Here is a 45758-nt window from a genome sequence, read left to right as displayed (position 1 = left end):
ATCGTGGATGCCGCCGCCGAGGCGCTGCACAACCCCGCCAACTTCCGCTACACGCCCGCCGCGGGTCTGCCGGCCCTGCGCGAGGCGATCGCCGCGAAGACGCTGCGCGACTCCGGCCTCGAGGTGGACCCCTCGCAGATCATCGTCACCAACGGCGGCAAGCAGGCGGTGTACCAGGCCTTCCAGACCGTGGTGAACCCCGGCGACGAGGTGCTGCTGCCGGCCCCGTACTGGACGACCTATCCCGAGGCGATCGCCCTGGCCGACGGCATCCCCGTCGAGGTGTTCGCCGGCGCCGACCAGCACTACAAGGTGACCGTCGAGCAGCTCGAGGACGCGCGCACCGAGCGCACGGTGGCGCTCGTGTTCGTCTCGCCGTCGAACCCCACCGGATCGGTGTACACACTCGAAGAGACGCGGGCGATCGGCGAATGGGCCGTCGAGCACGGCATCTGGATCATCACCGACGAGATCTACCAGAACCTCGTGTACGCGCCCGACGGCTCGGACGCCCCGGTGAAGGCCGTCTCGATCGTGGAGGCTGTTCCGGATGCCGCGGGGCAGACGATCCTCGTCAACGGCGTCGCGAAGACCTACGCGATGACCGGCTGGCGCCTCGGCTGGATGGTCGGCCCGAAGGAGGCGATCAAGATCGCCGGCAACCTGCAGTCGCACCTCTGCTCGAACGTGAACAACATCGCGCAGCGCGCGGCCCTCGCGGCCCTCACCGGCCCGCAGGACGAGGTCGAGCTGATGCGCCAGGCCTTCGACCGCCGCCGCCGCACGATCGTCGCCGAGCTGTCGAAGATCGACGGCGTCGAGGTGCCCACGCCGCTGGGAGCTTTCTACGCGTACCCCGACGTGCGAGGCCTCCTCGGCCGTGAGTGGGCCGGTTCGACGCCGACCACCTCGCTCGAGCTCGCCGACCTCATCCTCGAGCAGGCCGAGGTCGCCGTCGTTCCGGGCGAGGCCTTCGGCCCCTCGGGCTACCTGCGCCTGTCGTACGCGCTCGGCGACGACGCCCTCCTCGAGGGCGTGCAGCGCCTGCAGCGCCTCTTCGCCTCGTAACCCGCGGGCTCTCGACGGAACGCGGATGCCTCGGTTCGAGGCATCCGCGTTCTTCGTTCGTGCGTGCCTGCTGCGAAAAGTCGGGTCGGTGACGCGACACGCCGGGCGTCGGCATCCCCCACCGGCGTGCCTCCGTGACCGGCCCGACTTTTCGCACCGGGCGGGTGGCTGAGCGTGCACGGATGCCGCGGCGGCGGCGGCGGACGCGCGCGAGGAAGTCGAGCCGAATCGTCGACCCGTCGTCCCTTCGTTCGTCGTCCTTGTTGAGACACGAACGGAAGGACACCCCATGGGACGGCGAATCGACCTGGTGATGGAACTGGCGGCGGCATTGGCGAACCTCACGCCCGCGCACCGCACGCTGCTGCTCGCGGACGACGACGAGGGTCACCGCGCGGACGAAGGGTGCTGCGGCTAGAGCTCCACGTCGACCAGCACCGGCTCGGGCTGCAGGATCAGGCCGAACTCGGACTGCACGCGGCCCTGGATGAAGCGGGCGAGCTCGGCGAGCTCGGCGGCGGTGGCGCTGCCGCGGTTCGTCAGGGCGAGGGCGTGCTTCGTCGACAGGCCGGCACGCGAGCGAGGAAGCTTGAACCCCTTCCGCACGCCGGCGTGCTCGATGAGCCATCCGGCGCTCACCTTGACGTCGGACTCGACGGTGGGGGTCGGCGGCACGTAGCCGTCGAAGCTCGCGAGCGGGATGACGAGCACCGGGTCGAGGTCGGGGTGCACGGGCCAGCGCGGGCATTCGTCGGGGAGCGTGCGGGCGAAGGATGCCGAGACCACCGCGTTCTGGAAGAACGAGCCCGCGCTGTACGTGTCGGGGTCGTCGGGATCGAGCACCATCCCCTTGCTGCGACGCGTCTCGAGGAGGCGCTCGCGCACCCACGCGAGAGTCACTTCGTCGTCCGGACGGAGTCGCAGCGCCGTGCGCAGCTGGTCGCCGGCGATGCGGCGGGCCCCGTGGCCGATCTCGGGGAGGTCGAGGGTGACCGACAGGATCACGGCCCGCCGGGCGGGCGCAGAGCCGTAATGGTGCTTCAGCACCGACGTGCGGAAGCCGAGTCCGAGTTCGGCGGCCGGCACCGTCGATACCTCGCCGGTGGACTCGTCGAGGAGCTCGACATCACTGAGCGTCTGAACGATCTCCTGGCCGTAGGCGCCGATGTTCTGCACCGGCGCGGCGCCGACGGTGCCGGGGATCCCCGACATCGCCTCGACGCCGCCGAGGCCTTCGGCCACCGCGTAGGCGACGAAGGCGTCCCAGTCGTGGCCCGCCTGCACGCGCAGGCGGACGCGTCCGGCCACGGGTGACGGCATCCGCTCGATGCCGTTCGTGAGCACCCGCACGACGGCGCCGTCGAACGGCTCGTCACCGACGAACAGGTTCGAGCCGCCGCCGAGCACGAGCCACTCGTCGCCGGACGCCCAGACGTCGCGGAGGGCGTCGACGAGCTCGTCGGTGGTGGGCGCGTCGATCATGCGGGTCGGCGTGCCGCCGGTGCGCAGGGTCGTGAGCCGCGACAGCGGGATCGGGGTGACGTCGGGCATGCGTCAGATCGTCCGCACGCGCACCTGCGCCTTGACCAGCACCGTCGCGCCGTTGAACGACACGGTGAGGTCGATGCGCGCCGACTCGTCGTCGACGGCGCCGACCTTCGCGACGACGGTCACGTCGGCGCCGGTCTCGGCGTCGACCACGACGGGCTTGGTGAACCGGACGCCGTAGTCGAGGATGCGGCCGCTGTCCCCGAGCCACGACGCGATCGTGCCGACGGCGAGACCCATCGTGAGCATCCCGTGGGCGAGAACGCCCGGGAGTCCCACGGCGACGGCGACGTCGTCACGGTAATGGATGGGATTGAAATCCCCGGATGCCCCGGCATAGCGCACGAGGGAGTCCCGGGTGAGATGCACCGTGCGCTCCGCGACGACATCGCCGACGGTGAGGTTCGTCAACGCGCTCACTGCTCGCCCTCCCCCACCAGCAGGATGGACGTCGCAGTGACGACGTGGTCGCCCGCGGCATCCGTGATCTCGGACTCGCTCGTCACCATGGCGGCGGCTCCCATCGCACGGATGCCGGTGACCGCGAGCTTCGCGGTGAGCTCGTCGCCCGCGACGATCGGCCGGGAGTAGCGGAACTTCTGCTCGGCGTGCAGCACGTTCTGCAGGACGATGCCCGAGTCGGGCTCGCCCAGCAGCTGCTGGAGCGTGGCGTCGGTCACCACGATCGCGAAAGTCGGCGGCGCGACGACGTCGGCGTAGCCGAGCGCCTGCGCGGCGGCGGGGTCGAGGTGCTGCGGGTCGTCGGCGAAGACGGCGCGCGCGAACTCGCGCACCTTCTCGCGGCCCACGAGGTAGGGGGTCGTCGGCGGAAAGTCGCGGCCGACGAGCTCGGGGTTCACTGGCACCACGCCATCCTACCGAGCGGCTTCCGCCGGTCCGGCCGGGAGCGGGCCGGCGTCAGCCGTCGAGCCAAGGGATTCGCGGCGAGACCGGGGGCGTCGCCCCCGGTTTCGGCGCGAATGCTCTGTCTCGCCGGCCATCCCCCCGTTTCGATGCCCGGGGCGGCCGGGTCACGCCCGACGGGGACGCCCGCGCCACGCCCGCAGCGCCATCTGCACGGCGATCACCACGAGGTAGACGGCGAACAGCACGTTGGCCACGAACGGGTCGAGGAGCACCGCCGCCCACGCACCGAGCGCGGTCGTCGTGCACGCCGCCACGCCCACGATCGCCGCCGCGACGAGGTCGACGTTGCGCCGGCGGACGTTGCCGATCGTGCCCGACACGGCCGTCGGGATCATCATGAGCAGCGAGGTTCCCTTGGCCACCAGGTCGCTGGTGCCGAACAGCAGCATGAGCGCGGGAACAACGATGATCCCCCCGCCGACGCCGATGAGTCCTGACAGGATGCCGGTGACCACGCCCAGCGCGACGAGTGCGGCGCCGCTCAGCACAGTGAGGGTCAGCTCGGCGTCACGCGACGGGATCACGACGAAGAGGCTCACGATCACGGCGACGAGGAACCCGACGAAGGCCCACCGCAGCACAGTCAGCGACAGTCGCGGGAGCAGCCAGGTGCCGATCTGCGCGCCGAACACGGCGCCGGCCGCGAGCAGCAGCGCCGCGATCCAGGCCACCGAGCCGTGCACGGCGTAGGAGATCACGCCGACGGCCGCCGTCGGGACGATCGCCGCGAGCGACGTCCCGGCGGCGAGGCGCTGGTCGAAGCGGAGCAGCAGCACGAGGAAGGGCACGATCACCGTGCCGCCGCCGACGCCGAACAGACCGGACAGCAGGCCTGCGAGCAGTCCGATCCCGACGCAGACGAGGTAGAACCGGAGGTCGTGCGGGGGGCGCTCGGTTCCGGGCGCGGTCATTCGTACGAGAGGTCGTCGATCACCCACGCGCCGTCGGCCTGGACGAGCGTGTAGTAGTACACGGTCGAACCCGGCGAGGGCTCGGCCGGGTCGCCGTTGGCGTCGACGAGCGCCGTGAACGTCTCATTCGTGGTCACCGCGATCTCGTCGCCCAGCGTCTCGACGTCGGTGATCGTGACCTCGTAGTCTTCGAAGTTCTCGTCGAAGCGGTCCGAGTCCTCTTCGAAGGTGACGCAGTCGGTGAAGCCGCTCTGGGTGCGGAAGTCTTCGGTGGTCGAGGCGGTGAACGTCTCGCAGTCGCCGTCCTGCCAGGCCTCGTCGTAGAGCTCGACCGTGGCGACCGCTGCGCGCTCGTCGTCGGACTCGGCGCCGCCGGTCTGGGTGGATGACGAAGTGGCCGAGAGGAAGAGCAGCGGGATGACCACGGCGGCCGCGATCACGATGCCGAGCAGCACCACGCCGAGCACGACCCAGACGATCCAGAGCTTCGACTTTCGCGGCTCGGTGGCCGCGGTGAATCCTCCGCCGGCAGGGGCACCGGGGTACGCGCCCTGCGGGTATCCCGGTGCGGCGGGCGGGTACTGCTGCGCGGCAGGGTAGGCGGACTGGGCGGGTGCCTCAGGCTGGCCGGCCGGTCCGGGAACCGCACCCGCCTCGACCTGCGTGGCGCCGGATCCGGTGACCGCCACAGGCTGCTGCTGCTCCTCGAATCCGAGCTGGGCGGCGACGATCTCAGCCTCCGTCGGGGCCGGCGATGATTCGGCGTCCGGCTGGGCGACGTGCTCCGTCCACAGCGCCCCGTCCCACCAGCGCAGCGCGCCGTGACCGTCGTCGTACCAGCCGGGAGGAGTCGTCGTCATTGTCAAACCCTATCGCCGCGGCGCATCCCCCGCGGAGGAGTGCCGAGCCGGATGCCTCGCCACCGGGCGCCGCCGTGGCGGCCACGCGCGCGCGTCCCCGCAGGTCGACGACGCTGCAGGGCGCGGGCACGGCGACGATCACCGTTCCAGAACGGCCTGCGTGCTGCGCTCGGGGGTCAGGTCGAGCCGTCGCAGCAGCTGCGCGTTCACGGCCACCACGACGGTCGACAGCGACATCAGGATCGCGCCCACCGACATCGGCAGGACGAAGCCGATCGGCGCAAGCACTCCCGCCGCGAGGGGCACCGAGATGAGGTTGTACCCCGCGGCCCACCAGAGGTTCTGCGACATCTTGCGGTAGCTCGCGCGCGACAGCTCGATCACCGACAGCACCGACCGCGGATCGCTCGACGCGAGGATCACGCCCGCCGACCCGATCGCGACGTCCGTGCCGGCACCGATCGCGATGCCGACGTCGGCGCGGGCCAGCGCGGGTGCGTCATTCACGCCGTCTCCGACCATCGCGACCTTCAGGCCCTCGCCCTGCAGCTCGGCGACCTTCCGCTCCTTGTCTTCGGGACGCACGCCGGCGAACACGCGACGGATGCCGAGAGCCTCGGCGACCGCGCGGGCGACGGGCTCGGCATCCCCCGTGATCATGACAACCTCGACGCCGAGCTTCTGGAGCGCGGCGACGGCGTCACGGGATTCGGGTCGGACCTCGTCGGCGAGCGCGAGCCCGCCGACGACCTCGCCGTCGCGCACGACGTGGAGGATGATCGCCCCCTTCTCGCGCCACCGCGCTGCGGCGTCGACGTCCGCGCCGCCCACTTCCTCGAGCAGGCGCGGGCCGCCCACGCGGACGACGTGCCCGTCGACGTGCGCGGTGACGCCGACCGCGGGCGACGACGCGAATCCGGTGGCCCCGGCGAGCACCAGTCCGCGCGCCTGCGCGGCACGGACGATCGCCTTCGCGAGCGGGTGCTCGCTGTCGGCCTCGGCGGATGCCGCCAGTGCCAGCACCGCGTCGGCATCGAGCGCAGGGGCGGTGGGGGCGGTGGCGACATCCATCACCGTCGGCTCGCCCTTGGTCAGGGTGCCGGTCTTGTCGAACAGCACCGCGCCGATGGAGCGCATGCTCTCCAGCGCCAGCCGGTCCTTGATGAGGACACCCCCGCGGGCTGCGCGCTCGGTCGCGATCGACACCACCAGCGGGATGGCGAGGCCCAGCGCGTGGGGGCAGGCGATCACGAGCACGGTGATGGTGCGGACGACCGCCTCGTCCGGCATCCCGAATGCGCTCCACACCACGGCGGTGAGCGCCGCCGCGCCGAGCGCGAACCAGAACAGCCAGCCCGCCGCGCGGTCGGCGAGGCGCTGTGCACGCGACGTCGAGTTCTGCGCTTCGGAGACGAGCCGCTGGATGCCGGCGAGCGTGGTGTCGTCGCCGGTCGCGGTGACCTCCACCCGCAGCCCGGAGTCGGTGGCGACGGTGCCCGCGGTGACCTGGTCGCCGGTGGTGCGGGCGACGGGCCGGGATTCACCCGTCACCATCGACTCGTCCATGTCGGCGCGTCCGTCGACGATGCGGCCGTCGGCGGGAACGCTGCCGCCGGGGCGCACGACGACGACATCACCCACGCGCAGGTCGGCAGGCGGCACCGTCACGACGCGGTCGCCTTCGACGCGCTCGGCCTCGTCCGGGAGGAGCGCGGCGAGCGAGTCGAGGGCCGAGGTCGTCTGCGCCAGCGAACGCATCTCGATCCAGTGGCCGAGCAGCATGATCACGATGAGGAGCGCCAGCTCCCACCAGAACTCCAGCTCGTGGTGGAGCAGCCCGAGGCTCGCGCCCCACGATGCGAAGAACGCGACGGTGATGGCGAGGCCGATGAGGAGCATCATCCCGGGCTTGCGGGCGCGAAGCTCCGACACGGCGCCGGTGAGGAACGGCCACCCGCCCCAGAAGTACATGACGGTGCCGAGCACCGGCGAGATCCAGCGCACGAGGGGCACGTCGGGGAGCGTGTAGCCCAGCACCATCGCGAACATGCCCGAGAACAGGACCACGGGGACGGCCAGCGCCAGGTTGATCCAGAACAGCCGCCGGAAGCGCGCGACGTGGTCGGCGCCGTGGCCCGCGTGGCCGCCGTGGGCGCCATGTACGCCGTGGGCGCCGGGCGCGTCGTGGTCGCCGTGGCCGCCGTGGGCGCCGTGGGCGCCATGTCCGCCGTGGGCGCCGGGCGCGTCGTGGTCGGCGTGAGCCATCGCGGCGTGGTCGTGCGCGGCGTGGTCGTGGGGGTCGCCCGCCGCCGCATGGTCGTGGTCGGAGTGTCGGTGGCCGGCGTGTTCCATCGCCGCGTGGTCGTGGTCCGACCCTGGAGTGAGCGGCGTCATCGCCGCTCGGTCGTGTCCGGAGGGCGCAGCATGATCATGGCCGGTGTGGGGCTGGTCGGCGTGCGCGACAGCGCTCAGGTCGCTGTCTCGATTCGGATCGGTCACGGCGGTTCTCCTCATCGATACGATTCCATTCATACCCCCTAGGGGTATCTCAGTCAATCAGTTCCGACGTCGGCGTATTCCCCCGTCGCGGATGTCGGAGGATCCCGTCACACTGGCTGCACCTCTCATCATGCGAAGGAGCGGAAGTGGACATCATCCTGGTTGCAGGCCTCTGGATGGGCGGATGGGCCTGGTACGAGGTCGCGCCGGCGCTCGAGCAAGCCGCTCACCGACCGGTCGCCCTGACGCTTCCCGGCATGGAGTCGGCCGACGCCGATCGCTCGGCGATCACGCTCGACGACCATGTCGCCGCCGTCGTGGCGGCGATCGACGCGGCTCCCGGCGAGAAGGTGGTGCTGGTCGGGCACTCCGCGGGGGCCGGCATCGTCTATGCGGCAGCCGACGCGCGGCCGCAGCGGGTGGCGCGGCTGATCCTGATCGGCGGCTTCCCGACGCCCGACGGCGCGCCGCTCCTGTCGGGCTACAAGCCGGTCGGCGGCGAACTCCCGCTTCCCGACTGGACCGACTTCGACGAGGCCGATCTCCGCGACCTGGGTGAGGGCGGCATGGCGGCGTTCCGCGCGTACGCGATCCCCTCGCCGGCAGGGGTGGTCACCGGCATCCAGCAGCTGCACGACGACCGGAGACGCGCGATCCCCGTCACAGCGGTCGCCACCGAGTACACCGTCGCCGACCTGCGCTCCTGGATCGACGAGGGCGCGGCGTCCGTGCAGGAGTTCACGACCATCGAAGACGTCACGTTCCTCGACCTGCCGACCGGGCACTGGCCCCAACTGACCCGCCCGCAGTCGCTCGCGCGCCTCATCCTCGCCCAGCCGCCTCTCGGTGACGGCATCATTCCACCCGAGGTCGAGACGATCAGCGCGCAGGACTTCCACGCGTCCGAGGGCGTCGAGGATTGGCGCGTCCTCTACTGGGGTGCGCACGCATTCTTCCGAGCCGGATCGCTCGCACAGGGCGCCCGCCTGGTCGCCGAGATCGTGCCGATCGCCGAGGCGCTGGAGCACTTCCCCGACATCGACCTGCGCCCCGAAGGGGTGTTCGTCAAGACGTTCAGCCGGGCCGATGGGGCGCTGAGCAGAGCGGATGCCGAACTCGCGGCATCCGTCTCCCGTGCCGCCCGTGAACTCGACCTCGAGCCCGACCCGTCCGCGCTCACGGTCGTCGGCATCGCCGTCGCGCAAGGACCCGATGCCCGCGTGCGGCCGTTCTGGAGCGCCGCGCTCGGCTACGACCCGCTCGGCGCCGAGGACGCCGTCGACCCGCTGCGTCGCAACCCGCACGTGTGGTTCCACCCGCTCGAGCCTCCGAAGTCGGGGCGTGGCCGCACACACATCGACATCTCGGTCCCGCGCGACCAGGTGCAGGCGCGGATCGCCGCAGCGCTGGCCGCGGGCGGACGAATGGCCGACGACACCCATGCACCGGGCTACTGGACCCTCACGTCCCCCGACAACCACGGCGTCGACATCGCCGCGTGGACCGACGACTCCGACTTCCCCGGCTGAGAGGCCTCGGCGCCCGCCGCCGTCAGCGCACCATGCGCGCGTCGACGAGCGCCGGGATGCCCGGATACGCCTCCTCGACGCCGTCGAACGCGAAGCCGTTGCGCCGGTAGAAGGCGATCGCCCGCGGGTTCGCCTTCGCGACCCACAGCACCGCCGGCTCGTCGCCGAGCACCTCGTCCAGCAGCGCCTGCCCCGCTCCTCGGCCGTACTCCGCCGCGAGCACGTAGAGCATGTAGAGCTGGCGCTCGCGCGGAGGGTCCTCGCCGTCGGTCGCTGTGCTCGGACCGGCCGTCGCCAGACCCACGATCCGGCCGTCGCGCTCCGCGACGCGGATGTGCCAGCCCTCGCGCGGATTCTCCAGCAGCCGACGCCACAGCCCGCGGCGGGCCCGCACGTACTCCTCGTCGAAGAACCCCTCGGGCAGGAGGTGCGTATAGGTCTCGCGCCACGTCAGGACGTGGACATCGGCGATCTCCGCGGCTTCGCTCAGCTCAGGGACTCGGACGGTGAACGTCATCCCGTCATCCTGCCAGCAGCACCGCGCCGGTCCGAGCGCTGAGGACACGCGTCACGTCGCGACCCCGCGCGGGTGCGACGATGGGCAGGTGACGAGCGCACCCTCGACGCCCTCCCGCGGCGGCAGCATCGTGGCCCGGATCGGGCAGCCCCTGCTGCTGCTCGCGATCATGTGGGTCGTCCGCGTGCTCGACGATCTGCTGCCCGGCGACGCGAACGGCGAGTTCGGTCTCCGGTCGTGGGCGCTCGACGGACTCGACGGCGTGCTGTTCGGCCCGGGGTTGCATGCGGGATGGCCCCACCTGCTGGCCAACAGCATCCCGTTCGTCGTCCTCGGGGTGCTCGTCGCACTGGACGGCGTCGGCCGGTTCTGGGCGGTGACGGGCATCATCGCCGTCGTCGGCGGGCTCGGCACGTGGATCTTCAGCGCGCCGGGAGTCGTCACCGTGGGCGCGTCGGGGCTGGTGTTCGGGTACTTCGGCTATCTGCTGATCCGGGCCTTCGTCGCGCCGTCGCTGGGCCACGGCATCCTCTACGCGCTCATCGCCACCGCGGTGGCCGTCGTGTACGGCGGCAGCATGCTCGCCGGGGTCTTCGGGGCGCCTGCAGGGGTGTCGTGGCAGGCGCACCTGTTCGGCGCGATCGGCGGCGGCGTCGCCGCGATCGTGATGCGGCCGAAACGCGCCGCCGCGATGTGAGGCGGCACTGACGTCTGGTTGCCACATGAACCCTCGATCTGCCTCGCCCGCTGCGAAAACTAGGGCGCGTCACACGACACGCCGTAGCGCGGCATCCGATACCGCGTGTCGCCGCCACCGACCCGACTTTTCGCACGGCGACCACGAGACCGGTCCTTCCAGCCGTCGCTCACGGAGCAGACCCGAAGGCCGTGAAGAACCGGTCGCGAAAGGCATCCATCCGCCACACCGGCGACTCGGCGGCGGGCCGCAGACCCGGCTCCCAGCCCCACGCTGCGATCGCGTCGAGCACGGCGTGGTCCTTCGTGATGATGCTGATCGGCACGTCGCGACCGGCATCCGCGCCGCTCACGATCGGACCCGGCTGATGGTCGCCGAGCGCGACGACGACCAGGTTCGGGTCATCGACGTTCTCGAGGAACGAGAACATGGCGCCGAGGGCGTACTCGATCGAGAGCCCGTAGAACCGCTGGACGGTCCGCGGGTCCTCCCAGACCTCGTTCGCGGGCCTGCTGGCCTCGGGCTGCCCCGCGAAGATCGAACCGTCTCCGATCTGCGACCACGCCACGAGCTCCGGCAACGGCGCCCATGGCGTGTGAGACGACACCAGGTCGATCTCGGCCATCACCGATGGTTGCCCGGCATCGGCGAGCTCGTGGTCGGCGAAGTGCTTCCACGTGTACTGATCGGGGATGCGCGCATATCCGAATCGGGGCCCGCGGTAGCCGACGTTCGTCGCGTCCAGCAACGTGCCGAACCGGTAGAAGTCCCTGCCGACCGGCCAGTCCTGCGTGTTGGACGGCACGTCGCTGACGGTCCGCCAGCCGGCGGCTGCGAAGGCACCGCTCAGCGTCAGACGGTCGCTGCCCACCACCTCGCTGTAGACCGTCTGCGAATCGATCCAGACTCCCGTCTGCAGCGTCGCGTGCGCGAGCCAGCTCGCACCGCCGTAGGTGGGTGAGGTCAGCCACGCGCTCTCGGCGATGTACCCCTCGGCGGCCAGCGTGTCCTCGCCGCGGCGCAGCAGCGCATTGACGCCGTCCGACACGCCCTCGCCCTCCAGCGCGACCCTGCCGTAGCTCTCGATGAACGCGAAGACGACGTTCTTGCCGCGCAGCGCGGTGAACAGCTCCGCCTCGTCCATCTCGGCGAACGGGTCATCGGCGATCGCCCTGGCGACGACCTCGCGCGCCTGGAGCGCGGCGACGGTGCGCGACACCGCCGAGCCGATGGCACCGGTGGATGCCGCAGCCGCCGACGGGTTCGGCACACCCAGCGGAGGCGCCAGTGCGGCGACGGCGACCCATCCGGCGGTCAGGGCGGCGAGCGCGGCCCGGCCCCGGGCGGCGTCCCTGCGGACCGCGGCGTCCACGCGCAGCGCCGCCCACGCGAGCGCCGCTGCCACCCCCGCGATCAGCAGGGCCGCCGCAGCGACGAGGGCGCTCGCCGGCGCCGCGCCGATGGCGGCCGCGACGACGCCGTACGCGTCGCCGAGCTGCCGCCAATCGAGAGGCACGAAATGGATGCCGAGCGCGGCCTCGTAGCCGACATCGACGCAGGCGAGCACCACCGCCAGGCAGACGAACAGCCCGAAGAGCGCCGCAAGCACGATGCGCGGCCGGGCCCACGGCACCAGGGCCAGCACGAGGAGGATGAGGATCGACTCGACCGGTATCCGGACCAGAGCCAGCACCGACCCCGAGACCAACGCCCCGGGCACCAGCGGCAGGACGAGAAGCACGGCGACGGCCGCGGCGATCGCGAGGCGGCCCGGCCATGCCCGCGACCGCCCGCCGGCAAGCGGACGGCTCACGGACGTTCGGCGGCGACCGGCTCCCGCCCGGCGTCGGCGCTCTCGGGCTCGAGCATGCCGAACCGGTCGGAGAGGGCGTAGCGGAGCAGCACCACGTCGCCGATGCGGCGGGTGTCGGCGAGCCGGGCCCGGCGCGAGGCCGTCCAGGGGAAAGCCCCCGATCGCACGACGCGCGGTGCGCGGTCTTCACCGACGAAGAACGGGGCGACGACGAGGTGCAGCTCGTCGACGAGGTCCGCGCCGAGGAACTGTGTCAGCACGGTGCCGCCGCCCTCGACCATGAGGCTGCGGACGCCCCGATGCGCCGCGAGATCGTCGAGCAGCGCGGACATCATGACGCAGTCGTCGCCGAGCCCGACGACGATCGCCCGCTCGCCCAGCCGTTCCTGCAGCTGCGCCTCCCGGGACTGCGGGCAGTAAACGATCCGCGGCCCCTCTCCCGTCGTGAAGAAGGCGGCGTCGGCTGCCAGGTCGCCGCTGGAGGTCACCGTCACCTTTGCGGGAGACTCCCGGCGCCCGGAGGCGAGCCGGCGTGCGCGCCGCGCAGCATCCCTCACCAGCAGACGCGGGTTGTCTCGTCGCACCGTCGAGGCGCCCACCATGATCGCGTCGTGCAGTGAGCGCACGTCGTCGACTCGGTCGAGGTCGGCCGCGTTCGACATCGCCAGCCGGTGCGGCTCGGCGCTGTCGAGGTAGCCGTCGATCGACATCGCGCAGCTGAGGGTCACGTAGGGTCGCTCGCTCATACGGGTCTCCTCCTCTCGATCATGCTCCTCCGACCAGACGAACGGAAGCGGTCCGCGAGCAGCGCAACGGCACCCGGTGCGACGGCGACCAACGTGAGCACGCCGAACGCCGTGGACACGGCGACGCCGGCGCCCGCACCCAGCCCCGCGAGAGCGAACGCCGCCGCGGCGACGGCCTCGCGCGGCCCCCAGCCTCCGACGCTGACCGGGATCCCCGCAGCAGCGAGCACGATCAGCGCCACGATCGCGAGCTCGTCGGAGTCCGCGTGGACGCCTGCGGCGAGACCCGCCACCACGAACGTGGCGGCGTGCGCGGCGAGGACGATGGCCGAGGCCGCCGTGATGGCCAGCAGCGTCAGGGGCCGCGAGAGCACAGGGCGCAGCATCCGGTACTCGCGAGCCAGCGCGGCGCGCCCGCGCGCGGTGAGCGCCACCGTGGCGACGCCCACGAGGATGAGCAGCGCGACCGCCCCACTGATCCACGCCAACGGGGCCAGCGGCGACGTGAGGCCGAGCGGCAGCAGGATCGCCAGTGTGAGGACGATCTGCACGAGCTGCCCGGCGATACGCTCGGCCGCGACCGCGCGCGCAGCGAGATCGAGGCGGTCGTGCGCGCGCCCCTGGACGTAGGCGCGCTGCACGTCGCCCACGATGCCGCCGGGCAGCACCATGTTGAGGAACTGCGACCGGTAGTACGCCGCGAAGGCGTCGCCCCAGGTGAGCGGCAGCCCGAACCCGGTCGACACCATCCGCCACCGCCAGGCCGCCGCAGCGGTGGCGACCGCGGCGAGTGTGACGGCGGCGACGATCGTCCAGGGCGAGACCGCAGCGAGGCCGTCGAGGAACGGTGCGGCACCGACGACCGCGCCCGTCGCGACCACCACCGCGAGCGCGGCCACGATCCGTGCACCGGACCGCAGACGCGGCGACATGCTCGTCACCCCGGCCACGCCAGCAGGTCCTCGTGCGACACCATCACCCGCAGCCGGCCGGAGGCCGCCTGCGCCCGACGAACACGGCGGTATGCCTCCGCGTCGTCCGCGAGCTCCGGCCGCCATTCGACGGCGGCGTCGATCCACCCGTCCAGCCACTCGGTCGTGAGCGCGCTGTCCCGCCCCTTCAGGCGCCAGGGGGTCGGGCCCCTGCGAACGTGCCATCCCGCGGCGGCGAACAGCTCGGCCGTCGCGGCTACGGCATCGGGTCCCAGCATCCGTCGCCCTTCAGCGTCGCGGCGCTGGTGGTCGTCGAAGGCTGCGCTGATGGCGTGCTCGACGGCATCCAGCCGCGCGGACGGGCGCAGCGTCACGGCGCCGGTGACGGTGAGGCTGAAGAGCGCAGGAGTGCCCGCGGCGACGCACGCGGCGACGATGTGCGCAGCCTCGGCACTCGTGATCACATCGAGCAGAGCGGATGCCGTCACCGCCGCTGCGCCGTCGAACGCCTCCCTCGGCAGCTCTGCGAGGTCTTCGACGACGACGTCGGCGTCGATCCGGCTGCCGTCGGCGTCGACGACCGCATCGAGATCGAGATGCTCGACGATGTCGGCGTCCCCGTCGCGCAGCACCCAGCGCTGCCGGCCCGGGAGCTGCGGTGCGAGCCAGCGCGTCATCGATCCGGTGCCCGCGCCCAGGTCGTGGAGCACGAGCGGCGCGGCCGCGCTCGCGCGACGGGCAGCGAGCAGCCGGCCGAGCTCGCGGGCGAGCTCCGTCGACCGCGCGGCGTCGTCGGCCGGCGCCCGCAGCGCGAGCCAGCCGGGTGTCGCCGTCGAGATCGAGGTCATGCCGCCTCCAGGGCGTCGGCGACGCGAGCGACGGCGTCGCTCCATGTCGGCAGGGTGGCGCGGGCCGTGAGGGCCTCGTGCCTCAGCCGCGCCCGCAGCGGCGGGTCCGACATCCATGCCTCCAATGCCCCGGCCAGCGCGGCCGGGTCGTCGGGCGGCACGACGAGGCCGCCCCCGCCGGTGAGAGCCTCGGGAATCCCACCGGTCTCGGCGCCGATCACGGGCAGTCCCCGCGCCCGGGCCTCGCCGATCGCCATGCCCCAGCTCTCGACACGGGACGGCGCGACGAGCAGCGCGCTGCGCTGATAGGCCTCGGCGAGCGCGTCGTCATCGAGGACACCGGCGATCCTGACCCTCCCGTCGAAGGCGGCCGCACGGTCTGCGATGGTCGCCGCGAAGTCCGGGAACGACTCGCCCGATCCCACGACGGCGCAGGTCCAGTCGGCGGTCGGCAGCCGCGCGAGCGCATCGAGCAGCGTGTCCTGCCCCTTGTGCGGCGCCAGCACCCCCACGCAGAGCAGGTCGTTCTCTCCGAGCGGCGTGACGGCGTCGGCCCGGTCCACGCCGGGGACCGCGACCGTGATCCGCGAGGGATCGGCCAGCCCTCGCCGAGCCAGCTCGTCCGCGGTCCAGTGACTCGTCACGACCACGGCGCGGGCGACCGCCAGCGCGCGTCGCTCGGCGTCGGCCGCGGCATCCGTGGCATCGGGGAAGGCGGCGACCACCATGTGCGCGAGCAGCACCAGACGCAGGCGCGACGCATGCTCCTCGAGCGCCGCGGGCGCCCATCCCCCGACGAGTCCGTCCACCAGCACCAGGGCACCGTCGGGGGCGTCACGGAGAGCGGATGCCGCAGCCGCCGCAGCCGCCGCCTCCTGCGTCGTCACCGCCCAGCCGCGGGCGCGCAGTCCGTCCCGGATGTGCCGGTCGTACACGTTGCCGCCGCTGACGCGGCGCGGGTCGTCGACCCCCTCGGGAACGAGGAAGCGGACCGAGGGTCCGCTCGTCACAACGCCACCTCGTAGGAGGCCCAGGCGACATGGGACTCGTGCAGGGTCACGGTGATGCCGGTCAGGCGCGACGCGCCGACCGCGCCGTCGCGCACACGGGCCGCGAGGCGGTCGCCCACGATCTGGCACAGCCGCTCGGTCGTCGTGTTCAGACCTTCGAAGTCGGGCTCGTCGTCGAGGTTGCGGTACGTCAGGGCGCCGACGATTCCGCGCACCACATCGCTCGCGCGGCCGATGTCGACCACGACGCCATCGGCGTCGAGCTCATCGGCGCGGAAAGTCGCGTCGACCAGGAAGGTCGCGCCGTGCAGCTGCTGCGCGGGGCCGAAGACATCGCCGCGCAGGCTGTGGGCGATCATCAGATGGTCGCGGACGGTCACGCTGAAGGTCACTTCGACTCCCTTTCGTCGCTCAGCGCCTCACCGGCGCTGCTCCAATCGATCGTGTGGCACAGTTCGCCGGCGGTGCCCGCGGCGAGGGAGGCGGTGATCTGGGGCAGCTGGCGCCACGACGATCCTCCACCCAGCAGCAGGTCGAATGCGGGATCCTCGAGCAACCGGAGCGCCACGGCCAGCCGCTCGCGGGTGGTGCGCCTCGCCCGGCGACGCGGTGAGACGGCGCCGACCTGGCTGGAGCGGATCGTGATCCGGCGCGAGTGGAAGTCGGCGCCGAGCTCGATCGGCACCGCGCGGCTGCCGTACCAGCTGGCCACGACCACCTCGCCGTCGGTGGGTGCCAGGCGCAGTGCGAGCTCGAGTCCCGCACCACTGCCGCTCGCCTCGACGACGACGTCCGGCTCGAGCAGCTGGTCCGCTGCGTCCGAGCCGAGCACGAACTTCACGCCGAGCGCTCTGGCGATCGGCGCCTTCGCCGGATCGATGTCGACGAGCGTGACGTCGGCGCCCGGGATGCCGCGCGCCACCCGCGCGACGGCGCACCCGATCATGCCCGCGCCGACGATGACCACCCGGTCGCCGATCAGCGGCCGGGCGTCCCACAGCACGTTGACCGCCGTCTCGACCGCACCGGCCAGCACCGCCCGACGGGGCGGGACGGACTCCGGCACGGGAACGAGCGCATCCGCCGCGACCACGAAGCGGGACTGGTGCGGGACCAGGGCGAACACCGTGCGGCCCTGCAGCGGTGCCGGGCCCTCCTCGACGGTCCCGACGTTGAGGTAGCCGTACTTCACCGGGAAGGGGAACTCGCCGTCCTGGAACGGCGCGCGCATGCGGGTCCGCTCCGACTCCGGCACCTCGCCGCGTGCGACGAGCGCCTCCGTGCCACGGCTCACACCGGTCCAGAGCGTCCGCACCGCCGCCTCGCCCTCGGACGGGCGTCGCAGTCCTTCGGACCGGAACTCGCCCTGCCCGGGGCCGATCGTCCACCAGGCGATGGCGGAATCCGGAGCATCACTGTGAACCGCGGCGGGTATCTGCGTCGTGTTCCCGGTGACCGCCATGAGGAGTACACGGAGCGCGCATGGGAAAAGTTCAGTGGTCGCACGGGCTTCTCGCCGCGTGGGCTCAGCCGTGGTGGTGGGTCGCGGCCGGCACCGTGGGCCTCTTCGCGATCGGTGCGGCCGTGCCGCTGTCTCCGACGGCCGTGATGCTGGGGCTCGGCTACCTGGTCGTGTCGACGCTGCTGCTGACCGTCGCGCTCCGCCGTCGGGGCGCCGGACGGTTCGGGCCCGCGAACGCGGTCACCGCGACCCGCTCGACGCTCGTCGGCCTCGTGACCGCGCTGACGGTCGCCTCACTCGAGGGCACGACCGAGCCCACGCGGCCGGGGGTTCCGCTCGACGCGCCGGCGGCGAGTGGAGGGGCCGTCGGGACCACCGTCCTGCTGGTCTCGCTCGTGGCCTGCGCGCTCGCGCTGGACGGGGTGGACGGGTACGTCGCGCGCCGTACCGGCAGCGAGAGCGAGCTGGGCGCCCGGTTCGACATGGAGGTCGACGCATTCCTGCTCCTCGTGCTGAGCGTGTACGACACGCGGTATGTGGGCTGGTGGGTGCTCTCGATCGGTCTGCTGCGCTACGCGTTCGTCGTGGCGGGCGCGCTGCTGCCCTGGATGCGCCGGACCCTGCCGCCGCGGTACTGGCGCAAAGTGGTGACCGCGGCCTCGGGCGTCGCCCTCGCCGTCGTCGCGGCGCAGGTGCTGCCGCCCACCGCGGACCTGGCCGTCGCGGGCGCGGCGCTCTTGCTGATGCTCGAGTCGTTCGGCCGGGACGTCGCGTGGCTCGTGCGGATGAACCGCAGCAGCCGCACCCTCGTTTCCCTTGAGAAGGCGTCGACGACCTCACCTCCACCGGAGAGCAGGTAGGACCATGACCGAATCCACAGAGACCACGGTGCGCGTGCTCTGGACCATGCGCATCCTCAGCGCGATCGCGCTCCTGGCTGCGGGCGGCATCCACCTGTACCTCGTGTTCAACGGTGTGGGCGGCATCCTCGGGGTGATGTTCGTTCTCAACGCCGTCGCCGCGCTCGTGCTCGCGATCGGGATGCTGGCGCTCCACGGCCGCCTGCTGCAGCTGGCGACGGTGCTGAGCCTGCTGTTCCTCATCGCCACGCTGCTCGCGCTCATCCTGGCCCTGACCGTGGGGCTGTTCGGCATCACCTCCACCTGGGACTTCACGCTCGTGCCCGAGACCGTCATCGTCGAGTCCATCGGCATCGTGATCCTGGCGATCACGACCGTGCTCGTGCTGCGCCGGACCCCGGCCACGGCAGGGACGAGGCGGCAGGGCGTTTGAGCCGCCGACGGCTGCTCGCCCGGCTCGAGGCGGTGGAACGCCCCGCCACGACGTGACGGGGCGTTCGACAGTCCGAGGACCCGTCGATCAGGCGGAGGTGGACACCTTCTCGGCGGCCAGCTTCTCCTCGTCGAGGCGGTCGAGATCGTGCAGCGACGATCCCTTCGTCTCCCGCATCGACAGCGCGGCGATGAGCGTGACCGCCGCGGCGATCGCCAAGTAGACGGCGACCGGGACGTAGGAGCCGGTGTTCGCGAGCAGCGCGGTGGCGATGATGGGTGCCAGCGAGCCCGCGACGATCGACGTCACCTGGTAGCCGAGCGAGACGCCGGAATACCGCATACGAGTCGGGAACATCTCGGACATGATGGCGGGCTGCGGTGCGTACATGAAGGCGTGGATGAACAGGCCCAGGCTGATCGCCGCGACGATGATCACGGGATTGCGCGTGTCGAACATCGGGAAGGCCACGAATCCCCATGTCGCCGCGCCGACGGTGCCGATCAGGTACACCGGCTTGCGGCCGAGCCGATCGGTCAGGCCGCCGATGAGCGGGATGACGATCATGTGCACGATGTGCGCGATCACCAGGAGCCCGAGGATCTCGGACGTGTCGACCTCCAGGGCGACCGCCAGGTAGGTGATCGAGAACGTCACGACGAGGTAGTACATGATGTTCTCGGCGAATCGCAGGCCCATAGCCGTGAGCACGCCGCGCGGGTAGCGCCTGATCACCTCGAGCACACCGAAGCGCACGGCCTTGGACTGCTCGACCTGCTTCTGGACCTCGACGAAGATCGGCGCGTCGGTGACGCGTGTGCGGACGTAATAGCCGACGGCGACGATGACGACTGAGAGCCAGAACCCGACGCGCCAGCCCCAAGCGAGGAACTGCTCCTCGGTGAGCGTGCGGCTCAGGACGAGCAGCACGACGGTGGCCAGGAGGTTCCCGATCGGCACCGCGGCCTGAGGCCATGATGCCCAGAAGCCGCGCGTCTTGTTGGGCGAGTGCTCAGCGACGAGAAGGATCGCGCCGCCCCATTCGCCGCCCACCGCGAACCCCTGCGCGAAGCGCAGAGCCACGAGAAGGGCGGGCGCCCAGTAGCCGATCGTGTCGAAGGTGGGCAGGCACCCCATGAGGAACGTGGCGATGCCCACGAGGATGATCGCGAACTGCAGCAGCTTCTTGCGCCCGTACTTGTCGCCGAAGTGGCCGAAGACGATACCGCCGAGCGGCCGGGCGATGAAACCGACGGCGTAGGTGACGAACGCCGCGATGATCGGGGCGTACGGGTCGTCGGACGGCGGGAACATGATCTTGTTGAACACGAGCGTCGCTGCCGTGGCGTAGAGGAAGAACTCGTACCACTCGACGACGGTTCCGGCCATCGAAGCCGTGACGACCCGGCGCAGACTCGACTGCTTCATCGTGTCTGGTGATTGCTGCGTGGATGCCATGCGCTGATACCTCCTTGTAAAGCGCGGACACGGCTGGGGGAAGCCGCTCTGCGGGACGATACCTGACGCGCGATTCAGGTTTCAAGGGGTCCCACGCGGTTGTGGATGAGAAGTTCCGCGGAACTTCTCATTCCGGGCCGGGACAGCGCTCCTTCGCCTCGACCCTCACTCCCACGAGGCGACGAGCACCCACTGGCCGTCCACCTCTTCCACGTCCATGACGCACGTACGGTGGTCCACGTCGCTGCGCGCGGTGAACCGCCAGCTCTGGAAGAGCAGTCCGCCGTCGCAGCGGGTCGGAGTGTCGATGATGCGCCAGCGCTCGCCGTCGACCACCAGGCGAACCGGCCGGTCGCGTTCGCACCAGACCTGGACATCTTCTCGACTTGCCATCCTCATGACGTCCTCCTCGATCGAATCTATGTTCGATCTTAGGACGCCTGCAGGGAGGCCCGCAAGACGGGGCGACGACCTCAGGCCGTTGCGGAGCCGGCGTCGGCGCTCGCCTCGACCGCGGCGAGATGGATCGCAGCGACACCCTCGCGCAGCGCGCCGACGGGAGCTTCGACGGTCTCGTAGTGGGACGTGAACCCGTTCTCGTCGACCACGGTGATCGTCACCAGCACGTGGCCTCGACGCGGCAGCTGCGACGAGGTACGAGCGAGTCTCTTGGTCTTCATGTCGCCTCCGCGTCTCACCGTAACGGGAACCGCCGACACCCGCGCACCACGTGCCCGGGCGCCGGCGACTCGATACGGCGTGTCGCGCGCCAGACCGCTACCCCGCCGCGCTCGATGCGGCCGATGCAGCCACCTGACGGTGCAGCTCGTCGTGATCGTCCGCCGTCAGCGCCTCGTCCCCGCCGAAGACGTACGGAGCGCCCCGCCCGGTCTCGATCAGCGCCTTGAGGCTGCCGTTCACGAACATGCCCCAGGCGTTGGTGCAGACCTCGTAGCACTCCTCGTCGGCGGTGAGGCCCTCATGGGTGAAGACGACCTGGGTACGGCCATCGACCTCGGCGATGTCGAACCGCACCGTGCTGCCGTTCCATTCCTGCTTGTCGGCGACGAAGTCGAGGTGGCTGCCCGTCACCAGCCAGGCGACACGACTGCCGGGCTCGAGCGCGGTCACCCGGAAGCCGCTGTAGTGCAGCCCCGGGACGACGTACACGAACTCGTCGTCGACGGCCGTCGTCGAGCCGGTGATGCGTCCCCACCAGCGGGAGACGTCGTTGATCGCGTCGAACGCGGCCCGCCGCGACGCGTCGACGGTGATCGCGGTGGTGAAGTTCCCAGTCATGTGCATGCTCCTCTGCGTGCTGATCGGCGTGGACTTGCGTGATGCAAGCGACCATAGCGTTGGGTGCTTGCATCATGCAAGTGCTAGATTCGGACACATGTTGGGCAAGACGTACGACTCCCAGGTGTGCTCCATCGCGCGATCGCTGGAACTGGTCGGCGAGCGGTGGAGTCTGCTCATCATCCGCGACGCCCTGTTCGCAGGCGTGACGCGGTTCGGTGACTTCCAGCACAACCTCGGGATCGCCAGCAACGTGCTCGCGTCCCGGCTGGAGTCGTTCGTGGCGAGCGGCATCATGGACCGTGCCGGCGCCGCCGACTACGTCCTCACGCCGAAAGGCCACGACCTCGCGGTCGCGCTCATCGCCCTCACCGAGTGGGGAGACGAGTGGGCGTCCTCCGTCGAGCCGCCGATCCTGTACCGGCACTCCCCCTGCGACGGAGCGGTGCACGCCGCCGCGGCGTGCGAGACGTGCGGCGTGGTCCCGGCCGACGAGATCGGCATCCGCATCGGCCCCGGCATGCCGCCGGAGTACCTGGCCGCACGACGGGGCGGTGCTCGCCCGAAGGCATGAGACGGATGCCGCGGCAGCAACTCCGAGCGCTAACCGGAGTTCACGCGGCCTGAGTCAGGTGCGCGCTTCGTGCCGGCGGGGCTTGAGGCGCGCCGGTGCGTCGGCTGCCGGCATCCATTCGCACTGGAAGCTGCCGCGATAGCCGAACAGGAAGCCGAACCAGCGGTTGTGCACCTCGAGGTCGACGTGGAACCGCTCGTCGGCGTCGTCGTAGTACTCGCGCAGGCGCGCGCGGCCGCTGAAGAGCATCGGAAACCGGAAGCCGATCGGGCCTTCGTAGAAGCGCTGCGCGCCGGAGGTCAGCAGCAGCCCGCCTCGTTCGTCCACGCGCAGCTCGAGATCGACGGCGAGGTGCTGGTGCGTGCCGAGATAGTCGACGACCCGCCCGTCGTCGAGGATCATCGTGGCGTCGAATCTGCGGCGGCGAGAGCCGATGCGGTACTCGCGGACGAACGTGACGGTCTCGCGTCCGAGCGGGTCGCGGTAGGGGTAGTTCTCGATGACGAACGGGACGTCGATGCCGGTGTCGGGGATCAGGATGTTGCGCAGCCGCCCGATCTGCAGGAAAGGGACCGTCCACCACGGACCCCGCCGGATGGTCGTCATCACTCCCCGCCCGACGCAGGCCTCTGCCACGTCGAGGCCGACGCCGAAGCGCCGCTTCATCATCGGATGCAGATGGTCGAAGTCCTCGCCGAGCGCGCGCTCGAAGATGGAGGTCATGCCGCGGCTCCCGGGTCGGGCAGAGCCGCCAGCGTGGCGGGTGCGTCCTGCAGATGGTCGGCGCGGCGCCGGCCGGACGCCGGTGCGCGGCGGCAGCGGGCCGCGCGTGGTCGATCCGCGCGCCACCACCACACCACGCTCCACAGCGGCCATCGCTCAGGCGGAACGCCGGTCTCCAGCCAGATGCGGAGCCGGTCGAAGCTCCACGCCGTGGCCCATCCGAGCAGGGGGCGGACGACGACGTCCAGGATGCCCCAGCCCGGGCTGTAGTCGTACCCGGTGACGAACGCGATGCCCCGCTCATGCCGCATGTAGCGCCAGTATCCGCGGCCGGCCCGGATCGGCGACAGCGGATCGTCGGTGTGGAAGCGCAGCGCCGACGTCCGCGCACCGTCCGCACGCTGCGTCTCGCCGATGCTCACACCGGTCCCGCGGATGCTGTGCCCGGGCACACGGCGCTCGTAGGCGAAGGTCGTGGCACCGGCATCCGTCACTCCGTCCGGCGTGATCCGGGTGAACCTGACATCCCACCGGACGTGCTCGGCGGGGTTCTGCGTGGCGGTCCACACGGCCTCCAGGTCGGCGGCGATCACCGTCTCCACATAGATGCCGCTACGACCCACACGACGACGCTACGACATCGTGGCCACCGCGGACGGGCCGGGACGCGGATGCCGGCGCGCCGAGCGCCCCGGGCGACGCTGTCACGTGCCGCAGAAGGTGCGGTGCCGAGGCGTGCCCTCGGGCGCCGGGTCGGCGAAGCGCCGGTGCTCGCGTCCCGGACGCTCGCGGAACGGATCCCGGACCAGCGCGAGCAGGCGTTCGAACGGCTCGAGGTCGCCATCCGTCGCCGCCCGCAGTGCCTCCTCGACGAGATGGTTGCGGGGAATGTAGACCGGGTTCACCGCGAGGATGAGCGCGGCATCCGGTCTCAGCGAAGCCCACCGGCGGAGCCACGCGTCGAGTTCCGGGATATACCCCAGGAACCGTCCGCGCAGGGGACCCTCGTCGTCGTCGGCAGCTGCCGCGAGGTCTCGCCAGAAGCCGGTGAAGTCGATCTCGTGCTCGGCCAGAAGGTCGAGTGCGGCCCTCGCCAGCTCCCCGGCGACCGCGAGATCGACCCCCGCCGAGAGCCCGAGCTTCTGGCGGAACACGCCGGCCCAGCTCTCGCGGTACCGCGCGTCGAAGGTGTCGACGATCTCGGCGCTCACCTCCGCCGCCGCTGCCGGATCGGCGGCCAGCAGCGGCGAGAGCGCCTCGCCCAGCCGCTCGAGGTTCCAGCGCATGATCGACGGCTGCCTGTCGTACGCGTAGCGGCCCTCCCGGTCGATCGAGCTGAAGTGCGCCCCCGGCTCGTAGGCGTCGAGGAACGCACACGGACCGTAGTCGATCGTCTCGGCGGCGACCAGCACGTTGTCCGTGCTCAGCACGCCGTGGACGAAGCCCACGCGCATCCAGTCGGCCGTGAGTGCGGCGACGGCATCGACGATCTCACCGAGAAGCGCACGATACGGATGCGCGGCGCCGGCCGCCCCGGGGTAGTGGCGCGTGATGACGTGGTCGGCGAGGCGTCGCAGCAGCACCGGGTCGTCCTGCGCGCGCACATACTCGAACGAGCCGAACCGCACATGGCTCGCCGCCGTGCGCGCGAGCACGGCGCCCGGAAGCACGCGATCCTCCCACTCGCGCGGAGCGCCGGTGGCCACGACGGCGAGCATGCGCGTCGTGGGCACACCGAGCGCGTGCATCGCCTCGCCCATGAGCAGCTCGCGCAGCATGGGCCCGACGACCGCGAACCCGTCGACGCGCGACATCGGCGTCGGTCCGATGCCTTTCAGGTGCACGTCACGGAGGCGTCCGTTGCGGTCGTGCCGCTCGCCGAGGAGGGCTGCCCGTCCGTCGCCGAGGATCGGCTGGAACCTCCCCCACTGATGGCCGGCGTACACCTGCGCGACGGGCGCGGTGCCTGGGCGGTGCGACTCCCCGGTCAGGACGCGCACGCCGGCCGCCGATCGGAGGAAGGCGGGATCGAAGCCGAGATCGTCGGCCAGTTCATCGTTGAATGCCAGCAGGCGCGGCTGCACGGTCCGCGCCGGCGAGACCGCGCGGGAGAGCTCCGGAAAGGCTTCGGCCCAGACCCGCTCGAGCGCCGGCGGGCCGGTCTGGTCGACACGCGCGGCGTCGATGCCCGCCAGGGTGACGGCATCCGTCATGTCATTGCTCCCGCTATCGAAGGTCGCCGACGCGGCGGCGAGGCCGCGACACGGGCGGCGCGCCGCTCATCGCACCCCGGCGGCGCCGGCCTCGACGCTCGGGGCTCCCAGTGCGCCGGCGAGCGTCGGCCACTCGGCGTCGAGCCACTCGCCGACGATCTCCGACCGGCGACCGACGTCGCCTGCCGAGAAGGCGATGCCCCGCGTCGGCGTGGAGGCGCCGAGCTCCACGAGGAGCGGCCGCAGACCGTGCTCCACCGCGAGGGCGTGCGTGGGCGCGCCGATCGTGAGCAGCGGGACCGCCGTCACGCCACGCAGTGCGCCGGCCTCATAGCGATCGAGGAACGCCTTGAGCAGCCCGGTGTACGTCGCCTTGTACGTGGGGCTCGCGACGATGAGGACGTCCGCGTCGGCGACGCGTCGCGACAGCGTGTCGACGGCGTCGTCGGGGAAGCGGAACAGTGCGTCGGCGACGCCCGCCAGGTCGATGGTCTCGCTCACGTCGGCGCCGGAACGGGCGGCGATCTGCTGGGCCACCTCCTCGGCGACGAGACGCGTGCGGGACGACGGCTGCGGGTTGCCCACGAGGACGACGATGTGCGACATGTCGACCATGCAATCGCACCGCAGCGCGTCCGGGTGCGGTCAGCCCTCGTGTGCGCCGTCATGTGAACGCGCGTTTCCTCGTGTTGCACTCGGTCCGGGCGCCACCCCCGGACCCGTGTCTACCGTCGTGCCATGACCGCTTTCCCCAGAGCCTCCGCCGCCGATCAGCATCCTTCGACGCGATCGATCGGCAGTGCGATCTCCCCTGCGGAATTCCGCTCGCTCTTTCGCGGGCACCCCAGCGGCGTCGCGGTCATCACCGCGACCGGACCTGACGGACCTGTCGCGCTGACCGCCTCGTCGGTGTCGTCGGTGAGCGCGGATCCGCCGCTCCTGGTGTTCTCCGTGTCGGCGATCTCGTCGGCGACACCCACCATCCTCGCGGCGGACTCCGTCGTCGTGCACCTCCTCGACGCCGACGACATCGACCTCGCCAGGCTCGGCGCCACCAGCGGTGTGGACCGCTTCGCCGACGCCGGGTCGTGGGCTCCGCTGCCGACGGGCGAGCCCGTGTTCCGCGGGGTGCGGGCCTGGGTGCGCGGCGCCGTGGTCAGTCGCATGGATGCCGGAGGGTCGACCGTGATCGCCGCGCACGCGGTACAGGCGCACATCGCCCGCGACGCCGGCACGGCGGCGGAGGGCGACGCGCTGGTCTTCCACAATCGCGCGTGGCACCGGCTCGGCGAGCACTCGCGAGTGGACCACGCGCACCGCCCACACCCCGCAGAGCCGAACGTGAGGAACCGACGACCGTGACCGAACAGGTGCACATCGCCCTTGCCCTGGAGCGCGCGGGATGGCATCCCGCGGCCTGGCGCGCGCAGACCGCACGACCGCATGAACTGACGTCTCCCGTCTACTGGCGCGATCTGCTGCGCACGGCCGATGGCGCGGGCCTCGTGCTCGCGACGATCGAAGACGCGCTCTCGCTCGCCGATCGTTTCGAACCGACCGACGGCCTGCGCCGTGACCGTGTCCGCGGACGCCTGGACGCCGTGCTGCTCGCGTCGTACCTCGCTCCGCTGACCAGCCGCATCGGCCTCGTGCCGACCGTCACCACAGCGCACCCCGAGCCGTTCCACGTCGCCACGGGCATCCAGACCCTCGACTTCGCAAGCCGGGGCCGCGCCGGGGTGCGCCTGGTAGCCGGGGCATCGGCTGCCGAGCGGGCGAACTTCGGCCGACGCGCGACGGGCGTCGATGCGCTCCCCGCGTCCGGCCGGGTCGAGGACTCCCCCGAGATCGCCGCCGCGTTCCGCGAGGCGGGCGAGTTCGCCGACGTGCTCGCGCGGCTCTGGGATTCGTGGCTGGACGACGCCGTGATCCGGGATGCCGAGTCCGGCCGCTACGTCGATGCCGACCGCGTGCACAACATCGACTTCGAGGGCGAGTTCTTCTCGGTCACGGGGGCCTCGATCGTGCCGCGATCGCCTCAGGGCCGCCCCCTCATCACGGTGCTCGCGCACCAGACGGTGCCGTACCGCCTCGCCGCGGAGCACGCCGACCTCGTCTTCACGACGCCGCACAGCGCGGACGACGTCGCCGCGATCCGCACCGAGGTCAACACCGCTGCGGCCGTACTGCGCAGCGATGGCCGTGAGCGCCTGCGCGTCTTCGCCGATCTGCTCGTGCTCATCGAGGACACGGCCGATGCCGCACGCCAGGCCGCGCGGCGGCTCGACGACCTGGCCGGAGCCGAGCTCGCCTCGGACGCGCGCATCGTCATCGGCACTGCGGGCGACGTGGTCGACGAGATCGTCGCCCTCGCCGGAGCCGGGGTCGACGGCATCCGCCTCCGCCCTGCGCGCCAGCCCGCGGACGTCGCCGCCATCGCCGAGCAGGTGGTGCCGCTCGCCCGCGCTGCGGGTGTGCTGCGCGACGCCGGCCAGAGCGGCACGGCCGGCAGCGGCACGCTGCGCTCGCGACTGCAGCTGTCGCGCCCCGAGAGCCGATACGCCCGAGAGAAGGTCGCCCTGTGAGCCTCCCCCGTCAGATCCACCTCGCGGCGCACTTTCCCGGGGTCAACAGCACGACGGTCTGGACCGACCCGTCTGCCGGAAGCCAGATCGAGTTCGACTCGTTCGCACACTTCGCCCGCAATGCCGAGCGCGGACTGTTCGACTACGTCTTCCTGGCCGAGGGCCTGCGGCTGCGCGAGCACAAGGGGCGCGTCCACGAGCTCGACGTGCTGGGGCGCCCGAACACGCTGTCGATCCTTGCCGCTCTGGCCGCGATCACCGAGCACGTCGGGCTGGTCGGCACGCTCAACACGACGTTCAACGAGCCGTACGAGCTTGCGCGGCAACTTTCGACGCTCGACCTGCTGTCGGGTGGCCGCGCCGGGTGGAACGCGGTGACCAGCTCGGATGCCTTCCACGGCGCCAATTTCCGCCGTGGCGGCTACCTGGACCACGCCGACCGCTATGAGCGTGCGCGGGAGTTCGCCGACCTCGCGAAGAAGCTGTGGGACTCGTGGCCCGAAGACGCTCCGCGGGCGGATGCCGGATCGGGGGTGTTCCTGGACGAGGACGTGCCCGCGCGGGTGCGGCACCGCGGATCCCAGTTCGACGTCGACGCGCTGTTCGACGTGCCGCGCTCGCCCCAGGGCCGGCCCGTCATCGTGCAGGCCGGCGACTCCGCCGACGGGCGTGGCTTCGGTGCGGAGCACGCCGAGGTCATCTTCTCGCTGCATACGGAGTTCGAGGCGGCGCGGGCGTTCTACGACGACGTCAAGGGGAAGCTGCCCGCGTGGGGCCGCGACGAGGAGTCGCTGAAGATCCTGCCGGCAGCGACCTTCGTCCTCGGCGACACCGAGCAGGAGGCACAGGAGCGCTCGCGCGAGATCGCGCTCGCGCAGGTGCGACCCGAGGTCGCACTGACCTATGTCGAGCAGGTGTGGGGTCGCGACCTCTCGGGCTACGACCCCGACGGTCCGCTCCCCGACGTCGACCCCGACACCGGGTCCGAGACCGCTCGAGGCTGGGCGAACCGTCACGCCGCCGTGCGGGCCCGGATCGCGAAACTGCGGGAGCTGTCGGATGCCGAGGGTCTCAGCATCCGGGATCTCGTCATCCGCCTCACTGCGACGCACACCTTCGTCGGCACGCCACAGCGCATCGCGGCCGAGATCGACCGGTACGTGCAGGAGCGCGCGACCGACGGCTTCACCGTCGTCGGGCACCTCACCCCGCACGGGCTGGACGAGTTCACCGAGCGCGTCGTGCCGCTGCTGCAGGAGCGCGGCTCGTACCGGCAGTCGTACGAGGAAGGTGCGACCCTGCGGGACCTGCTCGGGCTGCCCGCACCCCGCGCGACTCGGCCCCTCACGACTGGGCCCCTCACGACTGTGCCCTTCACGACCCCGTCGCTCGCGACGCGATGACCGACCGCGCGCGCCTGCTGCTCGTCGGGGCCGGCCCGCGGGCGATCATGCTCCTCGAGCGTCTGCTGGCGCGCACCGACGAGCACACGCTGCTCGACATCGACCTCGTCGATCCACACCCGCCCGGCGCCGGCCGCATCTGGCGCCGCGCGCAGTCGCCGCTGCTCAAGCTCAACTCGATGACGCGCGACGTCACCGTGTTCACCGACGACAGCTGCACCATCGACGGCCCCGTGCGTCCCGGCCCGTCGCTGAACCAGTGGCTCGAGCTGTGGCGCGTCGGCGAGTTGCCCGACGTCGACCTCGACGAGCTGTCGGAGGCAGAGGCGCGGGCGCTGGGTCCGGACGGGTTTCCGACCCGGCGCCTGCACAGCCACTACCTGGACTGGTTCTTCCGCACCACGGCGGCGAGCGCGCCGGCCGGCGTGACCATCCGGCAGCATGCCGACACCGTGGCCGCAGTGCGGCCGACCGCCGATGGACGTCACCTCGTCGTGCTGGCGACCGGCTCCGAGATCGTGACGGATGCCGTCGCCTACTGCCTCGGCCACACCGAGCGCGACCTCGACCCGGCGACCGCGGCGCTGGCCGAGGCATCCGCCCGCCACGGGCTCGTGTACGTGCCGCCGGCGTTCACCGCCGACGCCGACCTCTCGGTGATTCCGGAGGGCGCGGACGTCATCGTGCGCGGCATGGGCCTGGCCGCCGTCGACCTCGTCGTCCTGCTGACCCAGGGGCGCGGCGGACGGTTCGACCGGGCAGGCGACGGCGGCCTGCGCTACCTGGCCTCGGGGCGTGAGCCGCGGCTGCACCTCGGCTCACGCCGGGGCGTCCCCTACAGGTCCAAGGTGACCTCGACGCTGCAGGGCGATCCGCCGCAGCGCGAGGTGCTCACGCCCGACGCGGTCGCGGCGCTCGCCGCGTCCGGCCACCCGATCGACTTCGAGCGTGACGTCTGGCCGCTCGTCGCGACGGAGCTGCTCCATGGGCACTATCGCGAGCTGTTCACGGGACACCCCGACAGGGTCTCGACTACGTGGACGGAGTTCCGTCCCGTGCTGCGCGCCCACCCGTGGGACTCGTCCGCGCTCCGCGAGGCGATCGCCGCGGCCGTTCCGGAACCGCTGGACCGGTTCGACGTCGCGGCGTTCGACCGGCCACTCGCCGGTGCGCGGTTCCTCGACGAGGAGGACGTGCAGCGACAGGTCAGAGCGCACATCGCCGACGACCTCCTGCTGCGGACCACCGAGGAGCGCAGTCCCGCGCAGGGCGTCTTCATCGCCGCGCTGCTGTCGTTCATGGCTCTCTCGGAGATCCCGAAGGAGCGCTGGAACGCCCGGTCGCGGGCGCACAGCCTGCCCGTGCGCTGGCACACGTTCTTCAGCTACCTGGCGAGTGGACCGCCGCCACACCGGCTCGAGGAGCTGCTCGCGCTCTCGGACGCCGGAGTGGTGCGCTTTCTGGGACCAGACATCGAGGTCACCGTCACCGCGAACGGGTTCGCCACATCCAGCCCTCGCGTACCCGGCAAGACGGTCGCCGGGGCGCTCGTCGACGCGTGGCTGCCTGCGGCCGACGCCGCACTGAGCACGAACGAGGCGCTGCGAGAGCTCGTGACGGTGCACGGCAGCGAGCTGCGGGTGACGGATGCCGAATACGACGGCTCGCTCGGACGTGTACGCGTCAGCGACGACGGGCAGGTCCTGCGCCGCGACGACACGGCTCACGACACGCTGTTCGCCACCGGGCCATTCACATCGCTGACCGAGGCGGGTGCATTCACGCGCCCGAACGCGGACTCGCTGTCGCTGCGGCAGACCGACCGGGTCGCGGGTGCGATCGCGTCGCGCCTCGGGGTCGCCGTACCCGTCACCCCCTGACCCTCCGCCCCGGAACCGCGAACGCTGCAGTTTCCTGCGAGCACTGCGGCGCGCGCCGCAGCGCTCGCAGGAAACGGCAAGCGCCACGCGGAGCCGGCCATCGCCAACCGGCGTATGACGCCACGTGACGGCGTGTGAACACGCGCGACTCCGATTTCCGCCGTGTGACGAGGCGGATCGAGGTGTGCCGGGCCTCTCCGAGACGCTGAGACCACGAGCCCGGCAGCCTGCCGCGACTCGCCCGCCACAGCTTTCTGGAGCCCCTCATGTCGTTCACCCGACCACGTACCGCCGCCATCGCGGCGATCGGCGCCGTCGCGCTCGCGCTCACCGCATGTGCGACCGGAGCCGGCGACGCCGCCCCGACCCCCTCCGCCGAAGCGGAGCCCGTCGCCGGCGGCAACCTCACGTTCGCGATCTCGGTCGACAGCCAGTGCATCGATCCGCAGCAGGTCGGCAACAACGACGCGATCGCGATCGCGCGGCAGACCGTCGCGTCCCTCACGATCCAGGACCCCGAGACCGGTGACATCCTGCCGTGGCTCGCCGAGGACTACGAGGTGAACGCCGACGCCACCAGCTTCACCTTCACGCTCCAGGACGGCCCGACGTATGCCGACGGGGAGCCGATCGACGCGGCATCCGTCAAGACCAACTTCGAGGCGATCGTCGCGCTCGGCGCGAAGGCGAGCCTCGGCTCGTCGTACCTCGCCGACCTCGAGAGCGTCGAGGTGGTCGATGAGCACACCGTCACCATCAACTTCTCGGAGCCGAGCGCGCAGTTCCTGCAGGCGACCTCCACGTTCTCGCTGGGTCTGCTGTCGCCGGCGACGGCCGCCGTCAGCCAGGCCGATCGCTGCCTCGGCGATTTCATCGGCTCGGGTCCGTTCTCGGTGCAGAGCTACACCCCCAACGAGGGCGCGGTGCTCGAGCGCCGCGAGGGCTACGAGTGGGGCCCGTCGACCGCGGGCCACACCGGTGAGGCGTACCTCGACACGATCACGTACAAGGTCATCCCCGAGTCGGGCAACCGCACCGGCAGCCTGCAGTCCGGCCAGATCGACGCCACGACCGGCATCGCCACCGTCGACGCCGTGCTGTTCGAGGGTGAGGACTTCTGGTCGCTCAACCGCGCCAACCCCGGCTCGGTGTACAACCTGTACGCCAACCAGTCGACCGAGAAGCTCGCCGACGAGAGCGTGCGCCTCGCGATCCAGAAGGGCATCGACCGCGAGCAGATCACCTCGACGCTGCTCGGCCCCGACGACCTGCCCGCCGTGTCGCCGCTCGCATCGTCGACGCCCTACTTCACCGACCTCAGCGACGTGCTCGAGTACGACCCCGAGGCCGCCGCCGATCTGCTCGACGAGGCGGGCTGGACCGAGGGCGACGACGGCATCCGCGAGAAGGACGGTGAGAAGCTCAGCTTCCACGTGACCTACTGGCAGTCGCCGAAGGAGGTGCTCGAGCTCGTGCAGCAGCAGCTGCGCCAGATCGGCGTGGACCTGCAGCTGACCTTCGCGAGCATCGCCGACGTGCAGGCCGCGAACGCCGACGGCACGTACGACTTCTCGTACGGCAACCTGACGCGGGCCGACCCCGACGTGCTGCGGACCGTCTTCTCGGTCAACGGCACGAGCAACTCCACCAAGCGCACCGAGCCCGCTGAGGTCGACGAGCTGCTCGACGAGCAGGCCGCGATCATCGACCCGGCGGAGCGTCAGAAGGTCGTCGACGAGGCCGCGAGCCTGCTGATCACCGGCGGCTACTCGATCCCGATCTACCAGCTGTCGACGACCATCACGGCCGCGTCGAAGGTGCAGGGGCTGACGTTCGAGGCGTCCAGCCGCCTGGACTTCTACGACGCCTGGATCGCCGAGTAGAGCCCGACGGGCATCGAGAGGATGAGGAGCGAGATCATGTGGGGGAACTACATCGCCCGGAGGATCGGGCAGGGCCTGGTGGTGCTGTGGGCCGCCTACACGATCTCGTTCCTCATCCTCTATCTGCTTCCGGGCGACGCCGCCACGCTGTTCGCCGGCGGCGGCGACCAGGAGGCGATCGACCCCGCGCTCGTGGCGCAGCTGCGCAGCGAGCTCGGGCTCGACCGCCCGCTGTGGGAGCAGTACCTCGCCGCACTCGGCAAGGCGCTGACCGGCGACTTCGGGACGTCGACGCAGACCGGGCGCCCGGCATCCGATCTGCTCCTCGAGTCGCTGCCGCCGACGCTTGCGCTCACCGCGTTCGCGTTCGTGCTGTCGGTCGTCTTCGGCATCACGCTGGCTCTGGCGGCCTCGCTCGCCCGAGCGCAGTGGCTGCGCAGCATGCTCTCGTCCCTGCCGCCCCTCGGCGTCTCGGTCCCCGTGTTCTGGATCGGCCTCCTCCTGCTGCAGGCGTTCTCGTTCCGGCTGCGACTGTTCCCCTCGATGGGCAACGAGGGGTTCGACAGCCTCGTGCTGCCCGCCATCACGATCGCGATCCCCTCCGGGGCGTTCATCGCCCAGCTGCTCTCAAGGAGCCTGCGGTCGACGCTCGCCCAGCCGTACGTCGAGATCGTGCGCGCCAAGGGGGCGAGCGAGCGTCGCGTGCAGCTGGGCCACGCCTTCCGCAACGCGGCGATCCCCGCGCTCACGATGGTCGGCGTGCTCATCGGCGGACTGCTCTCGGGCGCCGTCGTCACCGAGACCGTGTTCTCCCGCCTGGGCATCGGCCGCCTCGTCGTGACCGCCGTCAACAACCGCGACGTGCCGGTCGTGCAGGCCGTGGTGGTCTTCGCCGCCCTCGTCTTCGTCGTCGCGAACCTCGTCGTCGACCTCGTCTACCCCCTCATCGACCGTCGCATCACGCTCGCCCGCACGGCGTTCGTCGCGGCCTGACAGGAGCTGCCATGACCGTCGAGAACGTGCTGTCCGCCCCCGCGCGCACCATCGAGCCGCGCGACCCGTTCATCGAGGCGTTCGTCGATCCCGACGCCGACCCGGCCGGCGGCCCCGCAGCCGCTTCGCTGGAGGAGGGGCGACAGGATGCCGGGGCCCGGCGCTCTGCGCTGAAGCCCATCGTCGCGATCCTCAGGCAGCCGACGCTGGTGGCGTCGATCCTCGTGCTGGCGCTCGTGACGCTGTGGGCGCTGGTGCCCTCATGGTTCACGGCGTGGGATCCGATCGTCGGGGTTCCGCAGGACCGCCTGCTCCCGCCGAGCACGGAGCACCTCTTCGGCACCGACAACCTCGGCCGCGACCTCTACGCCCGCGTCGTGTACGGCGCGGCGACGTCGCTCGCCGCGACCACGGTCGCCGTCGTGGTGGGACTGGCGGTCGGATCGCTGTTCGGCCTCCTGGCCGGGTTCCTCCGCGGTGTCGTCGACGACGCGATCATGCGCTTCATGGACGTGCTGCTGGCGATCCCCAGTCTGCTGCTCTCGCTCGCCCTGATCACCGCCCTCGGCTTCGGGACGCTCAACGTCGCCGTCGCGGTCGGCCTCGCCAGCGTGGCATCCTTCTCCCGCGTCATGCGTGCCGAGGTGCTGCAGATCGCCACGGCCGTCTATGTCGAGGCCGCCCGCGTCTCGGGCGTGCGCTGGTACACCGTGCTGCGCCGGCACGTGCTGCCGAACGCGTCGGGCCCGGTCATCGCGCTGGCCGCCCTCGAGTTCGGCGTCATGGTGCTGGCGATCTCTTCACTGTCGTTCCTCGGCTTCGGCGCGCCGCCGCCCACCCCGGAATGGGGCTCGCTCGTCGCCGGAGGTCGCGATTACCTCGCCGTCGCGTGGTGGCTGACCACGCTTCCGGGGCTCGTGATCGTCGCTGTCGTGCTGTCGGCCAACCGTATCTCGCGGGCTCTCGAGCGCAACGGAGGGATCCGATGACCGCGCTGCTGGAAGTGTCCGGACTGTCGGTGTCGTACGCGCTCGGCGGCGTGCCGCGCCCGGCCGTCCGCGATGTGAGCTTCACGGTCGACCGCGGCGAGGTCGTCGCCATCGTCGGGGAGTCCGGCTCGGGGAAGAGCACGACCGCCCACGCGGTGATCCACCTGCTCGCCGGAAACGCCTCCGTCGACGCCGGCACCATCCGCTTCGACGGCGCCGATCTCACCGCACTGTCGCCGCGGGCGTGGCGCGACGTGCGCGGCCGCCGTATCGGCCTCATCCCGCAGGACCCGACGACGAGCCTCAACCCGGTCAAGCGCGTCGGCCGCCAGGTGGGCGAACCGCTCGTCGTGCACGGCCTCGCGACACGGCGCACCGCCGACGCGCAGGCGGTCGAGCTGCTGCGCCTCGCCGGCATCGGCGAGCCCGAGGCACGCGCACGCCAGTTCCCGCATCAGTTCTCGGGCGGCATGAAGCAGCGTGCGCTCATCGCGACCGCGCTGGCCGCCGAGCCGCAGCTCGTGATCGCCGACGAGCCGACGAGCGCCCTCGACGTGACCGTGCAGAAGCAGATCCTCGACCACATCGACACGCTCGCGTCGACGCTCGGCACCGCGGTGCTGCTCATCACGCACGACCTGGGTGTCGCGGCCGACCGCGCCGACCGCATCATCGTGATGCAGAACGGCGAGATCGTGGAGACGGGCCCGGCGCGGTCTGTGCTGGAGGATCCGCAGCATCCGTACACTCGGGCGCTCATCGCCGCGGCGCCGGGACTTCGCACGACCGCGGGTTCGCGCGGCACGGACTCGAGCTCCGTGCGCACGGCCGCGCGTGCGCTGCGGCCCGCGACGGATGCCGGCACCCCCGCTCTTCTCGAGGTGACGGGACTGCGCAAGGAGTTCGCCCTCCCCGGGCGTGAGAAGCTCGTCGCCGTCGACGACGTGTCATTCCGCATCGACCGCGGTGAGACGCTGGCGATCGTCGGCGAGTCCGGGTCGGGCAAGAGCACGACGGCGCGCCTGGCACTGCGGCTCGAGAAGCCCACGGCAGGCGGCATCCGATTCGACGGCACCGACATCGTCGCCGCGACCCGGGAGGAGCTGCGCACGCTGAGGCGCCGGTTCCAGCTCGTCTATCAGAGCCCCTTCGCGTCGCTCGACCCGCGGTTCACGATCGCCGACGTCATCGACGAGCCGCTGCGCGCGTACGGCGTCGAGAAGGCTGAACGCGCGCGCCGCGTGCGCGAGCTCATCGACCAGGTCGCGCTGCCGGCGGGGACGGCCTCGCGACGCCCCGCCGAGCTGTCGGGCGGTCAGCGCCAGCGCGTCGCGATCGCTCGGGCCCTCGCTCTGCACCCCGACCTGGTGGTGCTCGACGAGGCCGTGTCGGCGCTCGACGTGTCGGTGCAGGCGCAGATCCTCGACCTGCTGGCGGCCATCCAGCGCGATGTCGGGGTCTCGTACCTGTTCATCAGCCACGACCTGGCCGTGGTGCGCGAGATCTCCGACCGCGTGGCGGTGATGCAGCACGGCCGCATCGTCGAGCAAGGCGCCACCTCGCGCGTGCTCGGCGCCCCGAGCGAGGCGTACACGCGCCGACTCATCGACGCGATCCCGGGATCGACGCTGTCCGCGTCGGTGCCGGTCTCCTGAACCATCACGAGAAACCGAGGACGACATGACCACCATCACCCCCACCGACATCGACCGCGCGCAGTTCGGGCGCGAATGGGAGGACTGGCACCGCGGCCACGAGACCCGCCGGGCGGACACACTCGGCTTCTTCGCGATCACAGGACTGCACTGGCTCGGCAGCGAGCCGATCACCCTGCCGGGGGCGCCGGGCACGTGGAGCCTCGGCGCCGACGGCGTGGTCGTCGAGCTCGCCGAGGGCGAGACGCTCACGCTCGACGGCGCGACGATCACCGGCACGCACGCGTTCGGCGAGATCCCGGAGCGCGGCAGCGTCACTCCGACGTTCACCGACGACGACGTGGCCGGTGCGGTCGAGATCGCGATCCGCGGCGGGCATACCATCCTGCGTCCGCGCCGCGCCGACCACCCGTTCCTGGCCGAGTACTCGGGCACGCCGACGTACGTCCCGAACCCACGCTGGCGCGTGACGGCACGTTTCCGGCCGTTCGATGCGCCCCGCCCGACCGAGGTGGGCGCTGCCGTCGACGGCCTCACCCACGTGTACGACGCCCCCGGCGTGCTCGAGTTCTCGTGGCGCGGCGAGGAGTTCACGCTCACCGCCTTCGACGGCAAGGCCCCCGGCGCCCTGCTCGTGCTCTTCACCGACGCCACCAGTGGGCTCACGACGTACGCCGCGAACCGCTCGGTAGGCATCGACGCGCCGGATGCCGACGGCTGGACCACCATCGACTTCAACCGCGCCGTCAACCTGCCGTGCGCGTACACCGACTTCGCGACGTGCCCGCTGCCCCCGGAGGGCAACCGCCTGCCGGTCGGCATCGAGGCCGGCGAGAAGACGCCGCTCACACGCGTGCGCTCCATCGATGCGCTCGTCGCGCCGGGGGGCGCCGCATGAGGTTCCAGCTGCTCGATATCGTCCCGTACCGCGCCGACCCCATCACCGGCCGCCAGGTCTCGCCGTCCGAGCGGTTCGACGAGACGCTCCAGCAGGCGATCCGCGCCGAGGAGCTGGGATTGGATGCCGTCGCCATCGGCGAGCGCCATGCCGGGCACTTCATCTCGTCGTCACCGACGGTGCTGCTGGGCGCGATCGCGGCCCGGACCTCCCGCATCCGTCTCAACTCCGGCGTCACTGTGCTCTCGGTGCTGGACCCCGTCCGCGTCGCCGAGGACTACGCGACGATCGACCAGCTGTCGGGCGGCCGGCTCGACCTCACGATCGGCAAGGGCAACGAGGTCGCGCAGTTCCCGCTGTTCGGGCTCGACATCGACGACCAGTGGGAGCTGCTGGCCGAGAAGTACGAGCTGCTGCGCACGCTCTGGCGCGAAGAGGACGTCACGTGGCCGGGCACCGAGTTCACCCGTCCGCTCACCGGCGTGACGACGCTGCCGCGACCCTACGCCGGCGCTCCGCGGGTATGGCACGGCTCGGCGACGACGCTGTTCTCGGCAGGGCTCGCCGCCCGGTTCGGCGACCCGCTGTTCAGCGCGAACGCCATCCAGCCGCTCGAGAACTACGGCGTGCTCGTCGACCACTACCGCGCCGAGTACGCGCGGCACGGCCATGACCCGGCGGGCGCGTTCGTCGCTGCGGGCGCGGGGGCCCTGTTCATCGCCGACACCACCGAGGAGGCGATCCGCGAGTACGGCCCCGTCTACAACGCGATCGTCGCCGCCACCAATGTGCCCGGGAACAACACCCCGTTCCGCGACATCGAGCACGCCGTCGCCGAGGGCCCCGCCCTCGTCGGCACGCCCCAGCAGGTGATCGACAAGATCGCGCGGTTCCATGGCCGGCTCGGGCACGACCTGCAGTCGATCAGCCTTCCGACGACGGTGCCGTTCGCGCAGCAGCTCGAGATCCTCGAGCGCTTCGCCCTCGAGGTGGCCCCCGTGCTGCGCCGGGAGTTCCCGACGGCGCTGTGGACGGATGCCGATCCGCTCGCACAGCGGGCCGCAGAGCTCGCGACCGCATGAGTTCCCAGAGCGCGGGTTCCGCGCGGCGATCCCGCGCGCAACCCGCGCTCTGGGCATGCCTGGCGGCCGGCTTCGCGACGCTGTTCGACGCCACCGTCATCACCTACGCGGCGCCCGCGGTGAGCGCTTCGCTGGGCGGATCGACGGCCGGCGTGCAGTGGCTGCTGGCGTCGTTCTCGCTCACGTTCGGTCTCGGCCTCATCCCGTCCGGACGTCTCGGCGACGTCTACGGCCGCCGCCTGCTGTTCCTCGTGGGTCTCGGCATCTTCCTCGCCGGCGGAGTCGCGGCCGTCGCCTCGCCCACGATCGTGGTGCTGGTCGCCGCGCGCTTCGTGCAGGGGCTCGGCGCCGGGGTCATCAGCGCCCAGGTGCTCGGCGCGATCCAGGACCTCTACACCGGGGTCCCCCGCCTGCGCGCCCTCGCCGCCTACACCGCGGTCGGCGCCCTGGCCGGCGTGCTCGGACCCGTGCTGGCCGCCGCACTTCTCATCGCCCTGCCCGCCGACACCGCGTGGCGCGTTGTGCTCCTGACGCCGCTCCCGCTCGTGATCGCGGCCCTCGTGCTCGGCCGGCGCGGGATGCCGGGACCGCGTGCCTCGCGTGGTGCCCTGCGCGTGTGGCTCGATCTGCCGGGCATCGTGCTGCTGTGCCTCATCGTGGTGGCGCTGACCCTGCCCGTCGTGGAGCCGGGTCTCTCCGGACTGTCGGGGCTCCTCGTCGCCGGCGCCGCGCTGGTGCTCGTGCTCGTGCTCGTCGCCTGGGAGCGTCGCTACGCGCGGCGCGGACGGCTCCCGCTGTTCGCGCCGGCGCTGGTGCGCTCTCGCGGCTTCGTGGTGGGCAACGTGGTCGCGCTGCTGTGGTTCGGCAGCGGCATGGCCGCAGGCTCCGCCGTCACTCTCTACTTCCTGCAGTCGCCCGCGCTGTCGGCGCTCGCGATCGCCCTCGTGTTCGTGCCGGGAGCTCTCGCCCGCCTGGGTGGGTCGTTGTCGAGCCTTCGCGTGGTGGGCCGCATCGGCTCGTCGGCCACGATCGGCCTCGGTCTCGGGCTGCAGGCCGCACTGTTCGCAGGGCTCGCAGTCGCGGCGCCGCTGCTCCCTGACGGCATCCTGTTCGTGGTCGCCGCCGCCGCGCAGATCGGACTCGGCATCGGCGGCGGACTCGTCGAGCCGGTGGTGCGCGCCACCACCCTCTCCTTCGCGCCGGCCGCGCTGCACGGTGTGGCCGCGTCGTTCCTCCAGCTCACGCAGCGACTGGCCGCGACCTTCCTGGTGGCCCTGGCCACCGGCATCCTTCTCACGTCCACCGGCATCTCGACCGCCGCCACCCTGCAGGCCGCCCTCGTCACGTGTGCGATCGGCTCGGTTGTGGCGCTGACAGCGTCGGCCGATCCTGCGTTCCGCAAGGCGGGGACGAGGAACGAGGTCGCTGCGCCGCTGCGGCGCGGGGCGCGGAGCGCGGCGCGGACCTGAGAGCCGGCGCTCCGTCCTCAGAACGGAACTCGAGGCCCGCGTCTGTGCGCCCGTCGTGCTGACGGTCGCCGGTCTGCAGCATCAGCCGGCCGGCGCCGCGACCGCAGGCTCGGCGGCGAGGTCGTAGCCGAAGGTGTACAGCTCGATCCAGCGTCCGGGCTGCACCTCCCACAGTCCTTCGCGCTCAGAAAGCCGCTCGAAGCCGAGCTTCGCGTACAGCGCGTGGGCGCCGGTCATCTCCGGGCCGCTGTTCATGACGACGCGGTGCGAGCCGCGCTCGCGCGCCAGGTCGATGACGTGACGGGTGAGCGCCTCGCCGATACCGCGGCCCCGCGCGGACGGGGCGACGGCCAGCTGCCGGAAGTCCGTCTCGCCGGGCTGCGCCACCTCCGCCAGCGGCCGATTCGGACGCGCGACCCACACGGTCCCGAGGATCTCGCCGCCGAGCTCAACCGCGACCCAGACGTCTCCTTCGCGCACGCGGCTCTCGACATCGCGCAGCGAGGCGACGTACTCATCCGACAGCGATCCGTAGCTCGACAGGTACGCGTCCGCGGTCACCTCGCCCGCGCGTTCGTACTCCTCGGTGCGCACGAGCCGGATGCTCCAGTCGGGAGACACGGATGCTGCGACCTCGGCGTCTTCGGCGGGCGTGGCCCTGCCCGACCAGGCCGCGGCGAGCAGCTCGTACGACCGCACGCGATCGGTCGGATCGTGCGTGACGGTGGTCACCAGGAGCTCGTCGGCGCCGGTGACGCGCTGAAGGGTCTCGAGGCGCTCGACCACCGTGTCGGGCGAGCCGACGAATTGGGTGTCGAGGCGATCGCGCACGACGGCGAGCTCGTCGGCAGTCAGCGGGTTCGCCGCAGCCTCCTCGGGCGAGGGGAAGCGGACGGCGCCCTGGCCGGCGCGGATGCTGTGCACCCATCGACCGTAACCCGCGGCGAGGCGGCGGGCTGCGGCATCCGTCTCTCCGACGACGGCGTCGACCGACACGATGACATAGGGCTCGGCGATGCGGCCCGGACGGAATGCCGCGCGGTACTCGGCGATCGCCTCGAGCACGAACCCGGGCGCCACGTGATAGTTCGCGCCAAAGGGCAGGCCGAGCTCGCCGGCGAGACGTGCACTCGGGCCGGCGGTGGAGCCGTGGATCCACACCGCGACGTCGGCGCCCTCGGCCGGCGTCACGTGGATCGACACGTTCTCGGTCGGCGTGAAGGTGCCATCGAAGAACGACAGGATGTCGACGACTTCGTCTGCGAAGCGCTCGGCGTCGGCCTCGGCGCGGCCGAGCAGGCGCGCCTGCACGACGAACCGGTCGGAGTCGAACGAGGCGAAGGGACGGGCCGCCGGCAGCAGCAGGCCGTCGACGACGCGGTCCTGCGAGGCCGCGGGCAGCGCGGTCTGCACAGCGCCGCGCGACCCCGACCTGCCGATGCCGAGGTCGAAGCGACCGGGATGCAGCTGGGCGACGACGCCGGCCGCCTCGGCGACCTGCGCCGGGGAGTAGTTGCCGATGATCGTCGCGGCCGTGCCGATGCGGATGCGGTGCGTCGCGGCCGCCACGGCCGCCAGCAGCACGTGGGGCGCGGCCCCGGCGATCCCCGGGTTGAAGTGGTGCTCGGCCACCCAATGGCGCCGGTACCCCAGGCGCTCGGCTTCACGGGCCAGCGCGATCGAGGCACGGAGGCCGTCGGCAGGCGTCTGGCCCGTACCGAACGGCGACAGATCGAGGACGGACAGCGGAACGCGGGGCATGGGTGCTCCCTCGGGTGGACGCAGGGTGGACGCCAACGGTGGACAGCGGAGGCCGGCCGGACCCGCGGAGGGTCCGGCCGGCGCGGGTTCGTCAGGACTTCGGGAGTCCGGCGGGGTTGATCTCGCTCTTCTCGATGCGCTCGGACTCCAGGTCCCAGATCTCCAGGACCTCGTCGTACTGCCCGCCCTCGATGAGAGCGTTCAGGGCGATGTTGACCGGCTCGATCAGTCCGTTGCCCTTCGACGTGGCTGCGGCGATGTTCGCCGTCAGCGGCCAGCCGCCTGGCACGAGGCCGACGACCTTGGTGTCGCCGGTCTCGCGTGCCGCCCATGCCGACGTCGCGTTGGGACCGAAGGTGGCGTCGATGCGGCCCGACTGCAGCGCGAGCACGGTCGCGGCGTTGTCGTCGTAGTACTGCAGCTCGGCGGGCTCCTCGCCGGCGGCTTCGAGCTCCTCGTTCCAGGCGAGCAGCACCTGCTCCTGGTTCGTGCCCGAGCCGACCGCGATCTTCAGCCCGGAGATGTCGGCGGCCTCCTCGATCTTCTCGATGTCGCTGTCGCTCTTCACGTAGAACCCGAGCAGGTCCTCACGGTAGCTGGCGAAGTCGTAGAGCTCTTTGCGCTCCTCGGTGACGGTCACGTTCGACGTGATGAGGTCGTACTTTCCCGACTGGATGCCGAGCGGCCAGTCCGCCCACGCGACGACGACCGGGTTGTACTCCAGGCCGAGCGCGTCGGCGATCAGCGCGCCGATGTTGGGCTCGGTGCCCGCCGGGTCGGTCTCACCCTCGGGGATGTAGCCGAGCGGCGGGACGTACGCCGAGTGCGCCACGGTGAGCTTGCCCGGCTCGACCGGCTGGAAGCCGCTCGCCTCGAGGGCCTCGACGGCCTCGGCCACGGGCTCGTCCAGTCGGACCCACTGGATCTCGTCGGTCGCGACGTTCGCCGATTCCGATGTCGCCGCGGGTGCTGCCGCCTCGGCCGGGACGTTCTGGTTGACGCCCCAGACGACGCCGCCCACGATCGCGGCGACCGCGACGACGCCGACGCCGATCGCGATGCCCTGCTTCTTGCTCAGTGCCATTGCTGTGTTTCCTTTTCTCGGGTGAAGACTCGGTTTCGAGGTCTCTCGGGTCAGGCCAGGACCTTCGCGAGGAAGTCCTGGACGCGGGGGTGCTTCGGTGTGACGAGGACCTCGGCGGGCGCGCCCTGCTCGACGACCTGGCCGCCGTCGAGGAACACGACGCGGTCGGCGACCTCGCGGGCGAACCCGACCTCGTGCGTGACGATGATGAGGGTCGTGCCGAGCTGCGCGAGGTCGCGGATGACGTCGAGCACCTCGCCGACCAACTCGGGGTCGAGCGCGCTCGTCGGCTCGTCGAACAGGATCACCTTGGGCTTGAGCGCCAGGGCGCGGGCGATCGCGACGCGCTGCTGCTGTCCGCCCGACAGCTGGCGCGGGTAGTGCGCGGCCTTGTCGGCGAGGCCGACGCGGTCCAGCAGACCCAGCGCGAGCTCGCGGGCATCGTCCTTGGACAGCCGCCCGAGGGCGATCGGCGCCTCGGTGACGTTCTCGAGGGCGGTCAGGTGCGGGAAGAGATTGAAGTTCTGGAAGACGATGCCGATCTGCGTGCGCCGCTCCAGCACCTCCCGCTCGCGCAGCTCGTAGAGCTTGCCGCCGCGCAGCTCGTAGCCGATCAGCTGACCGTCGACCGTGACCGAGCCTCGGTCGATGCTCTCGAGATGGTTGATCGTGCGCAGCAGCGTCGATTTGCCCGAGCCGCTCGGCCCGAGGATCGCGACGACCTCCCCCGGCTGCACGGTCAGATCGATTCCGCGCAGCACCTCGACGCCGCCGTAGCTCTTGTGGACGTTGTGGATCTCGACGAGCCCGCGCGTGGCGGTCGTGCTGTCGATTTCAGCGGTGATGGTGTCAGTGCTCATGTCAGCGCCCTCCGAACTTCGCGTCGTTGCCCGAACCCTGGAACGTCGCCGTCGCGACGACGGGGGCATCAACGCCCACCAGCGGTGTCGGACCGGTCTCCGAGTCGCCGAGACGCGCCCACTGCACCGCAATCCAGTGGCGGGCGCGCTGGACGGGCGTCGGCGGCAGCACGCGCACCGTGCCGCGGGCGTAGTGCCGCTCGATGTAGTACTGCGCGATGCTCAGCACCGTGGTGATGATCGTGTACCAGACCACCGCGACGAGCAGCAGCGGGATCACGCGGCTGTTGCGGTTGTAGATGACCTGCACGGCGTAGAAGACCTCGGGCAGGGCGATCACGAACACGACCGATGCGCCCTTGACCAGTCCGATCACCTCATTGGTGGCGTTCGGCACGATCGAGCGCATCGCCTGCGGCAGCACGATGCGCGTCAGGCGACGGCGGGGCGGGATGCCGAGGGCCGCGGCGGCCTCGAGCTGGCCCTGGTCGACCGACAGCAGACCGCCGCGGATGATCTCGGCCGAGTACGCCGCCTGGTTGAGGCTGAGCCCGAGGATCGCGGCCGCGAACGCGCTGATCAGCTGGACGGTGGGGAACTCGACGAGCCAGAAATCCGTCGTGAACGGGGTGCCGAGGCCGAGGGTCGGATACAGGTAGCCGAGGTTGTACCAGACGATGATCTGCACGACGAGGGGCACCGAGCGGAAGAACCAGATGAACAGCCACGCGGCCGAGTTCAGGAGCGGCGACTTGGCGAGGCGGGCGAGCGCGAGCAGCGTGCCCAGGAAGAACCCGATCGACGCCGAGACCACCGTCAGCAGCAGGGTCAGGCCCACGCCCTGGAGCACCGGCTCCGACAGGAAGTAGTGGGCGAAGACATCCCATTCGTAGTTCTCGTTCGTCACCAGCGACCACGCGAACTGAGCGACGACGAACAGCACGACGATGCCGATCGACCACCGGAACCAGTGCCGGGTGTGGACGACGGGGAGGTCGCCGAGGTCGACGCGCGACGACGCCGGCGGCGACGGCGGCGCGGCTTCGGCGGCGCCTGCCCGGCGCGGGAGTGTGTCGGTCATGAGGGGCTCCTCGGTCGGTGGCGCGGTGTCTGCGGGGTGCGCCGGTAGGCCGAAGGTAGGGCCACACGCCGCCGGCGGCCGAGCCGTCGGGGGCCCGCGGCGACACGGATCGTGACGGTCCGCAACGCGGCGTCATACTCCGGAATGCACCGACGCAGACCGGCGCCGCCTGCGCCAGCGACCTACCGTGGCTCGCATGTCCGACACCCCGTTCGCCATCGCCCTCGAGCTGGACGCCGACGGCGCCCACCCCGCGGCATCCGCCTCGCCCGGCGCGCTGTCACCGCGCCGCCTCGCGTCCCGGGTCGCCCGCTCCGAGCGCCTCGGCTTCACCGCCGCCACCTTCGCCGACTCGCCGCTGCCTGCCGGCGACACCGCCCGTCTGGATGCCGTGCAGCGCGCCGCGTTCGCCGCCCCGCTCACCTCGGCGATCGGGCTCCTCCCGGTCGCGCACGTGGCGTACAGCGAGCCGTTCCACGTCGCCACGCAGCTCGCCAGCCTCGACTGGGCCTCGAACGGCCGGGCGGGCTGGATCGCCGCGGCATCCGGAACAGCCCGCGAAGCCACCGCCTACGGCCGTCAGGCGCTGACCGACGATGAGCTGCGCCGCGAGAGCGACGACGTCATCGAGGTCGCCCGCCGCCTGTGGGACTCGTGGGAGGACGACGCGGTGATCCAGGATGCCGCCACCGGCCGCTACCTCGACGCCGACCGGCTGCACTACGTCGACTTCGAGGGCGAGAGCTTCTCGGTGAAGGGACCGCTGATCACGCCTCGGCCGCCGCAGGGACAGCTGGTCGTGGCAGCGCCCGCCGGTACAGCCGGACTCGACATCGCGCTGGTCGATGGAGCCGATGCGGCCGAGATCACGGATGCCGCCACCCGGGCGCGTGCCGCGGGCGCGGGGCTCGTCTGGGCCGAGGTCGAGGTCGTGCTCGACTCCCGCGGCGTGGCGGCGCAGCGGCGCCTCGACTCCCTCGGCGCATGGCCCTCGACGGGCCGCCTCCGGCACGTGGGCGACGCGCCGGGCTTCGTCGCCCTGCTCGCCGAGCTCGCGGCATCCGTCGACGGCGTGCGCCTGCACGTCGCCGAGCTCGGCGTCGACCTCGAGGAGGCCGGCCGCGCGGTGCTTCCCGCCCTCCGCGAGCGGATCGGATTCCGCTCCCCGCGCCCGGGCGGCAAACTCCGCGACGCGCTCGGCCTCGAGC

The 45758-nt window shown here is 71.6% G+C and carries 45 protein-coding genes; 19 read left to right on the top strand and 26 right to left on the bottom strand.

The annotated features are described in order from the left end of the window. Together B2K11_RS16625 and B2K11_RS20800 are read left to right on the top strand one after the other, a co-directional pair. The coding region (locus B2K11_RS16625; RefSeq protein ID WP_163619884.1) for a pyridoxal phosphate-dependent aminotransferase at positions 1-1068 on the top strand (1068 nt) is incomplete at its 5' end. A 289-nt stretch (positions 1069-1357) separates the two neighbouring features. Next, positions 1358-1486 carry a hypothetical protein gene (locus B2K11_RS20800; RefSeq protein WP_275575852.1) on the top strand — a complete coding sequence of 43 codons (129 nt, stop codon included), beginning with the start codon at positions 1358-1360 and terminating at the stop codon, positions 1484-1486. Here the strand turns inward: B2K11_RS20800 and B2K11_RS16620 are convergent. From B2K11_RS16620 to B2K11_RS16595, 6 genes are all read right to left on the bottom strand, one after another. Further along, on the bottom strand, positions 1483-2619 hold the full coding sequence (locus B2K11_RS16620) for a UDP-N-acetylmuramate dehydrogenase (protein ID WP_163619883.1): 1137 nt from the start codon (positions 2617-2619) through the stop codon (positions 1483-1485). The genes B2K11_RS20800 and B2K11_RS16620 overlap by 4 nt on opposite strands. Before the next feature lie 3 nt (positions 2620-2622). Then, positions 2623-3027 (bottom strand): MaoC/PaaZ C-terminal domain-containing protein, encoded by a 405-nt coding sequence (locus B2K11_RS16615; RefSeq protein WP_163619897.1) that lies wholly within the window; start codon positions 3025-3027, stop codon positions 2623-2625. Between the two features lie 5 nt (positions 3028-3032). Then, complete coding sequence (locus B2K11_RS16610) at positions 3033-3482, bottom strand: MaoC family dehydratase N-terminal domain-containing protein (RefSeq protein WP_163619882.1); 450 nt, start codon at positions 3480-3482, stop codon at positions 3033-3035. 165 nt (positions 3483-3647) lie between these two features. After that, positions 3648-4454 carry a sulfite exporter TauE/SafE family protein gene (locus B2K11_RS16605; RefSeq protein ID WP_163619881.1) on the bottom strand — a complete coding sequence of 269 codons (807 nt, stop codon included), beginning with the start codon at positions 4452-4454 and terminating at the stop codon, positions 3648-3650. Continuing rightward, the gene (locus B2K11_RS20510) at positions 4451-5314 is read right to left on the bottom strand and encodes a DUF2510 domain-containing protein (protein ID WP_204260164.1); all 864 of its coding nucleotides are present in this window, start codon (positions 5312-5314) and stop codon (positions 4451-4453) included. The genes B2K11_RS16605 and B2K11_RS20510 overlap by 4 nt, the downstream gene beginning before the upstream one ends. A gap of 138 nt (positions 5315-5452) precedes the next feature. Next, positions 5453-7579 (bottom strand): heavy metal translocating P-type ATPase, encoded by a 2127-nt coding sequence (locus B2K11_RS16595; RefSeq protein ID WP_163619895.1) that lies wholly within the window; start codon positions 7577-7579, stop codon positions 5453-5455. A 380-nt stretch (positions 7580-7959) separates the two neighbouring features. Here B2K11_RS16595 and B2K11_RS20695 point away from each other — a divergent pair, with 380 nt between their 5' ends. Continuing rightward, positions 7960-9342, top strand: a complete 1383-nt coding sequence (locus B2K11_RS20695) for an alpha/beta fold hydrolase (protein WP_239526175.1) — start codon at positions 7960-7962, stop codon at positions 9340-9342. Between the two features lie 22 nt (positions 9343-9364). Here the strand turns inward: B2K11_RS20695 and B2K11_RS16580 are convergent, their stop codons facing one another. Continuing rightward, complete coding sequence (locus B2K11_RS16580) at positions 9365-9859, bottom strand: GNAT family N-acetyltransferase (protein ID WP_163619880.1); 495 nt, start codon at positions 9857-9859, stop codon at positions 9365-9367. Positions 9860-9947: 88 nt separating this feature from the next. Between B2K11_RS16580 and B2K11_RS16575 the strand changes: the two genes are divergently transcribed. After that, a complete protein-coding gene (locus B2K11_RS16575; protein WP_239526174.1) occupies positions 9948-10556 on the top strand; it encodes a rhomboid family intramembrane serine protease in 609 nt (202 codons plus the stop codon). Between the two features lie 169 nt (positions 10557-10725). On the opposite strand, the gene B2K11_RS16570 is transcribed toward B2K11_RS16575, so the two are convergent. Genes B2K11_RS16570 through B2K11_RS16540 form a run of 7 tightly spaced genes read right to left on the bottom strand, consistent with a single transcriptional unit; the run spans position 10726 to position 17367 of the window. Next, the gene (locus B2K11_RS16570; RefSeq protein ID WP_163619879.1) at positions 10726-12369 is read right to left on the bottom strand and encodes a CDP-alcohol phosphatidyltransferase; all 1644 of its coding nucleotides are present in this window, start codon (positions 12367-12369) and stop codon (positions 10726-10728) included. Then, on the bottom strand, positions 12366-13115 hold the full coding sequence (locus B2K11_RS16565; protein WP_163619878.1) for a dihydrofolate reductase family protein: 750 nt from the start codon (positions 13113-13115) through the stop codon (positions 12366-12368). The genes B2K11_RS16570 and B2K11_RS16565 overlap by 4 nt, the downstream gene beginning before the upstream one ends. Beyond that, a complete protein-coding gene (locus B2K11_RS16560) occupies positions 13112-14047 on the bottom strand; it encodes a lysylphosphatidylglycerol synthase transmembrane domain-containing protein (protein ID WP_239526177.1) in 936 nt (311 codons plus the stop codon). The genes B2K11_RS16565 and B2K11_RS16560 overlap by 4 nt, the downstream gene beginning before the upstream one ends. 5 nt (positions 14048-14052) lie before the next feature. Continuing rightward, positions 14053-14895, bottom strand: a complete 843-nt coding sequence (locus B2K11_RS16555; protein WP_163619876.1) for an SAM-dependent methyltransferase — start codon at positions 14893-14895, stop codon at positions 14053-14055. Further along, positions 14892-15905: a glycosyltransferase family 4 protein gene (locus B2K11_RS16550; protein WP_163619875.1), complete on the bottom strand. Its 1014-nt coding sequence runs from the start codon at positions 15903-15905 to the stop codon at positions 14892-14894. Before B2K11_RS16550 ends, B2K11_RS16555 begins: the two co-directional genes overlap by 4 nt. Then, complete coding sequence (locus B2K11_RS16545; protein ID WP_163619873.1) at positions 15902-16297, bottom strand: 6-carboxytetrahydropterin synthase; 396 nt, start codon at positions 16295-16297, stop codon at positions 15902-15904. The genes B2K11_RS16550 and B2K11_RS16545 overlap by 4 nt, the downstream gene beginning before the upstream one ends. Continuing rightward, the gene (locus B2K11_RS16540; protein ID WP_163619871.1) at positions 16294-17367 is read right to left on the bottom strand and encodes a zinc-binding alcohol dehydrogenase; all 1074 of its coding nucleotides are present in this window, start codon (positions 17365-17367) and stop codon (positions 16294-16296) included. Before B2K11_RS16540 ends, B2K11_RS16545 begins: the two co-directional genes overlap by 4 nt. A gap of 20 nt (positions 17368-17387) precedes the next feature. Here B2K11_RS16540 and B2K11_RS16535 point away from each other — a divergent pair, with 20 nt between their 5' ends. Both B2K11_RS16535 and B2K11_RS16530 read left to right on the top strand, forming a co-directional pair. Next, entirely contained in the window at positions 17388-18227 is an 840-nt protein-coding gene (locus B2K11_RS16535; protein ID WP_204260163.1) for a CDP-alcohol phosphatidyltransferase family protein, read from the top strand. Between the two features lie 4 nt (positions 18228-18231). Continuing rightward, positions 18232-18660 carry a hypothetical protein gene (locus tag B2K11_RS16530; protein ID WP_239526172.1) on the top strand — a complete coding sequence of 143 codons (429 nt, stop codon included), beginning with the start codon at positions 18232-18234 and terminating at the stop codon, positions 18658-18660. 87 nt (positions 18661-18747) lie between these two features. Here B2K11_RS16530 and B2K11_RS16525 read toward each other — a convergent pair whose 3' ends face one another. The 4 genes from B2K11_RS16525 to B2K11_RS16510 form a co-directional block, all read right to left on the bottom strand. Beyond that, complete coding sequence (locus B2K11_RS16525; RefSeq protein WP_163619869.1) at positions 18748-20118, bottom strand: MFS transporter; 1371 nt, start codon at positions 20116-20118, stop codon at positions 18748-18750. Between the two features lie 165 nt (positions 20119-20283). Further along, complete coding sequence (locus B2K11_RS16520; RefSeq protein ID WP_163619867.1) at positions 20284-20517, bottom strand: hypothetical protein; 234 nt, start codon at positions 20515-20517, stop codon at positions 20284-20286. Between the two features lie 74 nt (positions 20518-20591). Beyond that, positions 20592-20798: a hypothetical protein gene (locus tag B2K11_RS16515; RefSeq protein WP_163619865.1), complete on the bottom strand. Its 207-nt coding sequence runs from the start codon at positions 20796-20798 to the stop codon at positions 20592-20594. A gap of 97 nt (positions 20799-20895) precedes the next feature. Beyond that, positions 20896-21417, bottom strand: a complete 522-nt coding sequence (locus B2K11_RS16510) for an SRPBCC domain-containing protein (protein ID WP_163619863.1) — start codon at positions 21415-21417, stop codon at positions 20896-20898. A gap of 97 nt (positions 21418-21514) precedes the next feature. Here B2K11_RS16510 and B2K11_RS16505 point away from each other — a divergent pair, with 97 nt between their 5' ends. Beyond that, positions 21515-21991, top strand: coding sequence for a helix-turn-helix domain-containing protein (locus B2K11_RS16505; protein WP_163619861.1), 477 nt, complete (start codon positions 21515-21517; stop codon positions 21989-21991). A 54-nt stretch (positions 21992-22045) separates the two neighbouring features. Here the strand turns inward: B2K11_RS16505 and B2K11_RS16500 are convergent, their stop codons facing one another. The 4 genes from B2K11_RS16500 to B2K11_RS16485 all read right to left on the bottom strand — a co-directional run bounded on the left by B2K11_RS16500 (position 22046) and on the right by B2K11_RS16485 (position 25533). Next, complete coding sequence (locus tag B2K11_RS16500; RefSeq protein WP_163619859.1) at positions 22046-22714, bottom strand: DUF4166 domain-containing protein; 669 nt, start codon at positions 22712-22714, stop codon at positions 22046-22048. Beyond that, positions 22711-23337: an SRPBCC family protein gene (locus B2K11_RS16495; protein ID WP_239526169.1), complete on the bottom strand. Its 627-nt coding sequence runs from the start codon at positions 23335-23337 to the stop codon at positions 22711-22713. Before B2K11_RS16495 ends, B2K11_RS16500 begins: the two co-directional genes overlap by 4 nt. 81 nt (positions 23338-23418) lie before the next feature. Then, positions 23419-24927 (bottom strand): YdiU family protein, encoded by a 1509-nt coding sequence (locus B2K11_RS16490; RefSeq protein ID WP_163619857.1) that lies wholly within the window; start codon positions 24925-24927, stop codon positions 23419-23421. A 66-nt stretch (positions 24928-24993) separates the two neighbouring features. Further along, positions 24994-25533 carry an NAD(P)H-dependent oxidoreductase gene (locus B2K11_RS16485; RefSeq protein ID WP_163619855.1) on the bottom strand — a complete coding sequence of 180 codons (540 nt, stop codon included), beginning with the start codon at positions 25531-25533 and terminating at the stop codon, positions 24994-24996. Positions 25534-25665: 132 nt separating this feature from the next. On the opposite strand from B2K11_RS16485, the gene B2K11_RS16480 reads away from it, so the two are divergent. From B2K11_RS16480 to B2K11_RS16430, 11 genes are all read left to right on the top strand, one after another. Next, the gene (locus tag B2K11_RS16480; RefSeq protein WP_163619853.1) at positions 25666-26289 is read left to right on the top strand and encodes a flavin reductase family protein; all 624 of its coding nucleotides are present in this window, start codon (positions 25666-25668) and stop codon (positions 26287-26289) included. After that, complete coding sequence (locus B2K11_RS16475) at positions 26286-27512, top strand: LLM class flavin-dependent oxidoreductase (RefSeq protein WP_163619851.1); 1227 nt, start codon at positions 26286-26288, stop codon at positions 27510-27512. The genes B2K11_RS16480 and B2K11_RS16475 overlap by 4 nt, the downstream gene beginning before the upstream one ends. Then, a complete protein-coding gene (locus B2K11_RS16470) occupies positions 27509-28915 on the top strand; it encodes an NtaA/DmoA family FMN-dependent monooxygenase (protein WP_163619849.1) in 1407 nt (468 codons plus the stop codon). The genes B2K11_RS16475 and B2K11_RS16470 overlap by 4 nt, the downstream gene beginning before the upstream one ends. After that, on the top strand, positions 28912-30795 hold the full coding sequence (locus B2K11_RS16465) for an FAD/NAD(P)-binding protein (protein ID WP_163619847.1): 1884 nt from the start codon (positions 28912-28914) through the stop codon (positions 30793-30795). The genes B2K11_RS16470 and B2K11_RS16465 overlap by 4 nt, the downstream gene beginning before the upstream one ends. Positions 30796-31061: 266 nt before the next feature. Continuing rightward, a complete protein-coding gene (locus B2K11_RS16460) occupies positions 31062-32678 on the top strand; it encodes an ABC transporter substrate-binding protein (protein WP_163619845.1) in 1617 nt (538 codons plus the stop codon). 36 nt (positions 32679-32714) lie between these two features. Beyond that, the gene (locus B2K11_RS16455; protein WP_163619843.1) at positions 32715-33671 is read left to right on the top strand and encodes an ABC transporter permease; all 957 of its coding nucleotides are present in this window, start codon (positions 32715-32717) and stop codon (positions 33669-33671) included. 11 nt (positions 33672-33682) lie between these two features. Further along, positions 33683-34660 (top strand): ABC transporter permease, encoded by a 978-nt coding sequence (locus B2K11_RS16450; protein ID WP_163619841.1) that lies wholly within the window; start codon positions 33683-33685, stop codon positions 34658-34660. Continuing rightward, positions 34657-36315: an ABC transporter ATP-binding protein gene (locus B2K11_RS16445; RefSeq protein ID WP_163619839.1), complete on the top strand. Its 1659-nt coding sequence runs from the start codon at positions 34657-34659 to the stop codon at positions 36313-36315. The genes B2K11_RS16450 and B2K11_RS16445 overlap by 4 nt, the downstream gene beginning before the upstream one ends. A gap of 25 nt (positions 36316-36340) precedes the next feature. Beyond that, positions 36341-37213 carry a DUF1684 domain-containing protein gene (locus B2K11_RS16440; protein WP_163619837.1) on the top strand — a complete coding sequence of 291 codons (873 nt, stop codon included), beginning with the start codon at positions 36341-36343 and terminating at the stop codon, positions 37211-37213. Next, complete coding sequence (locus B2K11_RS16435; RefSeq protein WP_163619835.1) at positions 37210-38295, top strand: LLM class flavin-dependent oxidoreductase; 1086 nt, start codon at positions 37210-37212, stop codon at positions 38293-38295. The genes B2K11_RS16440 and B2K11_RS16435 overlap by 4 nt, the downstream gene beginning before the upstream one ends. Then, positions 38292-39764, top strand: a complete 1473-nt coding sequence (locus tag B2K11_RS16430) for an MFS transporter (RefSeq protein ID WP_163619833.1) — start codon at positions 38292-38294, stop codon at positions 39762-39764. The genes B2K11_RS16435 and B2K11_RS16430 overlap by 4 nt, the downstream gene beginning before the upstream one ends. An 81-nt stretch (positions 39765-39845) precedes the next feature. On the opposite strand, the gene B2K11_RS16425 is transcribed toward B2K11_RS16430, so the two are convergent. The 4 genes from B2K11_RS16425 to B2K11_RS16410 all read right to left on the bottom strand — a co-directional run bounded on the left by B2K11_RS16425 (position 39846) and on the right by B2K11_RS16410 (position 44550). After that, a complete protein-coding gene (locus tag B2K11_RS16425) occupies positions 39846-41525 on the bottom strand; it encodes an LLM class flavin-dependent oxidoreductase (protein ID WP_163619832.1) in 1680 nt (559 codons plus the stop codon). A gap of 91 nt (positions 41526-41616) precedes the next feature. Then, the gene (locus tag B2K11_RS16420; protein ID WP_163619830.1) at positions 41617-42609 is read right to left on the bottom strand and encodes an ABC transporter substrate-binding protein; all 993 of its coding nucleotides are present in this window, start codon (positions 42607-42609) and stop codon (positions 41617-41619) included. Positions 42610-42659: 50 nt separating this feature from the next. After that, positions 42660-43469, bottom strand: a complete 810-nt coding sequence (locus B2K11_RS16415) for an amino acid ABC transporter ATP-binding protein (RefSeq protein WP_163619828.1) — start codon at positions 43467-43469, stop codon at positions 42660-42662. A gap of 1 nt (position 43470) precedes the next feature. Further along, positions 43471-44550, bottom strand: a complete 1080-nt coding sequence (locus tag B2K11_RS16410) for an amino acid ABC transporter permease (RefSeq protein ID WP_163619826.1) — start codon at positions 44548-44550, stop codon at positions 43471-43473. 196 nt (positions 44551-44746) lie between these two features. Between B2K11_RS16410 and B2K11_RS16405 the strand changes: the two genes are divergently transcribed. Beyond that, the coding region (locus B2K11_RS16405; protein WP_163619824.1) for an LLM class flavin-dependent oxidoreductase at positions 44747-45758 on the top strand (1012 nt) is incomplete at its 3' end.

This window comes from Microbacterium sp. B35-30 (assembly GCF_010634855.1).
Taxonomy (GTDB): Bacteria; Actinomycetota; Actinomycetes; order Actinomycetales; family Microbacteriaceae; genus Microbacterium.
This window is presented reverse-complemented; position numbering and strand designations above follow the sequence as displayed.

Coding starts and splice junctions, on each gene's coding strand:
- B2K11_RS16485 (WP_163619855.1), bottom strand. CDS start 25,533: ATGTCGCACATCGTCGTCCTCGTGGGCAACCCGCAGCCGTCGTCCCGC.
- B2K11_RS16580 (WP_163619880.1), bottom strand. CDS start 9,859: ATGACGTTCACCGTCCGAGTCCCTGAGCTGAGCGAAGCCGCGGAGATC.
- B2K11_RS16505 (WP_163619861.1), top strand. CDS start 21,515: ATGTTGGGCAAGACGTACGACTCCCAGGTGTGCTCCATCGCGCGATCG.
- B2K11_RS16540 (WP_163619871.1), bottom strand. CDS start 17,367: ATGGCGGTCACCGGGAACACGACGCAGATACCCGCCGCGGTTCACAGT.
- B2K11_RS16595 (WP_163619895.1), bottom strand. CDS start 7,579: ATGGCTCACGCCGACCACGACGCGCCCGGCGCCCACGGCGGACATGGC.
- B2K11_RS16520 (WP_163619867.1), bottom strand. CDS start 20,517: ATGAGGATGGCAAGTCGAGAAGATGTCCAGGTCTGGTGCGAACGCGAC.
- B2K11_RS16425 (WP_163619832.1), bottom strand. CDS start 41,525: ATGCCCCGCGTTCCGCTGTCCGTCCTCGATCTGTCGCCGTTCGGTACG.
- B2K11_RS16510 (WP_163619863.1), bottom strand. CDS start 21,417: ATGACTGGGAACTTCACCACCGCGATCACCGTCGACGCGTCGCGGCGG.
- B2K11_RS16445 (WP_163619839.1), top strand. CDS start 34,657: ATGACCGCGCTGCTGGAAGTGTCCGGACTGTCGGTGTCGTACGCGCTC.
- B2K11_RS16455 (WP_163619843.1), top strand. CDS start 32,715: ATGTGGGGGAACTACATCGCCCGGAGGATCGGGCAGGGCCTGGTGGTG.
- B2K11_RS16560 (WP_239526177.1), bottom strand. CDS start 14,047: ATGTCGCCGCGTCTGCGGTCCGGTGCACGGATCGTGGCCGCGCTCGCG.
- B2K11_RS16525 (WP_163619869.1), bottom strand. CDS start 20,118: ATGGCATCCACGCAGCAATCACCAGACACGATGAAGCAGTCGAGTCTG.
- B2K11_RS16435 (WP_163619835.1), top strand. CDS start 37,210: ATGAGGTTCCAGCTGCTCGATATCGTCCCGTACCGCGCCGACCCCATC.
- B2K11_RS16555 (WP_163619876.1), bottom strand. CDS start 14,895: ATGACCTCGATCTCGACGGCGACACCCGGCTGGCTCGCGCTGCGGGCG.
- B2K11_RS16500 (WP_163619859.1), bottom strand. CDS start 22,714: ATGACCTCCATCTTCGAGCGCGCGCTCGGCGAGGACTTCGACCATCTG.
- B2K11_RS16415 (WP_163619828.1), bottom strand. CDS start 43,469: ATGAGCACTGACACCATCACCGCTGAAATCGACAGCACGACCGCCACG.
- B2K11_RS16565 (WP_163619878.1), bottom strand. CDS start 13,115: ATGAGCGAGCGACCCTACGTGACCCTCAGCTGCGCGATGTCGATCGAC.
- B2K11_RS16515 (WP_163619865.1), bottom strand. CDS start 20,798: ATGAAGACCAAGAGACTCGCTCGTACCTCGTCGCAGCTGCCGCGTCGA.
- B2K11_RS16490 (WP_163619857.1), bottom strand. CDS start 24,927: ATGACGGATGCCGTCACCCTGGCGGGCATCGACGCCGCGCGTGTCGAC.
- B2K11_RS16420 (WP_163619830.1), bottom strand. CDS start 42,609: ATGGCACTGAGCAAGAAGCAGGGCATCGCGATCGGCGTCGGCGTCGTC.
- B2K11_RS16480 (WP_163619853.1), top strand. CDS start 25,666: ATGACCGCTTTCCCCAGAGCCTCCGCCGCCGATCAGCATCCTTCGACG.
- B2K11_RS16605 (WP_163619881.1), bottom strand. CDS start 4,454: ATGACCGCGCCCGGAACCGAGCGCCCCCCGCACGACCTCCGGTTCTAC.
- B2K11_RS16460 (WP_163619845.1), top strand. CDS start 31,062: ATGTCGTTCACCCGACCACGTACCGCCGCCATCGCGGCGATCGGCGCC.
- B2K11_RS16430 (WP_163619833.1), top strand. CDS start 38,292: ATGAGTTCCCAGAGCGCGGGTTCCGCGCGGCGATCCCGCGCGCAACCC.
- B2K11_RS20510 (WP_204260164.1), bottom strand. CDS start 5,314: ATGACGACGACTCCTCCCGGCTGGTACGACGACGGTCACGGCGCGCTG.
- B2K11_RS16440 (WP_163619837.1), top strand. CDS start 36,341: ATGACCACCATCACCCCCACCGACATCGACCGCGCGCAGTTCGGGCGC.
- B2K11_RS16450 (WP_163619841.1), top strand. CDS start 33,683: ATGACCGTCGAGAACGTGCTGTCCGCCCCCGCGCGCACCATCGAGCCG.
- B2K11_RS16465 (WP_163619847.1), top strand. CDS start 28,912: ATGACCGACCGCGCGCGCCTGCTGCTCGTCGGGGCCGGCCCGCGGGCG.
- B2K11_RS16530 (WP_239526172.1), top strand. CDS start 18,232: ATGACCGAATCCACAGAGACCACGGTGCGCGTGCTCTGGACCATGCGC.
- B2K11_RS20800 (WP_275575852.1), top strand. CDS start 1,358: ATGGGACGGCGAATCGACCTGGTGATGGAACTGGCGGCGGCATTGGCG.
- B2K11_RS16620 (WP_163619883.1), bottom strand. CDS start 2,619: ATGCCCGACGTCACCCCGATCCCGCTGTCGCGGCTCACGACCCTGCGC.
- B2K11_RS16410 (WP_163619826.1), bottom strand. CDS start 44,550: ATGACCGACACACTCCCGCGCCGGGCAGGCGCCGCCGAAGCCGCGCCG.
- B2K11_RS16535 (WP_204260163.1), top strand. CDS start 17,388: ATGGGAAAAGTTCAGTGGTCGCACGGGCTTCTCGCCGCGTGGGCTCAG.